The following is a 57,043-nucleotide window of genomic DNA, read 5'->3' on the forward strand; positions in this document are numbered from 1 at the left end:
ACTCACCCGTGCCTTCATGATCGGTTTCCTGATCTATGTGCCGTTCCTGGTCATCGACCTGATCGTCTCGAACGTATTGATGGCCATGGGCATGGTGATGATGGCACCACCACTGATCTCGACCCCTTTGAAGATATTTCTGTTCGTTGCCGTCGATGGCTGGTCACGTCTGATGCACGGGTTGATTCTTAGCTATGGAGGGTAGCGCCGATGACGGATGATATCTTCCTCTCGCTGATGCAGAACGCCCTATGGACGGTATTGCTGCTCTCGGCACCAGCACTACTGACTGCCATTGTGATCGGCTTCGGTATCGGTTTGCTGCAGGCATTGACGCAAATCCAGGACCAGTCCTTACCCCAATCGATCAAAGTCATCGTCGTGTTTCTGGTGCTGATTTTGGCGGGACCGCTGCTGGCGGGACAACTCGTCAACTTGACGGATCAGGTGTTGGATAATTTTGCCGTCTGGTCACGTTAGGCTCTGGTCGAGATGATTAGCGAAATCTTTGGAATACTGACCGAGCTGGCCTATCCGCTGATCATGGCGGCAGCCATCGGTATGGCACGAGCCTTGGGTGTGATTCTGATTACGCCGGCGTTCAACCGCCTGGGCCTGACAGGCTTGATACGTTCCGCTGTTGCCGTGACCATCGCGCTTCCAATGGTGCCCCCCATCTTCGAGACACTATCAACGATGGGGACTACATCGAACTTCACGCTCATTGCCCTACTGATCAAGGAAGTGATAATCGGTGTAGTCATCGGGTTGGTATTCGGTATCCCGTTCTGGGCAGCAGAGGTTGCTGGAGAGCTGGTCGATCTGCAGCGCGCCTCGACCATGGGACAGTTGCTCGACCCGATGGGCAGTACCGAATCCGGCGTTACCAGTACCTTGCTGGTCATCACGCTAGTGGCACTGTTTTTCATTACCGGCGGCTTCATGGCACTGCTCGATGGTTTCTATCGCAGTTACTCACTATGGCCGGTAGACGCCTTCATACCGGTGCTGGAGACACAAGCTGCGCTGGCCTTGCTCAGCCTGCTCGACCAAGTGATGCGTATCGGCGTGCTGATGGTCGCGCCGCTGGTTATTGCCATGCTGGTTGCCGATCTCATGATGGCTTACTTGGCACGCATGGCTCCCAATCTTCACGTATTCATTCTCTCGCTGCCGATCAAGAATCTATTGTTCACCTTCTTGATGCTGGTTTACCTGGTGTTTCTGGTACCGCAGATGTATAGCGGGTTGGATGCGCTGGATGAGCACTATCGGCAGTTCGAGACGTTGATCCGTTCGATGCTGTAATACCTTCGCCCGGCGATGATTCCAATGGAAGTGGGGTATCCATCATGAGTGACCAACCCAGTGAAGAAAAATCGCTACCGCCCTCGGAGAAAAAGCTTCGTGACGCACGCAAGAAGGGGCAGGTGGACAAAAGCTCCGATATGGTCACCGCCATCGTCATGCTCGGATGTACGCTCTATCTCGTTGCTCAAGCAGGTACTATCGAAACCCGTATCCGAGGGCTGATCAGCCTTACAACACGCCTTTATCAGGAACCCTTCGATACGGTATGGCCGCGCCTGATGGCAGCGAGTGTCGAGGTCATCATGTTCTCGATACTTCCCATTATCCTCATTACCATTGTTGCCGTGATATTGACCAATATCATCATCACGCGCGGCATGGTGTTCTCCGTCGATCCAATAAAGCCCAAATTCGAGCGCATCAATCCCGCCGAAGGGTTCAAGCGTATTTTCTCTGCCCGCGGGATCATCGAATTCATCAAGTCACTGATCAAGATGGTATCTCTTACCGTCGCATTCGTGGTGGTTTGCCGGCTGGCTCTGCAAATGTTGATGGAATCCTCTCGCTGTGGCTTTGGCTGCCTCGAGGGGGTTTTCCTGACACTTCTCGAACCCTTGGTCATCACTGCCTTGGTCGCCTTTCTGGTCGTTGGACTGCTCGATGTGAAGATGCAACGCTGGCTGTTCCAGCGCGATCAGCGCATGACCAAGACCGAGCACAAACGTGAGCGCAAGGATATGTACGGTGATCCAGAAATCAGGCGTGAACGCCGGAGACAGCGACGTGACATACATTCCCGCAGTTCGCAGGTGGGCCTGCAACATGCCTTGGTCATGATCGGTGCCGCCGGCGACTGGGTGGTGGGTATCCGCTACGTGCGAGGGGAGACACCGGTGCCGGTTATGGTGTGCAAGGCAGGCCCCGAACGTTCGACCAAGCTTCTACAAGAAGCCAAAGAGCGCCATATTCCCGTGGTCGATAATCGTGAATTGGCCAGCAGGATAGGCAAGCGCACCGGCAATGGTGATCCGATACCCAACGATACCTTTCAGTCGATGGCCGATCTATTGGTTGCGGCCAAGCTTATCTAGCACTTCCTGCGGGGCTTCAAAGGGGAGTCCCGCTCGTCTCGCGTTGGTGGGCAAGGATTTCCCGCAAGGTGCTCATCAGGGCGCCGGCGCCCGGCGACAGACGCTGGTGGCGTAGGCTCACCAGGCCGTAGGGCTGGACACTGAGTGCCTCACGCAAGGGGAGGATGCGAAAGCGCTGCGGGGCACATAGCAGGTCGGCCACCTCGCGGGTGGTGGCGGTGATGGTGTCCGACTTATCGACCAGTGCCAGGGATACCAGCACGTCCGGGGTGTCGACGATCTGCGGCGGAGGGGATACCCCGTGGTAAAGGAACAGGCTGTCGACTCGCTGGCGCATCAGGGCGCCGGGCGGCTGCAGCGACCAGGGGTAGGCCGCCATGGCCTCCAGGGTGAGGGGGGAGCGTCCCGTCAGGGGATGTCCCTCTCGGCACACGAAGCAGATGTCTTCCTCGCCGATTTCCTCGAACACGAAGCGCTCGGTCGGAAACCCGGCCGGAATTCGCGTGATGGCGAAATCGAATTCTCCTTCCAGCAAACGCGGGACCAATACCTTGCTGACGTCCACGTCGACACTGATCTTGAGTCCCGGACGATCGCGGTGCACCCGTTCGATGGCACTGGTCAGCAAAGTGACGGCCGGGGCCATCACGGTACCAACCGCGACCATCCCGGCATTGCCCTCACGCAGCGCGTTCAGTTCTTCGCCGGTGTGATGCAACTCCGAGAGCATGGTACGGGCATGGCGCACCATGATTTCGCCGTACCAGTTGGGGGTCAGGCCTCGGGCATGGCGGTCGAAAAGCTTCACGCCCAAATGAGACTCGATATCTCCAAGCAACTTGGAGGCCGCCGGCTGGCTCATCCCGAGCCGGGCAGCGGCGCGATGCAGGTTGCGCTGCTCATCCAGGGCCAGGAATAGCTGTAGATGGCGCAACTTTAGTCGCACGCGAAGAAACCAGTCGTCGGCCAGAACACCCATGAAAGCGGCTCTCTTGGTTAGTTGATATATAAAAGCATATCAAAAGTTGGGAGTTTTGGGATTGGTTGGTTATGAGAATCCCTGGCTAACGTATGGCGTGCATCCCGTAGTGACGAATGACGAGGGCGTCGTTACCGATAACAACAATCCCCAGGATTGGGGGCAAAGGAGAGGATCATGTCACTTACTTCCACATTCTCATGCTTGGCGCTAAGTGCTGGCGTTGCTGTTCTGACGTTGGATGGAGCGCAGGCCAGTGACGATGGTACCGGTACCTCTGCCGGCGAGAGTAGTGGGGCCATCGAAAAGTCGGCATTTGGCCAACTTCCCGATGGTCGTGAGATCGATGTTTACCGAATTACCAACACCAACGGCATCGAGATGCGTGTCATCAACTATGGCGGCATCATCGTTTCGTTGAGAACACCCGATATCCATGGCGAATTCGACGATATCGTGCTGGGCTTCGATTCGCTGGAAGAATACCTCTCCGATACATATCGCCAGGCCAACCCTTATTTCGGGGCGCTGATCGGGCGCTATGGGAATCGTATCGCCGGTGGTCAGTTTTCGCTCAACGGGGAAACCCATGCATTGGCTACTAATGACGGAAGTAATCACCTGCACGGAGGCGACCAAGGGTTCGATAAGGTGCTATGGCAGGCGGAGCCATTCGACAATGACGAAGGGGCGGGGCTTGTCCTGAGCTATGCCAGTGAGGATGGCGAGGAAGGCTATCCAGGTAGCCTGGAAACCCAGGTAACGTACACCCTGACCGATGCCGATGAGTTGATCGTCGATTACCGTGCAACGACTGACAAGGCCACACCCGTCAATCTCACCCAGCACAGTTATTTCAATCTCGAGGGGGAGGGCCGCGGCAGCATCCTCGACCATCAACTGCTCATCAATGCCGATTCCTTTACCCCGGTGGACCATACGCTGATTCCTACCGGCGAGATTCGCCCGGTCGTTGGCACGCCATTCGACTTTACCGCGCCGACTGCGATCGGTGAGCGTATCGAACAGGACAATGAGCAATTGGTGTTCGGCAAGGGCTATGACCATAACTTCGTCATCGCAGACGGGGCAACGTCTGGTGATGAGCCCGTGCTTGCCGCCCGCGTATGGGAGCCCAAGAGTGGGCGACTGCTGGAAATCGCCACCACCGAACCGGGTCTGCAATTCTACTCGGGCAATTTCCTTGCCGGCGACCTGATCGGGAAACGCGGTCAAGCTTATGAGCACCGCTCTGGGTTCGCGCTGGAAACCCAGCATTTTCCCGACTCACCCAATCAGGCCGACTTTCCCTCGACGCTTCTTGAACCGGGTGACACCTATCGTTCACGCACGGTTTATGCCTTCTCCGCGCAGAAGGGCCTGGAATCTCACCCGTGAGGGCCGTCGGGAGCCAATCATTTAGACAAGCCTTAATGGAAACCAGAGACACGGCTCTGGGTAGCCAAAGCCACGCCATGTTCAACAACAACAAAGTCCTTCACGACTTCAGGAGAACGTCCTATGTCATTCACCTCTACGTTCACTCGACTGACCCTTGGTGTCAGCCTGGCACTCGGCACGCTCGGCTCGGCACAGGCCGCCAACGATGACGTCAAGATGGGCTTTATCGTCAAGAAGCCCGAGCAAGCCTGGTTCATCAACGAACAACGTGCCGCGACCGAGCTCGGCGAGGAAATGGGCTTCGAAGTGGTAAGACTGGCGGGCGAGGACGGCCAGCAGGTCCTCAGCGCCATCGATAACCTGAATTCCCAGGGGGCCAAGGGCTTCGTCATCTGTCCCCCCGATGTCCGCCTGGGGCCGGCGATCATGAACCGTGCCAATCAGTACGGAATGAAGGTGGTCACCGTGGACGATCGTTTCGTGGGCAGCGATGGCGAGCCTATCGAAGACGTGCCTCACCTCGGGATGTCCGGCTACAAGATCGGTCAGCAGGTCGGCGAGGCCATCGCTGCCGAGATGGAGGCGCGAGGCTGGGATCCACAGGAGGTCGCCGCGCTGCGGATCACCAACTACGAACTGCCCACCGCCAAGGAGCGCACCGACGGTGCCACCGACGCGCTGCTGGAGTGGGGGTTCCCCGAAGACAATATCCTCGATGCGCCACAGCAGAACACCGACACCAGCAGTGCCTTCTCGGCCGCCTCGCCGGTGATCTCCAAGAACGGGGACTTCGAACACTGGGTCATCTACGCGCTCAACGAGGAGAGCGTGCTCGGCGGCGTGCGGGCCAGCGAGCAGTACGGTCTCAAGGCCGAGGATGTGATCGGCGTGGGGATCAACGGCTCGGGTGCCGCCTTCGCCGAGTTCTCGCGGGAAAACCCGACCGGCTTCCATGGCACCGTGGCGGTGAGCTCCACCATGCATGGTCGCCAGACGGCGGAAGACCTCTACACCTGGATCACCGAGGGCGAGAAGCCGCCCGCCAATACCGAAACCAGCGGCACCCTGATGACCCGTGACAACTGGGAAGCGGTGCGTGAAGAGCTCGGTCTGTGAGCCAATGTGCCCGGGCCGCGACAGGCCCGGGCTCTGCTCGTCTGCAGGAGTCCATGATCATGTCTCAACCCTACCTCCGCTTCGATGGCATCAGCGTCGAATTTCCCGGCGTGCGTGCCCTCGACGGTGTCAGCTTCGGCGTCCACGCCGGGCAGGTGCACGCGCTGATGGGCGAGAATGGCGCCGGTAAGTCGACCCTGCTGAAGGTGCTCAGCGGCGTCAACCGCGTGACCGAAGGCGCCCTATGGATCGATGGCGAGCGCCATGTGTTTTCCAATGCCCGGGAGGCTCTGGGCCAGGGCATCGCCATCATCTACCAGGAACTGACGCTGTCGCCGAACCTGTCGGTGGCCGAGAACCTGCTGCTCGGGCAACTCCCGGAAAAGCGGGGGTTCATCGATCGCCGGCGGCTGCGTGAACAGGCCCTACGCATCCTCGAGGACCTCGGGGAGGAGGGCATTCATCCCTCGACCAAGGTGCGTGAGTTGTCCATCGGCCAACAGCAGATGATCGAGATCGGCCGTGCCCTGTTGCGTGATGCCCGTGTGATCGCCTTCGACGAGCCGACCAGCAGCCTGTCGGTACAGGAAACCCGCCAGCTCAAACGGATCGTCAAGCGCCTGCGCGACGAAGGGCGGGTGGTGCTCTACGTCACCCATCGCATGGAGGAAGTCTTCGAGATGTGCGACGCGGTCACGGTGTTTCGTGACGGCCGCCACATCCGCACGCATGACAGCCTCGATGCCCTCGACCACGACACCCTGGTCAGCGAGATGGTGGGCCGGGATATCGAAGACGTCTATGGCTACCGTCCGCGGGAGCCGGGCGAGGCGCTGGTCGATATCGAAGGAATCGTCGGACGCGGTCTGAGTGCGCCGGTGAGCTTCAGGGTCAGGCGCGGCGAGGTGTTCGGCCTGTTCGGGCTGGTCGGTGCCGGGCGCAGTGAGCTTATGCGACTGGTCTGCGGCGTGGAAACGCCTAGCTCGGGAAAGGTGCGTTTCGGTGGTGAGGCGAGGCGCTTCAAGAGCCCGGCAGAGGCCATTCGTGCCGGCATCGCCATGTGTCCGGAGGACCGCAAGTCGCAGGGGATCTTTCCCGTCGCCAGCGTGACCGACAACCTCAATGTCAGCTGTCGGCGTTTTTTCAAACGCTGGGGCATCTTTCGCAACCCGCGTCGCGAACTCGCCAATACCCAGGACTATATCCGCCGCTTGAGCATCAAGACGCCGGGGCCGAAGACGCGCATCAACACCCTGTCCGGCGGTAACCAGCAAAAGGTGATCCTGGCCCGCTGGCTGTCCGAGGAGATCGAACTGTTCGTCATGGACGAGCCCACGCGGGGCATCGATGTCGGCGCCCGTCGCGATATCTACACCCTGCTCTACGACCTGGCCGACCAAGGCAAGAGCGTGGTGGTGATTTCCAGCGACCTGGCCGAGGTCAGCTCGATCTGCGATCGCATCGGCGTGATGCGCGATGGCGCGCTGGTCGACATCGTGCCGCGTGACGAGGCGACTCCCGAGCGACTGCTGGGGCTGGCTTTGCCCGCCTAAGGAAACCCCGATTTATTACTGCGCTCGATAGTCTGGCCGCCGGTGGTGCTCGCAATCCTCATTGAGCACTCAGTCAACTCCGGTTGCTGCGCTCCGGCGGCGACCAGCCTCTCATCGCTCGTGACATAAATCAGCGCTTCCTTAATGGTTCCAAGACAACAAACCGTGAAAGAGACATCGTCATGACGACCAACAAACTTGCTCAGGGCGACGGCACATCCGCAGCCCTATCCTCACAAGGTCAGCCCCGAGGGCGTCAGGGGCTGGTCAAGCCCTTGCGTACCCTGCTGGATACCTCCGGGCTGATCGCCATCTTCGTGGTGCTGTTCGTGGCACTGTCCGTGTTCATTCCCGACTTCCTGACCGGTCGCAACATGGTCGGGTTGCTGCTCTCGGTGACCCTGATCGGCACCATCGCCACCACCATGATGATGGTCCTGGCGCTGGGTGAGGTGGACCTGTCGGTGGCCTCCATCGTGGCCTTCGCGGGCGTGGTGGCGGCGGTCGTGACCTCGACGTCCGGCAGTGTCGTCATCGGGGTGCTGGGTGGCGTGGTGGCCGGCGGGGCCGTGGGTGCCTTCAACGGCTTCGTGGTGGCCCGCTTCGGCATCAACTCACTGATCGCCACCCTGGCCGCCATGGAGTTCGTGCGTGGCCTGGCCTACATCACCTCCGGCGGCGATGCGGTGATGATCACCGTGCCGGGCTTCTTCGACCTGGGCAGCGCTTCCTTCCTGGGGCTGACGCTGCCGGTGTGGACCATGATCGTCTGCTTCGTGATCTTCGGCGTGTTGCTCAACATGACCGCCTTCGGTCGCAACGTGCTGGCCACCGGCGGCAATCCCGAGGCGGCGGCCCTGGCCGGGGTCAATGTGCGTCGGCTCAAGATCATCGTCTTCGGCCTGCAAGGGGTCGTCGCCGGCATCGCCGGTGTGCTGCTGACCTCGCGCATGGGGCTCGGCGACCCCAATACCTCGATGGGCCTCGAACTGGCCGTCATCTCGGCCTGTGTGCTGGGTGGCGTGGCCCTGTCCGGTGGCGTCGCCTCGATCACCGGCGTGCTGGTCGGGGTGCTGATCATGGGCTGTGTCCAGAACGCCATGGGGCTGCTCAATGTGCCGACCTTCTATCAGTACCTGGTGCGTGGCGCCATTCTGCTACTGGCGGTGATGTTCGACCGCTGGAAGCAGACCCGACGCCAGCGCGCCTGATTCGCTTTCTTGCAGGAGACTTCCCGTATGACCGATCGCTCGCGTCCTTTGCGTTCCGCCCAGTGGTTCGGCAGTGCCGACAAGAACGGCTTCATGTACCGCAGCTGGATGAAGAACCAGGGCATTCCCGATCATGAATTCCAAGGCAAGCCGATCATCGGCATCTGCAACACCTGGTCGGAACTGACGCCTTGCAACGCGCACTTCCGCAAGCTCGCCGAGCACGTCAAGAAAGGGGTGTTGGAGGCCGGTGGCTATCCCGTGGAGTTCCCGGTGTTCTCCAACGGCGAGTCCAACCTGCGTCCGACGGCGATGTTCACCCGCAATCTGGCGAGCATGGACGTCGAGGAGGCGATTCGCGGTAACCCCATGGATGCGGTGGTGCTGCTGGTGGGCTGCGACAAGACCACCCCGGCGTTGCTGATGGGCGCGGCGAGCTGCGATCTGCCGACCATCGTGGTCACCGGTGGGCCGATGCTCAACGGCAAGCACCAGGGCAAGGACATCGGTTCGGGAACCGTGGTCTGGCAGCTTTCCGAGCAGGTCAAGGCCGGCAAGATCTCGATGCATGACTTCATGGCCGCCGAGGCCGGGATGTCGCGCTCGGCGGGCACCTGCAACACCATGGGCACGGCCTCGACCATGGCCTGCATGGCCGAGTCGCTGGGTACCTCGCTGCCCCACAATGCGGCCATTCCGGCGGTGGATTCGCGGCGCTACGTGCTGGCGCACCTGTCCGGCATGCGCATCGTCGAGATGGTCCACGAAGACCTCCGGCTTTCGAAGGTGCTGACCCACGAGGCCTTCGAGAACGCCATTCGCACCAACGCCGCCATCGGCGGTTCCACCAACGCCGTGGTGCATCTCAAGGCCATCGCCGGCCGCATCGGCGTCGATCTCGAACTCGACGACTGGACGCGCATCGGTCGCGGCACGCCGACCATCGTCGATCTGCAGCCCTCGGGACGCTTCCTGATGGAGGAGTTCTATTATGCTGGCGGCCTGCCGGCAGTGCTGCGCCGGTTGGGCGAGGCCGATCGCCTGCCGCACAAGGACGCGTTGACCGTCAACGGCAAGACGCTGTGGGAGAACGTCCAGGAGGCGCCGCTCTACGACGACGAGGTGATCCGCCCACTGGACAACCCACTGCGCGAGGATGGTGGCATTTGCATCCTGCGCGGTAACCTGGCGCCGCGTGGCGCGGTGCTCAAGCCTTCGGCGGCCAGCGCCGAGTTGATGCAGCACCGCGGCCGGGCCGTGGTCTTCGACGACTTCGATCACTACAAGGCGCGTATCAACGACCCTGACCTGGACGTCGATGCCGACAGTGTCCTGGTGATGCGCAATTGCGGCCCACGCGGCTATCACGGCATGGCCGAGGTCGGCAACATGGGGCTGCCCGCCAAACTGCTCGAGCAGGGGGTGACCGACATGGTGCGCATCTCGGATGCGCGTATGAGCGGCACCGCCTACGGCACTGTGGTCCTGCACGTGGCGCCCGAAGCCGCCGCCGGAGGGCCGCTGGCCGCGGTGCGCGACGGCGACTGGATCGAGCTCGATTGCGACGCCGGTCGGCTGCACCTGGATATCAGCGACGCCGAACTCGCGGCACGCCTGGCGGAAAGCGACCCCACCGCAGCCTCGCAGCGCATCGCCAGCGACGGTGGCTATCGTCAGCTCTACATCGAGCACGTGCTGCAGGCCGACGAGGGCTGCGACTTCGACTTCCTGGTCGGCAAGCGCGGCGCCGAGGTGCCGCGGCATTCGCACTGAGGTCGAGCACGATGGTGGATGCATCGCAGATCGAATGCCTGTGGCGCGGTCGGGCACTGCTCGGCGAGGGACCCTTGTGGTGTCCCTCGCTCGGCACCGCGGGGTGGCTGGTATTCGTCGATATCCTGGCGGCACGCCTGCATGCCTACGACCTGGCCAGCGGCGATACGCATGGCTGGGCGTTGGAGGAAGCCTGTTGCTGGCTGGCGGCACGGGAGGATGGCGATGGCTTTATCGCCGGCTTGCGTTCGCGACTGGTGCACTTGCGATTGACGGAGAACGGGCCGAAGATCGTCGCCGAATGGGCCACGCCCGGTGGCGAGCCGGCAGGCAACCGCTTCAACGATGCCAAGGTCGATACGTGCGGCCGGCTGTGGTTCGGCTCCATGGATGACGACGCGGCGCGTCCCAGTGGCTCGCTGTATCGCCTGGACTCGCGCGGCCTGGTGCGCATGGATACTGGCTACCGGGTCGCCAATGGCCCCGCCATCAGCCCCGATGGCGCCACCCTCTATCATAGTGATACGCCACGCGGCGTCATCTACGCCTTCGATCTCTCGCCGGAGGGCGAATTGTCCAACAAGCGGGAGCATGTTCGCTTCAACGCGACCCGGGGCTTCCCCGATGGCATGACCTGTGATGCCGAGAGCGGGCTATGGGTGGCACACTGGGACGGCGGTCGCCTGAGTCGCTTCCGGCCCGATGGTGCTCTGGACGAGACCCTGCCGCTGCCGGCCTCGCGGGTAACGTCTTGCGCCTTCGGGGGGCCGCAGTTGGATCAGTTGTTCATCACCACCGCCGCCCTGGAGCGCGACGAAGAGGGGCTGGCCGGGGGATTGTTCCGGGTAGTGCCGGGCGTGAGAGGCGCGATGCCGGCAGCCTATCGGATGCCCCCTGAATATTGACGATTCCAGGATCCCGCCATGACGAGTCAACCGACTGACAGAAGGAGCAACCCAGACCAACTGCGTTCGCGCTGGTGGTTCGACAACCCCGAGCACCCGGGCACCACGGCATTGTGCATCGAGCGCTACCTGAACTACGGCATCACTCAGGAGGAACTGACCAGTGGCAAGCCGATCATCGGCATCGCCCAGTCCGGCTCCGACCTGACCCCGTGCAACCGCCACCACATCGAGCTGGTCAAGCGGGTCAAGGACGGCATTCGCGCCGCCGGCGGGGTGCCGTTCGAGTTTCCGCTGCACCCGATTCACGAGAACGTGCGCCGGCCCACCGCGGCACTGGATCGCAACCTGGCCTACCTGGGGTTGGTCGAGGTGCTGCACGGCTATCCGCTCGACGGCGTGGTGCTGACCACCGGCTGCGACAAGACCACCCCGGCGTGCCTGATGGCCGCGGCCACGGTCAACATTCCGGCCATCGTGCTTTCCGGCGGGCCGATGCTCAACGGCTGGCGTGGAGACGAGCGGGTCGGCTCCGGCACCCTCATCTGGGAGTTGCGCAAGCGCCTGGCCGCCGGTGACATCGACTACGCCGAGTTCCTGTCGCGAGCCACCGACTCGGCACCCTCCATCGGCCACTGCAACACCATGGGCACCGCCTCGACCATGAACTCGATGGCCGAGGCGCTCGGCATGAGCCTGCCCGGGTCGGCAATGATTCCGGCACCCTACAAGGAGCGCGCCATGGTGGCGTATCAAACCGGCGAACGCATCGTCGAGATGGTGTGGGAGGACCTGCGCCCCAGTGACATCCTGACCCGCGCCACCTTCGAGAACGCCATCGTGGTGTGCTCGGCGCTGGGTGGCTCGTCCAACGCGCCGGTGCATGTCAATGCCATTGCCCGTCATGCGGGCATCGAACTGACCAACGATGACTGGCAGCGCCTCGGCCACGAGATCCCGCTGCTGGCCAACGTGATGCCGGCCGGCGCCTATCTCAGTGAGGAGTTCCACCGTGCCGGCGGGGTGCCGGCGGTGCTCCATGAGCTGCTCATCGCCGGGCGTCTTAATGGCGATGTCTTGACCGTCAACGGCCAGACGCTTGCCGCCAACACCCAAGGCCGCGAGACCTTGGACGCCGAGGTGATACGGCGCTACGCCAACCCCTTGGTCGAGCACGCCGGGTTCCTCAACCTCAAGGGCAACCTGTTCGACTCGGCGCTGATGAAAACCAGCGTCATCTCGAGCGATTTTCGTCAACGCTTCCTTAGCGACGGCAACGACCCGGAGGCCTTCGAAGGCCGGGTGGCGGTGTTCGACGGTGCTGAGGACTACCATGCGCGTATCGACGATCCCGCCCTGCATATCGACGAAACCACCATCCTGGTGATGCGCGGGGCCGGGCCGGTCGGCCATCCGGGCAGCGCCGAGGTGGTCAACATGCAGCCCCCCGAGGCCCTGCTGAAGCGCGGCATCGAGTCCTTGCCCTGCCTGGGTGATGGCCGCCAGTCGGGGACCTCGGGATCACCTTCGATCCTCAATGCCTCGCCGGAGGCCGCCACCGGCGGTGGACTGGCGCTGCTCGAGACCGGCGACCGGCTGCGCATCGACTTGCGCCAGGGCGAGGTGCGGGTGCTGATCGACGACGCCGAGCTCGCGGCACGCCGCCAGCGCCTCGAGGCTCAAGGCGGCTATCCGTATCCCGACCATCAGACCCCTTGGCAGGAAATCCAGCGCACGCTGATCGAACCGCTCGATCGTGGCATGACGTTGAAACCAGCCACCAAATACCGCGACGTGGCACGGCGTAGCCCGCCGCGCGACAACCACTGAGGTCCGGATAAACGGATTTCGCTGAACGACCGCCCGTTCGAAGAGGCAGTCAGACCAGGCCTGGATCCCGCCCCAGCGTGCTTTCGCCGGGTTCGATGCCCAACGCCTGTGCCGTGCCCTCGAGCACCGCCTGGGCCGCCAGAAAGGCCTCGCGGGGGCGGCGAGCGCGAATGCTTTCCATCACCTGGCGATGCCGCTCGAGACTGGCCTCCGGGTCCGAGGTGCTGACATTGGACATCGAGATCAACAGGTAGATGGAAGGCCGCAGGATGTGCGAGAGCTGGGCCCAGACGATATTGTGGGTCGCCTTGAAAATGGCGGCATGGAAGGCGACATCATAGTCGCTGTGCAGGCGGCGTTCCTCGAGGGAGGGGGCGTGGTAAAGATGCCGTGCCATGCCCTCGAAGGCTTCCTCGATGGCCACCAGATCACGTGCCGTGGCGCGTTTGGCGGCGGTCATCGCGACATAGGGCTCGACATCCAGGCGGAAGGACAGGATTTCCCATTGGACCTTGGGGTTCGGTGCCGCATAGCGGGTCATCCAATCGGTGACGGTGGGGTCGAGGATGTTCCATTCCGCGTACTCCCGCACCTTGGAACCATGACCGGAAATGCGCTCGATGATGCCGACATCCACCAGTTGTCGCAGGTCGCTGCGCACCGCCGAGCGGTTGATGCCGAACTGCTCGCACAGGTCGATTTCCTTGGGCACGAAATCGCCGGGCTGATAGCGGCCGGAGAAGATGGATTCGGCGAGGAAGTCGGCGACGCTGGGGCGTGGTGGTGTCTTGAGCTGCTTGTCCTTCACGAATGCGATGTCCCAAAGAGTTTGCACATAAGCTGTCATATGTTGAACATTTGGGCAATCCGACCAACGTCCGACGCTGCATTCGATCTCATCGGCTTTCCTAGCCGTGACGCTGCCTTTCCCCGAGGCGTTCCATGAATCTGGCGCCGGCCTCGAGTTGCTCGAGGTCGATGTATTCGTCCGGCTGGTGAGCCTGGGCGATGCTGCCGGGCCCGCAGATCACTGTGGACAGCCCGGCACCCTGGAACTGGCCGGCTTCGGTGGCGTAGGCCACGGCCTCGCTGCGGTGCTGACCCATCAGCTCATGGCACAGCGTCAGGGCTGCGGCATTGTCGCGGTCGGCCAGTGCCGGCACGGTGACGGTCAGCCGCTCGGTGTGAATGCCGGCATCGGGAGCGCGGTCCTTGAACTCGGCCTCGAGCGTATCGGCGAAGGTGGTGACGCGCGCGAACAGTTCGTCGAAACTGTCCTGCGGCAAGTGGCGGATCTCCCAGTCGAAATGACACTCCCGAGCCATGATGTTGATCGCTGTGCCACCCTGGATCTTGCCCACGTGGAGGCTGGAATGGGCGACGTTGAAGGCCTCGTCGATGCGGCCCTCCTCGCGCCGCTCGGCCATGATGTCCTCGATTTTCGTCACCAGCCGCGCCGCCACGTGAATCGCCGAAACGCCCTGGTTGACCTGACTGGAGTGGGCGGCACGCCCGGTCACGGTGGTGCGCAGATTGGTAATGCCCTTTTGCGCCACCACCGGCGCCATCATAGTCGGTTCGCCGACGATCACCGCGGCGGGGCGGGGGTGGTCGGCCATCAGGCGCTCGATCAGGCGTGGCGCGCCCAGACAGCCCACTTCCTCGTCGTAGGAGAAGGCCAGGTAGATGGGCCGGGTGAGATCCTGCTGTACCCAATGCGGCACCTGGGCCAGGGCGCAGGCAATAAACCCCTTCATGTCGCAGGTACCGCGACCGTAAAGGCGGCCGTCGCCCTTGTCGACCAGGGTAAACGGGTCGCTCGACCACGGTTGACCATCCACCGGCACCACGTCGGTATGCCCTGACAACACGACGCCGCCCTCGACCTTGGGGCCGATGCGGGCCAGCAGGTTGGCCTTGGTGCCGTCGTCGTTTTCGATACGCTGATGGGGTACGCCATGCTCGTCGAGATAGCCTTCGAGGAAGCGGATCAGCTCGAGGTTGGAATCACGGGAGACGGTGGCGAAGCCCACCAGGGTTTCGAGCAGTTGTGCGGGTGTCTTCATCCTGGGGTGTCCTCGGCTGTTAGCGTGGCAGGCGACTGCCTCTCAGCCTAACACGGTCCGTGCCTTGGTCATGCCAATGGCATCTGGAGTATGTTGTAGAAAACCGACTGGGAGAGCCAGCTCCATGACGACTCGCAACGACTCCGATGCCAAGCGTCGCAAGGCATTCGCCTGTGCCGGAGAGGCCAGGAGGCGGACATGCAAGTTAAGCGACCGTGTCTATGGCGATATCGTTGACCGCATCATCAAACGCGAGTTCGGCGAAGGCGAGCGGTTGCCGTCGGAGGAGTCCATGGCACGACTGCATGGGGTTTCGCGTCCCATCGTTCGCGAGGCCTTGGCCCGATTGCGTGAAGATGGCCTGATTCGCTCGCATCGCGGCGCCGGCAGCTTCGTATGCCTGAGACCCAATCGCGCCATGCTCGATTTTGCCCCGCTGGAGAGCCTGGCCGACATACAGCGGTGCTTCGAGTTTCGCATTGCCGTGGAAGCCGAGTCGGCGCGGCTGGCGGCTCTCAATGCCGGCCCCGAGGATAAGCGGGCCATCACTCAGGCGCTGGCATTGCTGGAGCAACGCATTCGCGACAATGCCCTGGGGGTCGATGCCGATTTCGGCTTCCATCTGGCCATCGCCCAGGGGACGCACAATCGCTTCTTCTCCGATACGCTGCTGTCACTCAAGGAATCGATCACCTATGGGCAGAACCTGGCCCGGGGGCTAGGCCTGCGCCGTCCTGCTCATCATCTGCCCGAAGTTCAGGACGAGCACCAGCGCATTCATGACAGTATTCTCGCCGGTGATGCGGAAGCTGCAAGCCTGTGCATGCGTGAGCATCTAGGCAATTCACGCCGGCGTGTATTCGAGGGTTGAGTGTAATTTGCTGTTTTAAAACAAAATATCATTTGAGTTTGACAACTTTTACAAGTGCGCTAGCTTCAAAAGGGATCTCCGCGCTCGACGATAACAGAGCGTTGGCTTGGCATTCGGGGCTTGCCAATGACCGATGGCGTGCCCGATTGCCGAGAACGATACAATCACAACGATATCGGGAGCATGCCATGACGTTCACCTATACCAAGCTGGCAGGCGCACTGTCGGCGATCGCCATTCTGGGGTTTGCCGGTGCCGCCCAGGCCGACTATCCAGAAGAGCCCATCACCTATGTGATTCCCTTCAACCCCGGTGGTGAGTCCGACGTGACCGCGCGTTTCCAGGAGCCCATCCTGGAAGAGATCCTGGGCGTGAGTGTCAACGTGACCCACCGTCCCGGCGGCGGCGGGGCCGTGGCCTGGAGCGAATTCCAGAACAATGCCGAACCGGATGGTTATGAGATCATCGGCGTCAACATCCCGCATATCATAGGCCAGCCGATCCAGCGCTCGGATGCTGGCTTCGAGACCGACGACTGGGAAATCATTACCTTCTTCCACTCCACGCCCAATGCCCTGATCGTGCCGGCTGACAGCCCCTTCGAGACCCTCGACGATCTGATCGAATATGCCAAGGAGAACCCCCAGGCAGTAACCCTGGGGGGAAGTGGCACCTATAGCGCCAACCACTTGGGAGCCTTGCGGCTTGAGCGGGAAGCCGATATCGACGTGACCTATATCCCCTTCACCGGCACCGGGCCCCTGCCCGCCGCCTTGGAAGGCGGCCACGTCAGCGGCGTGTTCAACTACACCATGCTCGGCGTACAGATGGAGGATCGGGCGCGTGTGTTGGCAGTGGCATCCGAGGAGCGGGTGCCGGCGCTGCCCGATGCACCGACCTTCAAGGAGCAAGGCTATGATATCGTCGGTGGCGCCTATCGTGGCGTCGCGGCGCCAGCGGGAACACCGGACGAGGTCATCAAGGTGCTGGAGGATGCCTTCGCCGAAACCAATCGCCGGATCGCGGAGAAGCAGGAGCCGTTGGGTTTCGTGATGGAGTACATCACCGGTGACGAGGTCGACGAGACCATCGGCGCCCTCAGCGAGGCCTACGGCCCGATTCTCGAAGCGGCCGACTGATCCTCCCTCTGCCCATACTCTGGCCCGCCGAGGTCAGGGTATGGGCCTGCTTGTCAACATTCCGTCACTGGAGTGAACAGCGCCGCCAGGGGGATCAAGTATGGACATGCTATTGCAAGCGCTGGCTTCGCTGCTGACCTTCGAGAGTTTCATCACGGTGCTGGTGGGAGTCTCTGCTGGCCTGCTGATCGGTTCCTTGCCCGGGCTCACGGCGACCATGGCGTTGGCCGTGCTGCTGCCGTTCACCTTTTCCATGGAGGCGCTTCAGGGCCTGATCGCCCTGGGCGCGGTCTACATGGGAGCCATCTATGGCGGCGCCTTTACCGCCATCCTGATCAACACGCCGGGGACGCCGTCGTCGATCGCCACTACCTTCGATGGCTACCCCATGGCGCGTCAGGGGCGGGCCTACGAGGCCCTGGCAGCGGCCACCATCGCCTCGGTCGTCGGCGGTCTGGTCGGGGTAGCCTTCCTGCTGGTCCTGGCCCCGCCGTTGGCGCGATTGGCGGTGGCCTTCGGTCCCTCCGAGATGTTCTGGGTCGCGATGCTGGGGCTGACTCTGGTGGCCAGCCTGTCGAGCGACTCCCTGCTCAAGGGACTGCTGGGGGGCTGTATCGGCATGCTGCTCAGCACCATCGGCGTCTCCCCCGTCGGGGGCGAAACGCGTTTCACCTTCGGCTTTCCGCCCTTGCAAGGGGGCGTCGAACTGATCGTCGCCCTGATCGGGTTGTTCGTGATCCCCGAACTGCTGACCATGGCGGCCGAAGGGCGAGGGGCCCTGTCCAAGGAGGGCGGTTTCGGCAAGAGTCACGTCTCGATACTGCAGGTTGCCAGGCATATCTTCGCCAAACCGGTCAACCTGATTCGCTCCTGCTTGATCGGTCAGATCATCGCCATCATCCCCGGCGCAGGCGGTAACGTGACCAGCCTGGTGGCCTACAACGAAGCGCGGCGCTTTTCCAAGGATCCCGATAGTTTCGGCAAGGGGAATGTCGACGGCGTGGTGGCCTCGGAATCGAGCAATAACGTGATGGTGGCGGGCAGCATGGTGCCGTTGCTGACGCTGGGCATACCCGGCGCGCCACCGGATGCCATCATCCTTGGCGTACTGCTGCTGCATGGCCTGCGCCCGGGTCTCGACCTGTTCACCGAGACCGGGGTGTTGACCAACGGCTTCATCCTGTCGATGGGCTTCGCCGCCCTGATGCTGCTGCCGGTAGGCCTGATCGGTGGGCGCTTGATCCATCGGGTGGTGATCAAGACCCCGTACTACTTCCTGGTGCCGAGCATCGCCATGGTCACCATCCTGGGGACCTTCGCTCTGCGCAACAGCCTACTGGATGTTGGCATCATGCTGATGCTGGGTTGTGCCGGTTATTTCCTGCGCCTGATCGGGATCCATGCGGCACCGATCGTGCTGGGGCTGATACTGGGAGGGATCGCCGAACAGGGCTATGTGCAGACGATGCTGGCGGCGGTGGTCGATCCGGTTCCGTGGCTGCGGCTGGTCAGCAATCCCTTGTCGAAAGTGCTGGCCGGCCTGGTGGTGATCGGCGCGGCGACGGCACTGTTGCCGGCTTGGCTGGAACGCCGAGGTCTGCTTGACAAGGTGTCATCGAAGCCAGGAGGTGACGCATGATCCTGCGCCTCAATACCGACATCGCCTCGGGGGTCGTCGGCTTGGCGTTTGCCGCCGTGCTGTGGTTGCCTCGTGGCGAGATGGGGCGGCTGAGCATCATCTTCCCACGCGCCGTGCTGGTGATCCTGGTGGTGATCGCCGTGGGGTTGATCATCAAGGGCTTCATCAGGCCCGGTAGCCGCCGGATCGAGATATCGGGAAGCCTGCGTCGTCTGCTGGTGGTCATGACGGGCTTCTTCGTCTGGTGGTTCGCCATCGGCAAGCTGGGGTTCGTGGTGTCCACCTGCGTGGCCGTCTTCCTACTCACCTGGTACCTGGCCCGGGTGGACGGGCCGGTATCGTGGCGCCGCTTGCTGCAGTGGGTTCCGATCATCGGCGTGCTGGTGGGTGTCTTCTATCTCACCTTTACCCTGGTTCTCAACGTACGCTTGCCCACCGGGCTGCTGCTGTAGGAGTCGCACGATGCGAATTACCGATATCCGCGAGGCTCGCGTGTCTATCGCTTCCGACATCGCCAATGCCTATATCTCCTTTGCCAAAATGGATGTCTCGGTGCTCGCCCTCTATACCGATGTCCGGGTCGATGGCCGGCGGGTGGTGGGTTATGGCTTCAACTCCAACGGACGCTATGCCCAGAGCGGCCTGTTGCGGGAGCGCTTCCTGCCGCGTCTGCGCGATGCCGATCCGGCCTCGCTGCTCGACGAGAGCGGCCGCAATCTCGATCCCTGCCGGGTCTGGGACACGCTGATGGCCAACGAGAAGCCCGGTGGGCACGGCGAGCGTTCGGTAGCGGTCGGCATCGTCGACATGGCGGTCTGGGACATCGTCGCCAAGATCGAGGGCCGCCCCCTGGCACAGGTGCTGGCCGAGCGTTTCGGCGATGGCGAGGCGGACCCGTGGGTGCCGGTCTACGCCGCGGGCGGCTACTACTATCCCGGCAAGCAGGTCAGTGCTCTGAGGGAGGAGATGCGCGATTACCTCGAGTTGGGCTACACCTGCACCAAGATGAAGATCGGTGGGGTGCCACTGGCGGAAGACCTCGAGCGGGTCGAGGCGGCGCTCGAGGTAGTCGGCGATGCCTCACGCCTGGCCGTCGATGCCAATGGGCGCTTCGATCTCAGGACCGCGCTGACCTTCGCCGATGGCCTGGCGCCCTATGGGGTGCGCTGGTACGAAGAAGCGGGCGACCCTCTCGATTTTGCCCTGCAGCAGCAACTCGGCGAGCACTATGACCCGCCCATGGCCACCGGCGAGAACCTGTTCTCCCACCAGGATGCGCGCAATCTGCTGCGTTACGGTGGCATGCGCGCCGACCGCGACATCCTGCAGATGGATCCGGTACTGGGCTATGGCCTGGTCGAGTACCTGCGCATACTCGACGAGCTACGCATACATGGCTGGTCGCCGCGCCAATGCATCCCCCATGGCGGCCACCAGTTCGCCCTCAACATCGCCGCCGGGCTCAAGCTCGGTGGCAACGAGTCCTATCCACGGGTCTTTGCGCCCTTCGGTGGCTTCGCCGACTCCACGCCGGTGGAGGAGGGCCTGGTAGCCCTGCCCGAGGTCCCGGGGATCGGCTTCGAGGACAAGCGCGAGCTGATGAAGGTGTTCAAGGAGCACCTGTCGAGCTGACGTGGCAGGCTCGCCCGAAGCTGGGAAACGTGCCGACATGGCAAGCACCGGCGGTGGAGGTAACCGGGACCAGGGAACATGCATGCAGGGACAACGCAACGTGCAGATGCCCACGAGATTACCTGATGCGCTTCAGTGGCTTGCTGATGAAGTCGGGTGAAAGAGTGCCATAAAAACAAGCTATTGAATTGGTGCAGAAAATCAAATCCATCCTATGGCCAGGAATTGCTATACCTATTCTAAGACGGTAACGGGTAAGGCGTGCCATGGTCGCTTCGCGTCATGACCTCTGACGCGTTGCCCCGTCAGGCATTCTGACCATCGTACAGGTTGTGAAAGTTTGACAGACGAGTTCCAGCCACGCAGCAGCCATGAGCAACGATCAGCCACCAATGGAGAGCGATATGGACCAGAAAGCTAACAACACCGCAGGCGGATGCCCCGTCATGCATGGGGCTCAGACCTCCGTGCGTGGTAGCGGCGCAACGAACGAACACTGGTGGCCGAACCAGCTCAACCTGAAGATTCTCCACCAGCACACCCCCGAGTCGAACCCCCTGGGCCGGGATTTCAACTACCGGGAAGCGTTCAAGAAGCTCGACCTGGCGGCGGTCAAGAAGGACCTGACCGACCTCATGACCAACTCCCAGGAGTGGTGGCCGGCCGACTACGGCCACTACGGCGGGCTCTTCATCCGCATGACCTGGCACGCCGCCGGCACCTACCGGGCCGCCGACGGCCGTGGCGGTGGCGGCACCGGCAACCAGCGCTTCGCCCCGATCAACAGCTGGCCGGACAACGCCAACCTGGACAAGGCGCGCCGCCTGCTGTGGCCGATCAAGCAGAAGTACGGCAACCAGCTGTCCTGGGCCGACCTGATCATCCTGGCCGGCAACGTCGCCATGGAGTCCATGGGCTTCAAGACCTTCGGCTTCGGCGGCGGTCGCGAGGACATCTGGGAACCCGAAGAGGACATCAACTGGGGGGCCGAGAAGGAGTGGCTGGCGAGCGAGCGCTATCACGGAGATCGCGAACTCGACCAGCCCTTCGCCAACGTCCAGATGGGCCTCATCTACGTGAACCCGGAAGGCCCGGATGGCGAGCCCGACCCGATAAAGGCCGTCAAGGACATCCGCGCGACCTTTTCGCGTATGGCGATGAGCGACTACGAGACGGTGGCGCTGATCGCCGGCGGCCACACCTTCGGCAAGACCCACGGCGCCGCTCCCGACAGCACCCTCGGCTCGGAGCCCGAGGCCGCGCCGCTCGAACAGATGGGCCTGGGCTGGAAGGGCACCCACGGCACCGGCATGGGCGACGACAGCAGCACCAGTGGCTTGGAAGGCGCCTGGACCTCCAACCCCACCCAGTGGGACATGGGCTATCTGGACCTCCTGTTCCGCTATGACTGGGAGCTCACCCAGGGCCCGGGCGGCAAGAACCAGTGGCGGCCCAAGAACGTCAGGGAAGAAGACAAGGTGCCCATGGCGCACGACCCGTCGAAGAAGGTCGAGCCGATGATGCTCACCACGGACCTCTCCCTGAAGCTGGATCCGGACTACCGCAAGATCACCGAGCACTTCCACAAGAACCCGGAGGAGTTCGCGGATGCCTTTGCCCGCGCCTGGTTCAAGCTGCTGCATCGCGACATGGGGCCCAAGGCCCGCTACCTCGGTCCCGAGGTGCCAGAGGAAGACCTCATCTGGCAGGACCCGGTTCCGCCTGTCGATCATGAGCTGATCGACGACAAGGACATCGCCGCGCTCAAGCAGCAGATCCTTGACTCCGGCCTGTCCCCCTCGGAGCTGGTCAAGACCGCTTGGGGCTCCGCCTCCACCTTCCGCGGCTCCGATAACCGCGGCGGCGCCAATGGCGCGCGCATCCGCCTGGCCCCGCAGAAGGACTGGGAAGCGAACGAGCCGGCGCAGCTGAAGAAGGTGCTCGACACGCTGGAGAAGATCCACCAGGCCTTCAACGACGCCCAGTCCGGCAACAAGCGGGTATCACTCGCGGATCTGATCGTGCTCGGTGGCAACGCTGCCGTCGAACAGGCCGCGAAGCAGGCCGGACACGACATCGAGGTACCCTTCCATCCGGGCCGCACCGACGCCACGGAAGAGCAGACGGATGCGGAGTCCTTCGAGTACCTCGAGCCGATCGCCGATGGCTTCCGCAACTACCTCAAGCAGCGCTACACCGTCCCGGCCGAGGAGCTGCTGCTGGACCGGGCACAGCTTCTCAAGCTGACCGCGCCCGAGATGACGGTACTCGTCGGCGGCATGCGTGCGCTGGACGCCAACCATGGCGGCACGAAGCACGGTGTCTTCACCGACCGGCCCGGCACCCTCACCAACGACTTCTTCGTCAACCTGGTCGACATGGACACCGAGTGGAAGCCGACCGACGCCGATGAAGACGTGTTCGAGGGGCGTGACCGCAAGAGCGGCGAGGTGAAGTGGGCCGGCACCCCGGTGGACCTGGTCTTCGGGTCCAACTCCCAGCTCCGCGCCATCTCGGAGGTCTACGCCCAGGATGACGCCAAGGAGAAGTTCGTGAAGGACTTCGCGGCGGCATGGAACAAGGTGATGAACGCGGATCGCTTCGACCTCGCGTGATTCAAGTCGTATCACCCTGATAAATCGCCCCCGGCTTTGGCCGGGGGCGATTCATTTGAGGTCGATCCCTCAAACACTGACCATCCTCGCCCGACTGGTGCCGTTGCCCAAGGGTTCTACCTGTATCTGCACCGGGATGCGCTCGTGCATCTCCTGGACATGGGAGATCACACCGACGCGGCGGCCCAGGGCCTGCAGGCCGTCCAGCGCCTCCATGGCCAGCGCCAGGGAATGCGGATCCAGGCTGCCGAAGCCCTCGTCGATAAACAGCGATTCGATGACCAGTTCGCCGGAGGCCATGGAGGCCAGCCCCAGCGCCAAGGCCAGGGAGACCAGGAAGGTCTCGCCGCCGGAGAGCGAGTGTACCGAGCGACGTTCGTCGCCCATGTCGTGGTCCACCACCAGCAGGCCCAACGACGTGCCGCCGCGCACCAGGCGGTAGCGGCGACTGAGGCCGGCCAGGTGCAGGTTGGCGTGCTCCAGCAGCTGCTCCAGGTTGTAGGCTTGGGCGATGCGGCGGAACACCTTGCCGTCGGCGGAGCCGATCAGTTCGCTGATGCGTCCCCAGCGCACCTGCTCGGCCCGCACCGCTTCCAGTTCGGCCTGGCCCTCCTGCTGGCGTTCCCGGCGTCGATCGTCGTCGCGCAGCGCATGAACGGCCTCGTCGCGGGTCTGCTGGGCGTCCTTCAGCCTCGGAGAGAGGGCTTCCTGTTGATCTGCCAGGGTCTCACGGCGCCGTTGGATCTCGGCCTCCACCTCATCTCCCAGCAGGGCGTCGTCACTCTCGGCCAACGCTTGTTCACGGCGGTGCTGGATCAGCGACTGGCAGCGCTCGGCCAGGCTGGCGTCGGCGCGCTGATGCGCCTCCTCGGCCTCGGCCAGTTGCCGCTCCTGACGTCTGGCTTCCTCGTCTGACTGGGCCAGCAGCCTTTCCAGGGTGATGTCATCGAGCTCCGGGTGCGTACAGCGCCACTCGGCCAGCTCACGATCCAGAGCGTCGCGTTCCTTGCGTAGCTTGGCGGTTTGATCCGCTTCATGGCTTGCCTGCTGGGTAAGCCGCTCCTGCTCGCGCTGTGCCGCATGGAAACGGTCGAGAGCGGTGTCCCGGGCCTTTCGGGCGTCATCCTGGCGGGAGTCCAGATGCTGCTGCCAGGCGTCCGGGGAGGCGTGCTCGCCGAGTATACCTTTGAGTTGGCTGGCGGTCTCATCTCGTGCCTGGCGCAGGGGCGTGACCCGCTCGGCCAGCCTGGCCAGTTCCTGCTTGAGGCTAACCCGCTGGGTCGCGAGCTGAGCGAGCCGTATCTCGCCCTGGCGTAGCGCCTCCTCCAGCGGTGTCAACTCGGTCTCGGCGCGACCCAGCTCGTGTAGGGTCTTTTCAGCACGCTGGCGCTCCGCGTCGCTTGCCTGGCGCTGGTTCTCCAGCCAGGCCTCGCGCTCGGTGGCGTCGATGGCGTCAAGCTCATCATACAGCGGGTGGTGGGTGAGGACCTGCCGGCCACTGGCCAGGCGCTGCTCGGCATCCTGCAGGTCTCGACGGTGCTGTCCCAGTGAAGCCTCGACGGCACGGTACTCGCCCATGAGGTCATCGCGCTCCTGCTGGGCCTGGTCGCGCTCTTGCTGCGCTTGTGCCAACTGGCGATCCTCTTCGACCTGCTGGGCGGCAAGTTGGGCCGACTCGGGCGTCTCAGGCGGGTGGTGGCGCCAGGGGTGGTCGAGGCCACCGCACACTGGGCAGGGCTTGTCCTCCTGCAGGCCTTCGCGCAGCTTTACCACGCTCTCGCTGCGCACGGCACGGTTGCGTTCGATGACCTCATGCACGGTGCGGTAGTGACGCTCCCGGTCGTCCAGCCGCTGCCGGGCGGCCTTGCCCTGCTGCATAAGCTGCGCCTTGCGCTGCTTGTCGTCCTCCAGGCGCTTGGCCAGCGTCCGGTGGGTCTGTTCGGCACGACAGGCGTCCCGCCAGGCGCTAGCCAGCTCACTCAACGCCAGGCTGCGCCGCGCGGCACGATCATGGTCCCGCTGTGTCGCCTGGCGTGCGCTGTCCAGCTGCTGGTGATCGCCCATCAGTTGACGCAGGGTGGCCTGCCACTCATCGCGTTGGCGCTCCAGCTTGCGCTGGTCATCCTCGGCCTGCCGGTACTCCCTGGCGAGTTGGCTAGCCTGCTGCTGGCGTTCACGGTGGTTCGTCTCGAGATCCGCCAACTGCTTCTCCAGGGTGGCAAGCCGCTGGGCATACTCACGTGCCTCTCGCAGTGCGGGTTCGGCCTGCTGCCGAGCCTTGTTGGCTTCGGCCAGCGCCTGCTCGGCCTGATCCCGGGCCTTGTCGGCGTCTTGCTGCGTGGCCTTGGCCTCCTCCAGCGCTTTACCTGTTCGGGCGTGGGTCTCCTCGAGGGTGGCGATCTCGCCGGGCAACTCGGCCTGTCGGGTGAGGCGATGGCGCTGGGGGGCGAGCAGGCGCCGCCACTCCCTGTCCGCGCGGGCTTCGGCCAGTGCCTGCCAGCGGGCCTCGGCATTCTGCTGCTGTTGGCGTCCCTCGGCGAAGGCTTTGCTCAACCGTTCGTCTGTTTCGTGCCACCGTTGACGGGTCTCCAGGCGCTTTGCTTCCTGTTGCACGCTGTCGAGCTCGCGCTTGGCATCCTCGACGCTGTGCTCGAGCTCGGCTCGGGCCTCGGGCTCGGCGGGCAGGTCGTCGGCGAGTTTGGCCTCCAAGGCATCAACCTGCTTTTTCGCCTCGCTAGCGCGACGATAGGCGGCCATGGAGATCGCCGAGTATTCGGCGGTACCGGTCAGGCGCTCCAGCAGGTCGCTGCGCTCGTTGTCGTCAGCCTGCAGGAAGGCGGCGAACTCGCTCTGGGCCAGCAGCACGGCACGGGTGAACTGGTCGAAGCTGAGCCCCAGGCGTTCCGGCAGCAGGCGGTCGAACTCGCGCTTCTGGGTGGTGAGCAGGCGATCATTCTCGAGGTCGCGCAGCGACTGTTCCACGGCCTGCAGGCGGCCATCGGCTTTTTCCCGGGCGCGGCGCACGGCCCAGCGCGACCGGTAGCGGCGGCCGTCGCGACCCAGGAAGTCCACCTCGGCATGGCCGCTGGTCGTGCCGCGGCGCAGCAGGGTGCGGGGATCGGCGGTACTCACCGTCTCGTCGCCCACATCGGGCAACGGGGCATCGCGGCCAGGGGCCTGACGCAGCCGCGGCGTGCTGCCGTAGAGCGCCAGGCACAGGGCGTCGAGCAGGGTGCTCTTGCCGGCGCCGGTGGGGCCGGTAATGGCGAACAGGCCGGCGTCGCGCAGGGGGAATGCGGTGAAGTCGAGTTCCAGGGGGCCGGGCAGGGAGGCCAGATTGGCCAGGCGTAGGGCAAGGATCTTCATGCGCGCTCCTCCCTCGCGGTTCTTGCAGGGACATCGCCATCCAGCACGTCCTGGAGCAGCCGGTCGAAGTCGGCCAGCACCCCCTCGGTGGGGGGCTCGCCCCAGCGTTCCTGCCAGGTACGCTCGAAGAGCCGTCGCGGTCCCAGCGCCTCCAGGTCGCCCCGGGCCTGGGCGCCCTCGCTGTCGACCTGGGGCAGGCGGCGTTCCAGTCGCAGCAGGCGTAGCGCCTTACCCTCCAGCGCCGCTTCCACCCGGGTGCGCAGGTCTGGCACCGGGGCGCTGAGCTCGACGCGCACCTCCAGCCAGGGCCACTGCTCCCGGGGTAGGGCGGGATCGTGCGCCAGCGCCTCGAGTTCGGTCAGCACCTCGGGAAGCCCCGCGGGACCGAGGCGGTGCATGGCCACCTGGCGCGGTATGGGGATGGCCTCGGTGGCGGCCAACCGTTCGCCGTCCAATGTCACCTCGACGACCTGATGGGGATAGTCGACCTCGCTGAAATCCATCGGCAGGGGGCTGCCGCTGTAACGGATGCGTTCCTCGCCGACTCGCTGGGCGCGGTGCAGGTGGCCCAGCGCCACATAGGCGATCTCGGAGGGAAAGATGGCGGCGGAAATCGATTCCTCACCACCGATCACGATGGGGCGCTCGCTGGCCTCGGAGACGGCCGCGCCGTGCAGGTGGGCATGGCTCATGGCCACCAGCGCCTGGCCGGGCCGGCGTCGATCACGGGCCGCTTCAACCAACTGCCCGTGGACGCGAGTGATGCCGGCCACATAGTCGTTGCGGTTGTCGCCCTCAGCACTGTCATCGCGAGCGAGGCCGCCACCGGTCACCTCAGCGGGACGCAGGAAGGGCAGCGCCAGGCACCAGGCACATGTCTCGCCGTCGGCGTCGGTCAGCGGTACCAGCAGCCGCTCGGCGTCGAGGGTGCCATCGTCATGCCAGTGAACACGCCCCATCGCGTGAGTATTCAAACGCTTCATCAAGGGGGCGGGCAGCTCGATGCGGTTACCGCTGTCGTGGTTGCCGGCAATCAGCACGATGTCCAGCGTCGGCAGGCGCTCGTGGGCGCTGACGATGAAGTCATAGAGCAGCTCCTGGGCACGCAGCGAGGGGTTGACGACATCGAAGATATCGCCGGCCACCAGCAGGGTATCGGCCTGTCGCGCCACCAGGGTGTCGAGCAGCCAAGTCAGGAATGCGCGATGCTCGAAGTGGCGCTCCTGGCCGTGGAAGGTCTGGCCGAGGTGCCAGTCGGCAGTATGAATCAGCTTCAACGCAGGCTCCGCATACGATCACGTGGATTCTGATTTCGATGATACACGTTAGCGTGCCACGGAAGCCCGCGCTCGCCTCGCTGCGTTTGCGTTGGCGGAACGCACTTGCAGATGTGATGGCAATGAACTTGACTGAGAGCATCGAAGTCGCAGAGGGAGATATCGGGAGTCGGGCCTGCTTTGGCTTGATATGTCGTTTATTGTGGAAAATATTTCCGTTTTAGTGAGAAGAGTGAGTTCTGCGTGACTCGCCATGCTGTCTAAATCATCGTCACAACAACAGAGGACGCACTCTCTATGACCATGATGACCAATCCGCTGACCAGCAAGCGCCCCGAGACGTTGGGTGTCCATGAGGGCAAGCTGGCAAGCTGCCCCTCGACCGCCAACTGTGTCTGCAGCCAGGCCGACGACCGTGCCCATTACATCGAGCCGCTGGATCCCGGCAATCGTACCAAGCGAGAGTTGATGGCCCGCTTGCAGACCGCGCTGGCCGGTTGTGAAGAGGCGGAGATCATCACAGCCACCGACGATTACCTGCATGCCGAGTGCCATTCAACCTTTCTGGGCTTCGTCGATGACCTGGAATTCCTGTGGAGCGAGGAAGAAGGCGTCTGCCACGTGCGTAGCGCCTCGCGCCTGGGGATCACCGACCTCGGCAAGAACCGTGCCCGGGTCGAGAAGTTACGCATGCTGCTCGAGGGGTGGGGCTTCTGCGAGTAGCGACACCCTTGCATGAGTGGGCGTTGGATCCAGACGAAGCGATCGAGCTCCAGTACCGCTTGGCACCACAAGTCGAACGTCGCGATCGCCTCGGTGAGGTGCATCGCATAGCCGGTGTCGATATCGGCTTCGAGGAGGAGGGCGATATCACCCGGGCCGCTGTGGTGGTGTTGCGCTGGCCGGGCCTTGAACCCGTCGAGCAGGTCGTTCATCGAGAGCCCACGCGGATGCCCTATATTCCCGGTCTGCTGTCCTTCCGCGAAGTGCCCGCGGCGCTGGGCGCTTTCTCGCGCCTGAGCGCGCCTCCCGACCTGGTGATGGTCGATGGCCAGGGAATCGCCCATCCGCGTCGCCTCGGCGTGGCTTCCCATCTCGGACTCTGGCTCGATCTGCCCACCATCGGCATCGCCAAGTCGCGCCTGTGCGGCGCGCACGGCGAGGTGCCGACGCAGCGTGGAGACTGGACGCCGCTGCGCGATGGCGACGAGACGATTGGCGCCGTACTGCGCAGTCGTCGGAACGTGAAGCCGGTGTATGTGTCTCCCGGTCATCGTCTCGGGTTGGAAACGGCACTGGCGTGGGTGGTGCGCTGCCTGGGACGCACCAAGCTGCCGGAGCCGACCCGGCTGGCGGATCGGCTGGCCTCCCAGAGAGGGAAGGGCTAGACGATATCGAGGGGTACCTGATGTTCCGGTGCCGGAAAGGCGGCATCGAGCCTGGCGATGTCTCCTTCGCTGAGGGTCACCTCCAGCGCCGCGGCATTCTGAGTGACATGTTCCTGTCTCACGGCTTTGGGAATGGCGATCACGTCGCGCACCCCCTCCACCGGGCGGATCGCCCAGGCCAGCAGGAGCTGGGCCGGCGTGATGCCCCGATCAGAGGCGATCGCCAGTACCTCCGGATGCGACATCAGCTCGTCACGCAGTCGACCGCCCTGTGCCAGGGGACAGTAGGCCATCAAGGGCATGCCGCGTTCGCGCATCCAGGGGCGCAAGCGATATTCGATGCCTCGCGAACCCAGATGATAGAGCACCTGGTTGGTGGCACAGGCGTCACCGCCCGGTCGCCCATGCAAGGACGCCATGTCATCGACATCGAAGTTGGAAACCCCGAAACGGTGAATCTTGCCCTGCTCCTGTAGGCGCAGGAACGCCTCCAGTGTCTCGTCGAGAGGAACACTGCCCGGCCAATGCAGCAGATAGAGATCCAGATGATCGGTATCGAGGCGCTTGAGGCTGCGCTCGCAGGCTGTGATGGCGCTGTCGCGGCCGGCATTCCAGGGGTAGACCTTGGACACCAGGAAGGCCTGGTCGCGGCGACCGGCGAGGGCATCCCCGACCACTCGTTCGGCACCGCCATCGCCATACATCTCGGCGGTATCGATCAGTGACAGACCGAGATCCAGGCCCTGCTGTAATGCGCGCACTTCCGAGCGGTGCGGCGCCAGGCCCTCGCCCATGTACCAGGTCCCCTGGCCGATGGCAGGCACTTCGATGGCAGGCAGGTCGGCGGTGGCGGCGAATTGCACCCGGGGTGGAACGCTGGAGTTCATGATGACCTCTTCGTGTCATGCATTTTCATGGAAGCCTTTTCTATACCCATGCTGGCCCACGGAGTGAGGCTTTGCAATGTCCGGCGGCGATCTCGGCTATACTGGATACCCTCTCACCGTTCGAGTCTTGCCATGAGCCGATCCACCAGTGCGCTTGCCGCGACCCGTACCTGGGTCGAGGACTTCGTGGTGGCGCACGATGTCTGCCCCTTCGCCGGACGCGAGCTGCGTCGCGGGACGATTCGCTATGTGGGCGTCGCCGCCGATGACTGGCCGACCGCCCTGACGACACTGATCGAGGAGTGTCGGCGTCTGGACGGTACCCCGGACATCGCCACTACCCTGTTGGTGCTGACCAGCGGCGTGGACGACTTCGATGACTATCTCGACCTGTTGGCCATCGCCGAGACGCTGTTGATCGATCAGGGCTATGAAGGCGTCTACCAGTTGGCGAGCTTTCATCCCGACTACTGCTTCGCGGATGCCGAACCGGAGGAACCGGCCAATTTCACCAATCGCTCGCCCTGGCCGATGCTGCACCTGCTGCGTGAAGCCGACATCGAACAGGCGCTGGTGCACTACCCCGATCCCGAGGCGATTCCCGAGCGCAACATCGCGGCGATGCAGCGTCTGGGCCGGAAGTCGCTGGCCGACCAGTTGACGGCGCTACGGAAATTTCCGGAGTAGGACTCGAAGCCCCGCCCAGGGCGCCATATGGGCTATGGTGTAGAGGCTGTGATTCCCTGATGAGACCGAGGAGAAACGATGAACCAGGTAACCCGGGCGGGAACCCCCGTCGATGTCGCCGGTGAATTCCCGAAGGTCGGCCGGCCAGCGCCTGCGCTGTGCCTCACGACCCAGGAAATGCAGGACGTGACCTTGGCCGACTTCGCCGGCAAGCGCAAGGTTCTCAATATTCTGCCCAGTGTGGATACGCCCACCTGCGCGACCTCGACACGCAAGTTCAATGAGTTGGCCTCGTCCCTCGACAATACCGTGGTGCTGGTGGTGTCGGCGGACCTGCCATTCGCCGCCAAGCGTTTCTGCGGTGCCGAGGGACTGGACAATGTCACCACCCTATCGACGTTCCGCCACCCCGAGTTCCATCGCGACTATGGCGTAGCGCTGTCCAGCGGGCCGATGGCCGGGCTCACGGCGCGTGCCGTGGTGGTGATCGACGAGCACGACCAGGTGATCCATAGCCAACTGGTGCCGGAAATCAAGCAGGAACCGGACTATGACGCAGCGCTGGAGGCCCTACGATAACGGTCTCGATGGCCGTCTACACTGAGGTGAGCGAAACGGGTGGTCTCTCAGGAGGGGCCACTCAGGTCAAGGCAACCAGGAGGTACTATGAGCATCAAGAAGACAGGATCTGCCGAGTGGCAGGGCAGCCTGAAGGAAGGCAAGGGCACGGTGTCCACCCAAAGCGGTTCGCTCAAGGACAACCCCTATGGCTTCAAGCAACGCTTCGAGGGACAGCCGGGCACCAATCCCGAGGAATTGATCGCAGCCGCCCATGCCAGCTGTTACTCCATGGCGCTGTCGATGATCCTGGGCGAAGCCGGCCACGAAGCCGAGAGCATCAAGACCCTGGCCACGGTGACCCTCGACCAGGACGCCAGCGGCTTCAGCGTCACCCAGGTGCATCTCGATACCACCGCCCGCATTCCCGGTGCCGACCAGGCGGCTTTCGAGGACGCGGCCAACAAGGCCAAGACAGGGTGCCCGATTTCCAAGCTGCTGACGGCCGAGATCACCCTGGACGCCAAGTTGGAAGGTTGAACCTCGTATTTCCCGATCGCCCTCGAGTCAACGGCCGCCCACGGGCGGCCGTTGACGTTGTGGAAGCTCAAACCGGGGTGGTGTCGGTGTCGACGACCGACCCTGTCATGCCAAGGCGCTCTTCGAGCAGCAGGCGAGCGGCTTTCTCGGCGATCATCAGCGTCGGCGAGCAGGTATTGCCCGAGGTGATGGTGGGCATGATCGAGGCGTCGACGACGCGCAATCCCTCGATACCGTGCACACGCAGGCGAGCATCGACCACGGCCTCGCTGTCATGGCCCATCTTGCAGGTGCCTACCGGGTGGAAGATGGTGGTGCCGATGTCACCGGCGGCCCGGGCCAGATCCTCGTCACTGTCGAGTTCGGGGCCGGGCTTGATCTCCTCGGGGCGATAGCGCGTCAGCGCCGGTGAAGCAACGATACGCCGGGTCAGGCGAATGGCATCCACCGCCACTCGCCGGTCCTCCTCGGTGCTCAGGTAGTGAGGGGCGATCGACGGTGCCGTGAAGGGGTCGCGGGAGCGGATGTCGACACGCCCACGGCTTTCCGGTCGTAGGTTGCATACCGACGCGGTGAAGGCGGGGAAATCGTGCAGCGGTTCGCCGAAGGCCGGCAGCGACAATGGTTGCACGTGGTACTCGAGGTTGGCGCGGGTCTGCTTGGCATCCGAGCGGGCGAAAGCGCCGAGCTGGCTGGGAGCCATCGACAGCGGCCCACTGCGCGAGATCAAATACTCCCAGGCCATGCCGGCCTTGCCCCACCAGTGGCGGGCGATCGCGTTCAGGGTCTTGACGCCCTGAACGCGGAAGATCATCCGCAACTGCAGGTGATCCTGCAGGTTGCCGCCAACGCCGGGCAGTTCATGGATCAACGGGATGTCGAGAGCCGACAGCAGGCGGCGCGGACCGATTCCCGAGCGTTGCAGGATCGCCGGCGAGCCGATCGAGCCGGCACACAGGATCACCTCGTCGGCGTGGATGGTCTGCCAGGCATCCTTGATGCGGGCCCGCACGCCGCTGACGCGGGGGGAGGGGCCGCGCCGGGCGGCCGGCTCGGCGAACAGCAGGCGGTCGACCTCGGCGTTGGTCATGAGCGTCACGTTGGGGCGCTTGTCCAGCCCGCGCAGGAAGGCCTTGGCGGCATTCCAGCGCACGCCCCGCTTCTGATTGACCTGGAAATAGCTGACGCCCTCGTTGTCGCCACAATTGAAGTCATCCACCTTGGGGATGCCGCATTCACTGGCGGCGTCACGGAAGGCCTCGAGGATCTCCCACTCGAGACGCTGGCGTTCCACCCGCCACTCGCCACCGCTGCCGTGATGCTCGCTGGTCCCGGCGAAGTGGTCCTCGTTGGCCTTGAACAGCGGCTCGATGCTGGCCCAGTCCCAGCCGGGGTTGCCGAGTGCCGCCCAGTGATCGTAATCCTGGGCCTGGCCACGCATGTAGATCATGCCGTTGATCGACGAACTGCCGCCGAGCACCTTGCCGCGTGGGTATCCCAGGCTGCGACCGTTGAGACCGGGATCGGCCTCGGTGCGGTAGCACCAGTCGGTGCGCGGGTTGCCGATACAGTAGAGATATCCGACCGGGATATGGATCCACGGATAGTCGTCCTTGCCGCCGGCCTCGAGCAGGATCACGCGCTGGGCGGGGTCCTCGGAGAGGCGCTTGGCGAGCAGGCAGCCGGCGGGGCCAGCACCGACGATCAGGGTCGTCGCGGTCGCAGAGTCGGCGGTAGTCATGGAAGATCGGTCCGCTGCCAGGGTGATGAATGGTTTCGTTGTCTGCCTTCAGCTTAGAGCAGAGTGTCTTCCCTGCGAGAGGCGACCATGGTCCAAGGAGGGGTAAGCCTGTCAGTCGCGGTGGCGCGCGGCAGCCGTGATCAGAGCGTGGATCAGGCGCTGCTGAGGACGGTTGAATAGCAGCCACTCGGGATGCCACTGCACGCCGATCAGGAAATCGTGCTGGCGAGACTCGATCCCCTGGACCAGGCCGTCGCGGTCGCGGGCGACGATCTCGATGCCCTGACCGGTCTTCTGTACCGCCTGATGGTGCAGGCTGTTGATGCGGCACCAGGTAACCGCGAGGATGCGGTGCAGCTTGCTGTCGGCGACGATATCCACGGTCTTGCGTGGCAGCACCGTGCGGCGGCGCTTGAGTCCTTGGTGGGTGGTATAGATATCACTGTCCAGGGTGCCGCCGAGGTGGACGTTGATCAACTGGGCGCCGCGACAGATGCCCAGCACCGGGCAGGCCCGGGGAATGAAGCGTTCGAGAAGTTGCAACTCCAGCGCGTCCCGCTGAGGATCGACCCGCACGTCGAGCTGGACTTCGCCACCATAGAGATGGGCTTCGATATCGTCGCCGCCGCCGATGATCAGGCCATCGAGATAGGAGGGCATAGCCCGCGATGGCGATAACCGCAGCGGTCGGCCGCCGTGGCGCCACACCGCCAACCAGTCGAAGAACCAGGCGATCAGGCTCTTGCGGTCCGAGGTGGTGATGCCGATCAGCGGGCGTGTCATTCGTTCATCCAGTCGCGCAATTTATCCAACCAGCGGGACATTGGGGACTGGGCATGGTGGGCGAGGTATTCGCGTGCCTGGGAGGCGAGGTGCGCCGGATCGGCCGCCAGGCGCTCGACTTTCTGCCAGCGGTTCCACTCGATGGTGGGCCCCCAGTCGGGTGCCGAGAGCTGTGCATTGGGCAGGCGGTAGTGGAAGGTCGGGCGGGGCTTGATCATGTCGTCGGCGAATAGCTCGCTGCAGTGGTCCGGGCGCAGGTAAGCGAACAACGGAAGCATGTCGAGCTCGCGGTTGCGGGTGGGGTTGTACACGAGGTAGTCGGCGATCAGTTGGTCCAGCCCGGGGCGATAATCCGGATCAAGCAGCTTGATGGCATAGCTCTTGGGGAAGGGGTTGGCGTGCGGCAGCACTTCCCGGGTAATGTCGATATGGATCTGGTCGCGCAGCCAGGCGGCCAACAGCAGGTAGGCCTGCAGGTGCGCCAGGAGACTGTCGGGCGCAAGGCTCGGCACCTCGGGATTCAGGTGCAGACCGAAGCCGTACAGCAGGCTGGCATCGGTACCCTTGGCACCATGCTCGCGCAGGGCATCGAACAGCGCATCGAGATCGCCCAGCTCGTTCCACGGCACCGGCGGACAGACGACCTCGGTGGGCACCAGGCCGGTCACCGCGTCGCCGATCAGCTCGCGGGTCTTGGTATGGAGGTCGACACGCATCTGGTGGCGTTGCAGATCCCACTCCGCGTCGCTTTTGGGAGGTCTGTTGGTCACCTTGGTATCGGGATGGGCATACTTGGCGTCCAGCTCGATGACGAACGTGCCCCAGCGGCTATCGACCACCTTCAGACGGTGTGGGCTGATCGCCTCGGCGTGGCCGCCGAAGCGCTCGATCACGAGCTGGGCGGCATCGTGGGGTACGATGCCGGCAAACTCGATCTCCACCCCGACGCGTCGAATCCCGCCTTCGGGGTTGCGGGGATGCGGAGGAGGCTGGGGGGTGATGGCTGAGGGGTTTCTGCTCATCATATGAAAGATTCGGGTAGCTTAGCGTGAAGTCGTGTGATTCAGGGTATCCCGCACGATCAGTCATTGTTGAGGGCTTTGTCCAACGCCAGCAGGGCCGCCTGCCAGGAAGCCGCATCGGCCGCGGCGTCATAGCCCAGCGGCATGCCAAACTCCTCGCCTGTTGCATCGGCGCCGGGGTTCGTGAAGGCGTGGCGGGCGTCGGGATAATTGATCACCTCGACGTCGGCCCCTTGTGCCTCGAGTGCGCCGGCCATCGCTGTCAGGTCTTCACGTGTCACCAACGAGTCGGCACCACCGTTGTGAATCTGCACCACGCCTTCGAATGCCTGCGGCGTGTTTACCGCTTGGGTCGGACTGCCATGGAAACTGATCGCGGCGTCGATCGGCATGCCGGCGAGTGCCATGTTCATCACCACCCCGCCGCCGAAGCAATAACCGATCGCCGCCATGCCCGTATCCGCCACTGCCGGATGCTCGCGCAACTGACTCATGGCGGCTTCGAGTCTGGCGCGTGCAGCAGGCCAATCCTGCATGACTTGTGCGGAGAACTCGCTCGCCTGGTCGGGGTGCGTCGCTGTCTGGCCACCGCCATACATGTCCACGGCCAGCGCCACGAAGCCAAGGGCGGCCAGCTGATCGGCGCGTGCTCTCGCATAGTCGTCGAGCCCCCACCACTCGTGCACCACCAAGACCGCCGGGCGCGCTTCGCTATCGTTGACGTTGCGCGCCAGATAGCCCTGGTAGGTTTCTCCACCGGTCGAATACTCGAAGATCTCGCCTTCGACGCGGGGCCCCCAGGCGATATTGACTTCGGTTCCTGGCTCGTCCGGTGACGATTCCTCCTCCACCTCGGCGATTGCCGAGCCAGCCAACAACCCCGGTACCAGGCACAACAGCGTGAGTAGGGTGCGCATCACAGGTTCTCCTTGCTTGTTTTCCTTGTCGGGTGCACGAAATGGCTTTCGCTCACCAACCTCTCTTACCATAGCTGTCGTCCCATGGTGAGGGAATTGCCCTTGCAGAAACAACTGTGGCAGCGGCGTCGTGTACTTTACCGTTTTCGCTGGCCTGTGCAGACTCTGGTCTTCGCGCCACCCAGGGAGGAAGCATGTTTCAGCCACTCTTGTCCGTCACTGCCTGGCGCCATGGCGTCCGCCATTCACTGCTGTTGCTGCTGTGCCTGTCACTGTCGCTGTTGGCTGCTGGAAACCTGCAGGCGCAGTCGTTGCCGGGACTGCCGGGAGGCGAGGAGCAAAAGGCTCAAGAGCCGGATCCTCAGGAATTGCGCAAGTCGCTCGACGAGGTGATCGCCACCCTGGAGAATGACGAGCGCCGTGGGGCGCTGCTGGAGCGATTGAAGGAACTCCGCAAGGCCACGGCGCAAGTCGAAGACGAGGAAACGATACCCCGTCAGGGGCTGCTCGGCGCGCTCGCCGAAACCCTCAGCGACTTCGGGGAACAGGCCGAGGCCGGTCGGTCGCCACTCGCCATCTGGCAACGCCAGGTCGATCAGGCAAGGGGCGACGTCCGTGATCTCGTGTCCGATGCCGGCGGCGTCAAACTAGTACGGCTGGCGATCGAAACAGCAGTGATGCTGGGGATCTGGGTCGGGATGTTGATCATCCTGATCGCGGCCGGGCGCTTGCTGGCCCAGCGGTATGACTGGCCGCTGGTGTTGCCTCGGGAGCCCAAGGCCTGGCTGCTGGGGGTCCACTTCCTGCGGCGCTTGCTGCCCTGGTTGTTGGCCTTTGCCCTGATGCTGGCGCTGGCCCAGTTCATTCCCGCCAATCCGGGACGGACGATCGCGCTGGTCGTCGCCTATGTGGCACTTTGCGGGCGCCTGCTAGCGGTGGTCAGCGAGACCGTGTTCTCGGTGTTCAGCCATGGGCACCGTCATGCTGCGGTCACCCTGCTGCGCCAGCGTGGGGGGCGCCGACTGTTCGCGATCGGCGCCCTGGTGGCCCTGGCCGATGCCCTGGACTCCAGTCGCTTGATCGACTTGCTGGGTGGCGACCTGGCTGGCTTGCTGTCGGTACTGGCCAATGTCCTGGCGGCCCTGATCACCGGCGCTTTCGTGCTGAGCTTCAAGCGCCCCGTCAAGCACGTGATTCGCAATCGTGCCTATTCCCAGCGCAAGCAGGCCAGCACGGCCGATGACGTGATCCGGGTACTGGGCGGGCTGTGGCACATTCCGGCCCTGCTGCTGGTGGGGGCCTCGCTGGTAGCGATCTTCGTTTCGGTGGGCGATGCCGGCGGGGCGCTGACCCGGGCGATCATTTCCGCCGCCTTGCTGGTGCTGACCCTGGTAGTCACCGGGTTGATCCGTCGCCACGGCGAAACCGTGACCCGGCGCAAACGGATTTCCCAGTACCGCAAGCGCCTGGAGCGTTTCGGCTATGCCCTCGCGCACATGCTGTGCTGGGTCGCCTTCGCCGAACTGTCGCTGCAGGTGTGGGGCGGCTCGCTGATCGGTATCGGCGGGCAGGGCGTGGCCAGTGCGCGGATCGGCCAGGCACTGCTGGCCATGGGTTTCACCGTGCTGCTGGCCTGGCTGGTGTGGATCTTCGCCGATACCGCCATACAGCGGGCATTGACCTCGTCGGCCAGGGCTCGCGGTCGCCAGGTCAATAGCACTCGGGTACAGACCATCACCCCTTTGGTCCGCAACGTGATCTTCGCCACCATCGTGGTCATCGCCGCCATCGTCGGGCTGGCCAACCTGGGGGTCAACGTCACGCCCTTGCTGGCCGGTGCCGGGGTCATCGGGCTGGCCATCGGCTTCGGTGCCCAGACCCTGGTGCAGGACCTGATCACCGGTGTCTTCATCCTGATCGAGGACTCACTGGCCATCGACGACTACGTCGACCTGGGCGGTCACATGGGCACCGTCGAAGGCTTGACGCTGCGCACCGTGCGCTTGCGCGACATCGACGGCATCGTGCATATCATCACCTTCAGCCAGATCAAGTCGATCCACAACATGTCGCGCCAGTTCGGCATTGCCCTGATGCGTGTGAGCATTCCGCACAGCATGAAAATCGACGATGCCATCGCGTTGGTACGCGAGGTGGCCGATGAACTGCGTCAGGATCCGGTGATGCGACACAATATCTGGTCGCCTCTGGAGCTGCAGGGCATCGAGCGCTTCGAGGAAGGGGCGGCGGTGCTGCGCATGCGCATGCGTACTGCACCGGTGATGCAATGGGACGTGGCGCGCGCCTTCAACCTGCGTCTCAAGCAGCGCATGGACGCCGAGGGCCTGGAGCTGGCCATGCCACGCCTGAGTATCCAGATGGAAGGCCGGGCTGGCGGTACGTCTCGGGGCGAAGCTACTGGTGAGTCGCCGCACGAGGACCGCGATGCCAGCGGCCGTGCCCCCGGCGAAGCGGGGGCCGCCGATCCCCGCGGCGCCACCAGCGTCAGCGGCGGCTCGCCGGATCCATCCACTTGAGATGCGTTGCGGTGCGGGGTCGGGCACAATCGCTCCCCTACAGGCAATCTCGAAAGCGCTCGATGGGCGCTTCGACAACCGAGCTAGGGCGATGACGAAACGCAGTACCGATTCCGGCACGAGAGCGAAAAGCGCCACCATCCACGAAATCGCCAAGGCGGCGGGGGTGTCCATCGCCTCGGTCAGCCGGGCGCTGAACGGCAAGCCGGGCATCAGCGAGGCGCTGCGCGAGCATATCCTGCAGATCAGCCGCGATATCCACTACCAGCCGAGTGCCGCGGCGCGAGCCCTGATCAGCGGCAAGAATGTCGTGGTCGGCATTTCCCTCGGCCGGCAGGATATCGAGCTGCGTCCTTACTACACCCTGATTTATCAACACCTGACGCTGGCATTGCACCGGCAGGGCATGGTGCCGGTGTTCTTCCACCACGACGAGACCGAGTCGCTGGCGCATCGCGCTGGCTCGGCGATCCTGCTGTGCAGCGCCCCGGATGACGAGCGGCCAGCATGGCTGACCCGCTATGGGGTGCCGTACGTGAGAATCGGCGAGCGACAGGAGGGGAGCTTTTCGGTGGCCCCGGACGATCAACACGGCATCTACCTCGCTGCCCGCCACCTGATCGAGACGGGACGCCGCAAGATCGCCTACATGGGCGATGACCTGGAGTGGCCCCATAACCAGCATCGTCTCAAGGGCTACCTGCAGGCGTTGGAAGAAGCCGGACTTCCCGACCATCGCATCAGTGTGCCCTTCAACTATGACCCGGGCCTGACCGCCTATCGCCATCTTGGCCGCTTGCTGCGACAGGGGCCGCCGGACTTCGACGGCATCGTCTGCGACAAGGACGAACTGGCGCTGGGCTGCCTGGCGGCGCTGGAGGATCATGGCATCCAGGTGCCGGACCAGGTGGCGGTGACCGGCTTCGACGACCTGCCGACCCTGGCCGCACAATTGACCACGGTACGTCAGGACATCGCCCAGATCGCCAGCGAGGCGGTAGTCCTGCTTGGCGAGGCCGTTGCCGGCGATCCCCCTCGACATGTCGCTTTGCCGGTCAGCCTGATTCGTCGCCGGACGAGCTGATGCCCCCGGGGGTGTTCACGATAGTCCGCCTGCATTCACGGCAGGTGCTTCCAATCGCCTGTTCCCCGTGCAGATGACCATCATCGGCATGTGACTTGCATCCCCATACCTTGGTCGAATCGGCGTAAAAACTAGAAAGTAAACGTTTACTCTTTAAGAGTAAACGTTTACTTTTTCGATATTGGCGGCTGGCCAAAGTACACGACATAGCCACCCATCACCCTGAAAAGGAGAATCGCGATGACACTCAAGGTCACCGTCTGGGGAGAGAATGTGCATGAACAAACCAATGAGGTGGTCGCCCGGATCTATCCCGAAGGCATGCATGCCTGCATCGCTGCCGCCCTGAACGAGGACTCCGGGATCGAGGCGCGTGCGGTCACGCTGCAGGATCCCGAGCACGGCCTGAGCGAGGATGTCCTGGACAATACCGACGTGCTGCTGTGGTGGGGCCATGCCGCCCACGGCGAGGTGCGCGACGAGATCGTCGACCGGGTCCAGGCCCGGGTACTGCAGGGCATGGGCCTGTTGGTGCTGCACTCCGGCCATTATGCGAAGATCTTCAAGCGCCTGATGGGCACCACCTGCTCGCTGAAGTGGCGCGAGGCCGGGGAGCGCGAGCGGCTGTGGGTGGTCAACCCCGGTCATCCCATCGTCCAGGGGCTGGGGGACTACCTCGAGTTGCCGCACACCGAGATGTACGGCGAGCCCTTCGCGGTGCCGAATCCCGACGAGGTGATCTTCATCAGTGCCTTCGAGGGTGGTGAGGTGTTCCGCTCAGGACTGACCTACAAGCGGGGCAACGGCAAGATCTTCTACTTCCGTCCCGGTCACGAGACCTACCCGATCTATTACGACGAGCAGGTGCGGCGGGTACTCAGGAATGCCGTGAAATGGGCGCGCCCCGAGGGCTCGCGCTGGATCGACAGCTGTCCCAATGTGCCCCCGGAACAGGCACCGAATCCGGTGGAGGTGAAGGGCGAAGGACTGCACAAACCCGGTGAGGAGGGATTCCGCTAATGATCAAGCTCGCAATCCTCGGTGCCGGCAGCATGGCCGGTGAGCACGTCAGACATTACCGCTCCCTGGACGGCTGCGAGGTGGTGGCGGTCTGCGACCTCGACGCCGACAAGGCGCGTGCCTTCGCCGACGCCCACGGTATCGCCGACGTCTATACCGATCTCGCAGCGATGCTGGCGCGAAACGATATCCAGGCGGTGAGCAACGTGACCCCGGACGGCGCCCACAAGTCGACTTCACTGGCAGCGATCGCCGCCGGCAAGCACATCCTGTGCGAGAAGCCGCTGGCCACCCATGAGGCGGATGCCAGGGAGATGGCCGAGGCAGCGGAGCAGGCCGGAGTGATCAACATGGTCAACCTGAGTTATCGCGATGCCCCGGCGATCCAGCATGCCCGCGAGTTGATCGCCGCCGGTGCCATCGGCCGGGTGATGCATGTCGATGCCAGCTACCTGCAGAGCTGGTTGGTCAGTCATGCCTGGGGGCGCTGGGATCGCGATAGTCAGTGGCTGTGGCGACTCTCCAGTGAGCATGGTAGCAAGGGGGTGCTGGGCGATGTGGGGGTGCATATCCTCGACTTCGCGAGCTTCCCGGTAGGCGATATCACGCGGGTCAACTGCCAGCTCAAGTGCTTCGACAAGGCGCCGGGCAACCGCATCGGCGACTATGCGCTCGATGCCAACGACAGCGCTCTGATGCGCGTCGAGTTCGCCAATGGCGCGCTGGGCACCATCCAGGCCACGCGCTGGGCGACAGGGCACCTGAATTCGCTGAAGTTGAGCGTGTACGGTGACAAGGGCGCGATCAGCGTGGTGCTCGACGACGCCAGGGATCGGGTGCTGACCTGTTTCGGCGACGATACCCATCCGGCGCGCTGGACGTCGGTGGCATGTCCGCAGACCCCGAGCATCTACCAGCGCTTCATCGCCGGTATCCAGAGCGGGATCAACGACCAGCCCGATTTCGCCCGTGGAGCGGCGATGCAGGCGGTGCTGGATGCCTGCTTCCTGGCCGACGAACAGGATCGCAGCGTGACGGTTACCACAACAGATGGCAGAGCGTCACTCCCAGCATGATGCCCAAGGCCAGCAGGCCGGCCATCGACCAGGGACCACGCCAGCGTTGCCAGCGATTATGCAGTGTGACGGCGTGAGTGACGCGGCCGATCAGTTCATCATGGCGTGCGCAGGTATTGTCCGGGGGCAGCGAGAAATCGTTGGCCACACTGTCCTGCCAGTAATGGCCATGGGTCAGGCCCAGGCGCGCCCGCAGCAGACCGATGTCACGCAGCGTGGCATGCAGCGCATCATATTCCTCGCGGCGTGATTTCACCCCCAGCACGGCGCTGGCATCGGCTTTCAGTGCCGTGTGCTTACAGGCCTCGATGGCAGTGGCGATGTCGCTGTCGGTAGCCTGGGGAGCGATGCCCAGGCGCTTGTAGAGATCACGCATGGTACCTAGCCTGCCTGCATCAGATAGTCGTAGGCTTTCCGGATCCTCTGGAAGCGTCGCGACGCCGTGGCGACCACGGCGTCGCCCTCGGCAAAGAAGCGGTCCGGGTGGTGGAGCTGTGCCAGCCGACGATAGGCCTTGCGGATATCGTGGCGGCTGGCGCCGGGCTCCAGGCCGAGCACCGCCAGCGCGCGCCGCGTCTGCTCGCCGGGCGGTGGCTCTCGTGTCGAGTGGTAGTGATGCTGTCGCTGGGAGCCCCCCGTTCCCGAGTGCTGACGATATTGATGTCCGGAAGAGTGCCGCTCGTGGCTCTGCTGATGCTGACGTTGACGTTCCTCCTGTTGCTGGCGATGGCGCTCCTTGGCCTGCCAGTAGCCGGTACGGCTGGGGTCGTCGGGGTTGGCGAATTCCTTGCCGGCAACCTCGGTGAAAAGATGGGCGAACTCGGGCGGCGAGACCCCCAGCAGGTCGGCCAGAAAGCGCAGGATATGGTGATTGGCGATGGCCAGCTTGCCTTCGGTTATCGCCAGGGCGATGACCTGGCGCAGAAAGGGGTAGGCTTGTTCGCCACAGCAGTCCTTCTGCATGACCTCGGCGGCCAGTTGAATGGCGCCGAGGTCCTGTTGTATGGCGATATCGACGATCGGCTCGAGTTCATGGCCATGACGAAACTCTCGCGACAGTTCGCTGAGGCGTTGGCGGTCGCCTTCGGAGAGATGTCCCTTGCTGGCCAGCACCCAGGCCAACAACAGCAGCCCCGCGGTATCGGCCTGGTTGCGGCTCTTCAGCAGCAGTAATTCGAAGGGTGAAAAGCGGGCAATGGGCATTCCCTGGCTCCGAGGCGGGTTTGCTTTCGTTATGGCCATCGTCACGACGTGATAGCAATGGTCACCCCGGCGCGGGGCGAAGGCAAGTCCCACCGGTATCGGCATCGTGATAGCCGACTTTAATCATGTATCAGGCGGCGCAGCCGGCATCGATGTTATCCTAGGTCTTCGATACTCTTTAGAGGATATGGTTGCCCCATGCGGTTGTTCTTGCGTTATTTCTTTCGCACCCTGCGGCTGCTGCTCGCGCCCGTGGTGCTGATCGCCGAGAAACTCAGCACGCCTCAGTCCATCGAGCGCAGCGCCAACGAGCAGGCCCGCGTCGATCAGGCCTGTCGGAATCTCGCCCTCTACCAGTTCCGTACCTGCCCCTTCTGTATCAAGGTGCGCAAGGAAATCGCTCGCCTGGGCCTTCCGATCGAAATCCGCGACGCCCAGCTCGATCCCGACCATCGTCAGGATCTCAAGGCCGGCGGCGGCCGGGTCAAGGTGCCGTGCCTGCGGATTACCCGTGACGATGGCCGCGAGGAATGGCGCTACGAGTCCGCTACCATCAATGCCTACCTGCACGAGCGTTTCGGGGCCAAGACAAAGTGATAAGCTGAATCACGACATGCATCCAGTCATGCACACTTCCTGTACACAAGGGTTGCAAGGCAATGGCGAAGAAGAAGGGTGAGATTCGTCGACGCAATGTCGAGAAGATCCTGCTGGCGGCCGAGCAGGTATTTGCCGAGAAGGGATATGCCGGTGCCTCGATGGGGGACATTGCGCAACTGGCGGATATTCCCAAGTCCAACGTGCATTACTACTTCGCCACCAAGGAAGAGCTGTATCACGAGGTGCTGCTGGGGCTGCTCGAGGTATGGAAACAGGACGCCCTGTGCTTCGAGCTCTACGACGACCCGCGCATCGTGCTGTCGTCCTATATCCGCGCCAAGATGAACCATTCCCGGGTGCGGGCACATGGCTCCAAGGTGTGGGCATCGGAGGTCATGCAGGGGGCGCCGATCCTTCAGGAGCAGCTGCGCGACAACCTCTACGAGTGGGCCAAACTCAAGGAGGCCAAGATCCGCGAATGGATCGACGACGGCCGCATCCTGCCGGTGGAGCCGGCGCATCTGTTGTACATGATCTGGGCCTCGACGCAGCACTACGCCGATTTCGACTACCAGATCTCCCTGCTCAACGACGACCGCCCCCTCGACGACATTCAGTTCGAGAAGGCGGTGCAATCGGTGACCACGGTGGTCCTGCGTGGAATTGGTTTGACCCCTTAGGGGCTTTCTTAGGTGGCTCCCTTCAACTCGCGATGCGGAACGGATTGCGCGGGTCCCGTTCCCAGCTCAGGTAGGGCTTGCCGGTGTCCTGCGGGACCATGCTGATGCAGTCCTGTACCGGGCAGGTGATCTGGCACAGGTTGCAGCCCACGCACTCCTCCTCGATGACCTCATAGCGTCTGGCGCCGCTGGCCTCGACCCACTGGGCGATCGACTGGTGGGAGGTGTCCTCGCAGGCGATGTAGCAGCGCCCGCACTGGATGCACTTGTCCTGGTCGATATGAGCGATGGTCTTGAAGTTCATGTCGAGGTGTTTCCAGTCGGTGGTGTTGGCCACCGCCTTGCCGGAGAACTCCGTGATCGACCGATAGCCTTGCTCGCCCATCCAGCGCGAGAGGCCATCCTTCATCTCCTCGACGATACGGAAGCCGTGCAGCATGGCGGCGGTGCACACCTGGACGCTGCCGGCCCCGAGCGCCACGAACTCCGCGGCATCCCGCCAGTTGGACACCCCGCCGATGCCCGAGATCGGCAGATGGCGGGTGGGCGTGTCACGGGCGATCTCGGCGACCATGTTCAGCGCTATCGGCTTCACCGCGCTGCCGCAGTAGCCGCCATGGGTGCTCTGGTGACCCACAGTGGGCTTGGCCACCATGTGATCCAGGTCGAGGCTGGTGATCGAGTTGATGGTGTTGATCAGTGACACGGCATCGGCGCCGCCACGCAGGGCGGCCTGGGCCGGGGCGCGTATGTCGGTGATATTGGGCGTCAGCTTGACGATCACCGGCTTGGAATAATACTGCTTGCACCAGCGGGTGACCTTCTCGATCAAGTCCGGATTCTGCCCCACTGCGGCGCCCATGCCGCGCTCGGGCATGCCGTGGGGGCAGCCCAGGTTGAGCTCGATGCCGTCGGCGCCGGTGGCCTCCACCAGCGGCAGGATATGCTTCCACGAGGCTTCCTCGCAGGGCACCATGAGCGACACGATCAGCGCCCGGTCCGGCCAGTCCTTCTTGACCTGGGCGATCTCGCGCAGGTTGATGTCCAGCGAGCGGTCGGTGATCAGCTCGATGTTGTTGAAACCCAACACCTCACGGTTCTTGCCGTAGTGTGCCGAGTAGCGCGAGGAGACGTTGACCGCCGCCGGGTCCTCGCCGAGGGTCTTCCACACCACGCCGCCCCAGCCGGCCTCATAGGCGCGTACCACATTGTAGGCCTTGTCGGTGGGTGGGGCGGAGGCCAGCCAGAAGGGATTGGGCGAGCGGATGCCGGCAAAGTCGATGCTCAGATCGACGCCATTGACGATGTTGTTCATGCGGCCTCCTGCTTGGCCAAGAGATCCTGGTGGATGGCGTGGGCGGCGAGCTTGCCGTGCTGCACGGCCTGAACGGTGAGGTCCTGCCCCGATGCGATGCAGTCGCCGCCGGCGTAGACGCCGGGCAGCGAGGTGCGAAAGCTGTCGTCGACGTGGATCCTGCCCCCGTCTCGCTCGAGCTCCGCCGCCAGCGGGTCGGCGAGGCTCTCGGCCGCGAAGGACTGGCCGATGGCCTTGAATACCGCATCCGCGGCGATCTCGAAGGTCTCACCGGTGCCGATGAGGCGTCCGTCCTGTTCGCGGGTCTTCTCGAAGCGCATGCCGGCGACGCGGCCGCGGTCGTCGAGCCGCACCTCTTGCGGCCGGGCCCAACACACTAGACGGACCTGGTTGGCCTTGGCGATCTCCTGTTCGTGACCGGTGGCGGACATGGCGTCGATGCCGCGCCGGTAGACCAGCGTCACCTCATCGGCGCCGAGCCGCGCCATCTGGGTGGCCATGTCGATGGCGGTGTTGCCGGCGCCGATCACCACGCAGCGCCTGGCCAGCGGCAGCTGGGTGAGGTCGCTGGCCTGGCGCAGTTCCTTGATGTACTCGGTGGCCGGCGCGAGGCCCGGCGCGTCCTCGCCGGTCAGCCCCAGCTCACGGCTGGCGCCGAGGCCAAGCCCGAGGAACACGCCGTCGTGATCGGCATGCAACTGCGCGAGGCTCAGGTTGTCGCCCAGGCGCTGGCCGTAGCGAAGCTCGATGCCGCCGATCTCGAGCAGGAACTCCACCTCCTGGCGGGCGAAGTCGTCGGTCAGCTTGTAGCGGGCGATGCCGTATTCGTTGAGCCCGCCGGGCTTGGCCTCGGCTTCGAAGACCGTCACCCGGTGGCCATGCATCGCCAGGCGATGCGCGCAGGCCAGCCCCGCCGGGCCGGCGCCGACCACCGCCACATGTCGGCCGCTGTCGGCCGCGCGGGCGAAGGGGTGGCACTCGAAGCGCATATGGTCGGTGGCATGACGCTGCAGCAGGCCGATCAGCACCGGCTGGCACTCGGCGTCGTGATTGCGCACGCAACTCCGTTCGCAGAGGATCTCGGTGGGGCAGACCCGTGCGCAACTGCCGCCGAGGATGTTCTGCTCGAGGATGGTGTGGGCGGCGCCGTTGATATTGTTCTCGCTGATCTGGCGGATGAAGCGCGGGATGTCGATATCCGACGGACAGGCGTCGATGCAGGGCGCGTCGTAGCAGTACAGGCAACGCTGGCTCTCGATGATCGCCTGGCGCTCGGTCAGCGGAGGATGCAGGTCGCTGAAGTTGTCGGCCAGCGTCTGCTGGCTGAGTCCGGCGTCACCGACCCGGGGCAGGTGCTTCAAGTCATTGGTCACGGTAATGGCCTCTTGTTGTTATGGCGTCGTTTGCCGAGCGGGCGTCGTCAGCCGCGCTCGACCGGCTGCGGTGCGTCGTGTTCGGCGCGGCGTTGCAGGACATCGAACACGCCGGGATAGGCCGGGCGCTCCAGGTAGCGGCCGGCGCCACGCTCGGCATGCAGCTCGCCGTCACGCCACACCCATTTGCCCTGGCTGATGGTGTGGCGGGGAATGCCGCGCACCGTCTTGCCTTCGAAGATGTTGAAGTCGACGTTCTGGTGGTGGGTCGTGGCGGAGATGGTGCGCGTTCCCGCCGGATCCCAGAGCACCAGGTCGGCGTCGGCACCGACGCGCACCGCGCCCTTGCGCGGAAACAGGTTGAAGATCTTGGCGGTATTGGTGGAGGTCAGGGCCACGAAGTCGTGGATCGACAGCTTGCCGCTGTTGACGCCCTCGTCCCATAGCACCGCCATGCGATCCTCGATACCGGCGGTGCCGTTGGGGATCCGGGTGAAATCTTCCTTGCCCATGGCCTTCTGTTCGGCGCAGAAGCAGCAATGGTCGGTGGCGGTGGTCTGCAGGTTGCCGGATTGCAACCCGTGCCATAGGGCCTCCTGGTGTCCCTTGGGACGGAAGGGCGGGCTCATCACGTGGCCGGCGGCGCGGGTCCAGTCGGCATCGAGATAGACGCTGTCGTCGAGCACGAGGTGGCCGGCCAGGCATTCCCCATACACCGGCTGACCCTGCTGGCGGGCGTAGGCGATCTCGTCCACCGCGTCCTTGGTCGATACGTGGACCAGGTAGATGGGGGTGCCGAGGGTGCCGGCGATGCGGATCGCGCGGCTGGCCGCCTCGCCTTCCACCTGGGGCGGGCGCGACAGCGGATGGGCTTCCGGCCCCGTCATGCCCTGAGCCAGCAGCTTCTGCTGCAGGTGGTAGACCAGTTCGCCGTTCTCGGCATGCACCGTGGGCACCGCGCCGAGTTCCAGGCAGCGCGAGAAGCTCTGCACCAGGATGTCGTCGGTGGCCATGATGGCGTTCTTGTAGGCCATGAAGTGCTTGAAGCTGTTGACGCCGTGCTCGCGCACCAGGGTACCCATGTCCTCACGCACGCTGTCGTCCCACCAGGTGATCGCGACGTGGAAGGCGTAATCGGCGGCGGCCTTCTCCGCCCAGCCGCGCCAGGTCTCGAAGGCCTCCATCAGCGACTGGCCGGGGCTGGGGATCACGAAGTCGATGATCGAGGTGGTGCCACCGGCGAGCCCGGCCGCGGTGCCGGTGTAGAAGTCCTCGCTGGCCACGGTGCCCATGAACGGCAGCTGCATGTGGGTATGCGGATCGATGCCGCCGGGCATCACGTAGAGATCGGCGGCGTCGATCACCTCGCTGCCGACCGGGGCGTCGAGATGCGTGCCGATCGCCTGGATCTTGCCGTCCTCACAGAGGATATCGGCACGGTAGGATTCTTCATGGGTGACGACGGTGCCGCCACGAATCAGTAGTGTCATGGTCGTTCTCACTTGTATTTATGGATTGCCTTCGCGGGATTGGGTCTGAACGGAAAGTTGTTGCGAACAGACCGCTCATTCCCCGTCAGTCAGGCGGGCGTACGCGTCAGGCCTGCGGTCGCGGAAGAACTGCCAGTTGTTGCGCACTTCGCGGACCATCGCGAGGTCGATCTCGTGGATCAGCAGTTCGTCGTCCTTGTCGCTGGCCTGAGCCTCGATCTGGCCGCGCGGATTGACGATATAGGTCGAGCCGTAGAACTCGCCGATATTCCACGGCGCTTCGGTACCGACACGGTTGATGGCGGCAATGAAGCAGCCGTTGGCGGCGGCGGAGGCGGGTTGTTCGAGTTCCCACAGGTACTGCGAGAGACCGGCCACGGTGGCCGATGGGTTGAAGATCACCTCGGCACCGTTCAGTGCCAGGGCGCGCCAGCCTTCGGGGAAGTGGCGGTCGTAGCAGATGTACACGCCGATCTTGCCGTAGGCGGTATCGAACACCGGCCACTCGGACTTTCCGGGTTTGAAGTAGAACTTCTCCCAGAACCCGGCGACCTGGGGGATATGCGTCTTGTGGTACTTGCCCAGGTAGCTGCCGTCGGCATCGAACACCGCGGCGGTGTTGTAGTACACCCCGGTGACGGTCTCCTCGTAGATCGGCACGATCATCACCATGCGGTGCTCGGCGGCGAGCTTCTGCATCAGCTGGCAGGTCGGGCCTTCCGGCACGCGCTCGGCAGCGGCGTACCACTTGGGGTCCTGACTGGGACAGAAGTAGGGTTGGTTGAACACCTCCTGGAAGCAGAGTACCTGCACGCCAGCATCGGCAGCCTGCTGGATCAACGGCAGGTGCGCCTCGTTCATGGCGTCGCGAATCGCTGCGGGTTCCAGGTCGGTACTGGCTTTCAGGCCCATCTGAATGAGGCCGATCTTCATCTTCTGCATGGGATATCCGCTCGTATTGTGCTTGTTGTCAGGTCGCTCGCCAGATCTCATGGCAAGGCATGATGGTGGTGCGACCGCGATGAATTCAGATTTTAAAAAGCTGACTAACAAGACAGCTTTTTCAAAGCTAGACCCTGTTGTGGTAGCCGTGCAAGTTTTTTCTTCATGCTATGGAATTTATTTCAACATACTGTAATTTAAGGGTTATTTTTGTGTTTTTGTGCCTTTTCACCAAATTGGTGAAAAGGTGCTCTATTTTGGTTTTTGCTGATATTGATTGGAAAAGTTATTTATAAACAAAAAGATAAGTCTATGTTTCGAGGTTTTCTTAGTGATCGTGAGATCATTGCTTGAACCATTATGAAAACTGACTAGCCTGTCATGAAGCGTACCTGTCATGGATTTGGTGCCATCTGATGTCGGGAGGCTTCGTCGAGACGAGTTTCCTGTCTTTTCAGTCAAGTTTTGATAGGGGTATCGCGCCAAAGGTAGTGGATGGCAGCGCTTTGGCATGCTTATTGCCGTATATTTGGCAGATTCGCCAGATCGGCTTGCAACACAATAATGACGAGGAGAACAACAATGACCGTCAAGACATCTCGGATGTTGGACAGGCAAGGCCTGATCGAGCTGGAGGAGGGCGACGATGTACGCGACAGTCCTCGCTTCAATGTCGATATCGCCCCGACCAAGGCCAGTGAACGGACTTGGTCGCGCTGGAACATTGCCGCGCTGTGGGTGGGGATGTCGATCTGCGTGCCGACCTATACTCTGGGTGGGGTGCTCACGGCCTATTTCGGTCTGAGCGTCGGTGAGGCCTTGCTGGCCATCCTGTTGGCCAACGTGGTGGTGTTGATCCCTTTGACGCTGAATGCCTTTCCCGGCACCAAGTTCGGGATCCCCTTTCCGGTGGTACTACGCTCGTCGTTCGGTATCCTGGGTTCCAATGTGCCGTGCTTGATCCGGGCCCTGGTCGGCTGTGGCTGGTTCGGTGTGCAGACCATGTTCGGCGGCCTGGCCATCCACCTGCTGCTGTCGGCGATCTTTCCGCCCTGGCAGGCGTTGGGCGGCGTCGGCGAAGTGATCGGCTTCTTCGTCTTCGGCGCCATGAATCTGTATGTGGTGATTCGTGGCGCCGAGTCGATCAAATGGCTGGAAACCCTGGCGGCTCCCTTGCTGCTGGCGGTCGGCGTCGGGCTGATGTTCTGGGCGTGGCCGCACATGTCGATGACCGAGCTGCTGGCACAGCCGCCGTCGCGCCCGGAAGGGGCGCCGGTCTACGGTTACTTTTTCGCCGGCCTGACCGCCATGGTCGGGTTCTGGGCCACGCTGTCGCTGAACATTCCCGACTTCAGCCGCTTCGCCAAGAGCCAGAAGGACCAGATCGTCGGCCAGATCATCGGCTTGCCGTTGACCATGTTCTTCTTCGCCGCCCTGGGGGTGGTGATGACGGCTGCGTCGGCATCGCTGGTCGGTCGCACTGTCGCCGACCCGGTCAACCTGATCGGCATGATCGACAACCCCTTCTGGGTGAGCGTTGCCATGGTGTTGATCATCATTGCGACGCTGTCCACCAATACGGCGGCAAATATCGTCTCGCCGACCAACGACTTCCAGAATGTGGCGCCGAAGCTGGTCGACCATCCCCGCGGCGTGCTGATCACCGGTTTGGTGGGCGTGCTGCTGATGGGTTATGACCTGTTGCAGAAGGCCGGCATCATCACCTCGGGGGTATCGCTGGAGAGCATGTACTCCAACTGGCTGCTGGGCTATTCGAGCCTGCTGGGACCGATCGCCGGCATCATGGCGGTGGACTACTTCCTGATCAAGCGTCAACGGCTGGACGTGCCGAGCCTCTATCAGGACAACAAAGCCTACCCGGCAATCAATCCGGCGGGATTCATCGCCTTCGGGGTGCCGGTCGCGCTGACCCTGCTGGCGCTGACGACCGGCACCATGAACTGGTTCTACGACTACGGCTGGTTCACCGGCTCGGCACTGGGCGCCGTGGTCTACTATGCGGCCAGTCTGGTGCTGTCTCCGGTCAACAGGACAATCCCGACAGCAGCCATCGAAACCGAACGCCTGTCCTGATGCCCAGCGTGCGCTGCAGATGCTGCCCCGTCCGTCAGACGGTCGGGGCGTTTATGTGCCTGGGTGGCTTTGGCCATGGCCGCGGGCAGGCGGCGTGCATGTCCCTCGGCGTCTCGACGCCATTCTCGCCAATCGCGGAGCCAATAATAATGAGTACATCCGATTATCCGTTGAGCGAAGTTCCCGAGGGTAGGCGCAAGGGGCTGCTCTCCACCTCTATGGTATTGCTCGGTTTCACCTTCTTCACTGCCACCATGTGGGCGGGGGGATCCCTCGGCACGGCATTCGGCTTTGCCGAGCTGCTGATGGTGATCGTCGTCGGCAACCTGATGCTTGGTGCCTATGCCGCGGCTTTGGCCTACATCGCCTGCAAGAGCGGGCTCAACTCGGTGTTGATGGGGCGTTTCTGCTTCGGCGAGGTCGGCAGCAAGCTGTCCGATATGATCCTGGGGTTCACTCAGGTCGGCTGGTATGCCTGGGGAACGGCGACCATCGCCGTGATTCTGGTGCAGACCACCGGCCTTCCCGAGTGGCTCGAGATCCCGCTGATGGTCGCGTTCGGCTTCGCTTTCTGTGTCACCGCGATGATCGGCTATCGCGGTCTCGATTGGCTGTCCCGCGTTGCGGTGCCGGCGATGCTGCTGTTCATCCTGATCAGCCTGTATACCGGCCTGGTCGATGTCGGTGGCGTGACGGCGTTGGCAGGCCAGACCCCCACCGAGAGCATGAGCTTCGCCGCAGCCGTTACCGTGATCATCGGTACCTTCGTCAGTGGCGGTACCCAGGCCACCAACTGGAGCCGCTTTGCCCGCTCGCCGCGTATCGCGGTCATCGCGACCCTGGCTGCCTTCTTCGTCGGTAACGGTCTGATGGTGCTGACCGGCGCCCTCGGGGCGATGATCTATCAGCAGGCGGATATCGTCGATGTGATGCTGGCCCAGGGCTTCGTGGTGCTGGCGGTGCTGATGCTGTTCCTCAACATCTGGACCACGCAGGACAACACCATCTACAACTTCGCCGTGGCTGGCTGTAATCTGCTGCGCACCGACAAGCGTCGCCTGGTGACCGTTGCCGGTGCCGCGATCGGTACACTGCTGGCGGTCGGGGGCATGTACGACATGCTGATTCCGTTTCTGGTGCTGCTCGGTACCTTCATCCCGCCGATCGGCGGTGTGATCATGGCGGATTTCTGGCTGCACCATAAGCAAAATTATCCGCTGCTGGCGCAGGCGCGTCTGCCAGCCTTCAACTGGGTTGGCCTGGGTGCCTATGCACTTGGCTCCGCGGCGGCCTACTTTTCCCCAGTGTTGCCGCCACTGGTTGGCGTGCTGGTCGCGGCGCTGGGCTACGGCGTGCTGCGACACCTGACACTGGCCAGCATGCCGCCCCCGGCTCATAACGAAGGCTAGGGGGACCCGGTGCAGTAGCAGCCGGCCGTCGGTCGGCTGCCGCGTCAGGGGCGCAGGGACGAGGGCCGGCCGAGGTTCTCGGGACCGAAGGAATCCGGCAGCAACTCGTCCATGCTGTAGCTCTTGAGCCACTCGCCCCGGCCGTCGAGCACGTGGATGCGCGTCGCTGTGGAAGCGAACTCGCGAATTCGCTGGCGGCAGTCGCCGCACGGCGTGCACAGGTGGTCGCCGGGGCCGATCACGTACAGCGCGCTGATGGCTTGCCGGCCGCTCGAGACCATGGCGGCGATCGCCGAGGCCTCGGCACACAGGCCCTTGTAGTTGGCGATTTCCACATTGCAGCCGTAGAAGAGCTGGCCGTCGCTGCTTTCCAGCGCCGCGCCCACCGGATGCCCGGAGTACGGCACATAGGCGTTGTCGCGGACGGCCAGCAGTTGCCGATGGAGTTCGTGCGGGATCGGGTGTGTCATGGCTCAGGCCTCGTCACGGCGGCTGGCGTCGTCGCGCAGGACCGTTTCCAGTGTCACTTCCATCATCTCGTCGAAGGTGTTCTGGCGCTCGGCCGAACTCAGCGCCTCGCCGCGCAGAATGTGGTCCGACACCGTGCAGATCGTCATCGCCCGGGCGCCGTACTCCGCCGCCACGCCATACAGTCCGGCCGCTTCCATCTCGATACCGACGATGCCGTAGCGCTTCATCAGTTCGAAGAGCTCGTGTTGTGGTGAATAGAACAGATCGGCCGAGAACATGTTGCCGACCTTGAGCGGGATGCGTTTCTCGCGTGCCACGCTGACCGCGTGGCTGACCAGGTCGAAATCGGCGATGGCGGCGAAGTCGTGGTCCATGAAGCGGGTGCGGTTGACCTTGGAATCGGTGCTGGCACCGAGGCCGATCACCACATCGCGGACCTTGACGTCGTCGCGCACCGCCCCGCAGGAGCCGACGCGGATCAGCGTCCCGACGTCGTAGTCGGTGATCAGTTCCTTGGCGTAGATCGACACCGACGGGATGCCCATGCCGTGACCCATCACCGAGATTTCGCGGCCCTGATAACGGCCGGTGAAGCCCAGCATGTTGCGTACGGCGTTGACCTGGCGCACGTCGCTCAGGAAGGTCTCGGCGATGTACTGCGCTCGTAGCGGATCGCCGGGCATCAGCACGGTATCGGCGAAATCGCCCTTGTGGGCCTGGATGTGGGGAGTTGCCATGGGGCGCTCCTGTGAAGGGGTGGATGGCGACGTCAGAGGAAGCTGCGGCCGTGGTCCATCGGGCTCAGGCCGAAGTGGCGAGCCAACGACTGGCCGATATCGGCGAAGGTCTCGCGGGCGCCCAGCGAGTCTGGCGCGAGGCCGCCGCCGAGAGCGATGACCGGGATATGCTCGCGGGTATGGTCGCTGCCGCGCCAGGTCGGGTCGCAGCCATGATCGGCGGTGAGGATCAACAGATCATCGGGGGCGAGTCTGTCCAGCAATTCCGGCAGGCGCGTGTCGAATGCCTCCAGGGCAGCGGCATAGCCGGCGATGTCGCGGCGGTGGCCATAGAGCATGTCGAAATCGACGAAGTTGGTCATGATCAGGGTCTCGTCGCCGGCTTGGTCCAGGGCTTCCAGGGTGGCATCGAACAGGGCCTCATGGCCGCTGGCCTTGATCGTCCTGGTGATGCCGCAGTGGGCATAGATATCGGCGATCTTGCCGATCGACACCACCGCGCCATTTCTTTCGTCGACCAGTTTCTGCAGCACCGTGGGTGAGGGCGGTTCCACCGAGTAATCGCGCCGATTGGCGGTGCGCGCGAAGCTCGCGGCGTCTTCTCCCGTAAAGGGGCGTGCGATCACCCGCCCGATGTTGTAGGACTCGAGCAGGCGCCGGGCGATTTCGCACAGTCGATAGAGTCGCTCCAGGCCGAAGGTCTGCTCATGGCAGGCGATCTGGAACACCGAATCGGTCGAGGTATACACGATCGGCTTGCCGCTGCGCATGTGCTCCTCGCCGAGGCGCTCGATGATGGTGGTGCCCGAGGCATGACAGTTGCCCAGCACGCCGGGGAGCTCGGCCTCGCGGATCAGCGCCTCGAGCAGTTCGGACGGAAAACTGCGCTCTCGGTCCTCGAAATAGCCCCAGTCGAAGAGCACCGGCACGCCGGCGATCTCCCAGTGGCCGGACGGGGTGTCCTTGCCCGACGACAGTTCCCGGGCATGACCGTAGGCACCGTGCACCTGCGCGGGAGGCGTGATGCCTTCGGCCCAGGCACCGGTACTGTCGCGGTGGGCATGGAACAGCCCCAGGCGTGCCAGGTTGGGCAGAGAGAGCGGGCCTGTTCGGCCGATGTCGGCTTCGCCGCGGGCACAGGCCTGGGCGATATGGCCCAGGGTGTCGGCACCGGCATCGCCGAACCCGGCGGCATCCGGCGTCGCTCCGATGCCGAAGGAATCCAGCACCAGTACGATGGCGCGTTTCATATCGCCTCCCCAGTAGGGGTGGTGGGACGAAGCACATCATGAATCAGGGTGGGAGACGCGACGGGCGCGTCCTGCACCCTGATGGCATCCTGGATCTGCTGCACGGCACGCTCGGCATCGGCCTCGCTGCGCGCATGGACCAGCGCCAGTGGCCGCTCGGCGTCGACGGCGTCGCCGATGGCGGCGACCTGCGCCAGTCCCACGGCGTGGTCGATGCTGGCACCGGCCTGCAGGCGACCGCCGCCCAGCTCGACCACCGTCATGCCCAGGGCCCGGGTGTCCATGGCCTGGACATACCCCGGGCGGAGCGCCGGCACGGCGCGCACCACCGGCGCCCTGGGCAGGTGGCGGTCGTAGCGGGCGAGGAAGTCGCGCGGGCCGTTGAGCCCGGCGACCATGCGCTCGAAGCGCTCGGCGGCGGCTCCCGAGTCGAGAGCGGCATCGAGCCGCTCGACGGCCTGGGCGTGCGTGTCGGCCAGGCCGCCGGCGAGCAGCATCTCTGCGGCCAGTGCCCGGGTGACCTCGAACAGCCGCCCACCGCGTATGTCGCCGGTGAGCATGGCTATCGCCTCGCGGACTTCCAGGGCGTTGCCGGCGCAGGAGGCCAGGGCCTGGTTCATGTCGGTGAGCAGCGCGGTGGTCGGGGTGCCGGCACCGCTCGCGACGTCGACGATGGCTTCGGCCAAGTCGCGGGAGGCCTGGGGAGTGGGCATGAAGGCGCCGCTGCCGACCTTGACGTCCATGACCAGGGCATCGAGACCGCAGGCCAGTTTCTTGCCGAGGATCGAGGCCACGATCAGCGGTATCGACTCCACCGTGGCGGTGACGTCGCGTACGCTGTAGAGGCGCTTGTCGGCGGTGGCCAGGCTGCCGGTCTGGCCGATGATGGCCACGCCGGTCTCGCGGACCAGCCGGCGGAAGGTGGCGTTGTCGGGGGTGACGTCGTAGCCGGGAATCGACTCCAGCTTGTCCAGGGTGCCGCCGGTATGCCCCAGGCCACGTCCCGAGATCATCGGCACATGGCCGCCGCAGGCGGCGACCCAGGGCCCCAGCACCAGCGACACCAGGTCGCCGACGCCGCCGGTGGAGTGCTTGTCGAGTATCGGGCCGGGCAGGTCGAGCCCGCTCCAGTCGAGTACTTCGCCCGAGTCACGGATGGCGGTGGTCAGGGCGATGCGCTCGGCGGCATTCATGCCGTTGAGGAACACCGCCATGGCGAAGGCGCCAATCTGGCCGCCGCCGATGCTGTCATCGGCGATACCCGCGACGAAGCGCCGTATCTGTTCGTCACTGAGCGCCTGGCCATCGCGTTTGCGGCGGATGATCTCCTGGGGCAGCATCAGTAGTCTCCTTGCGCCGGGTCAGCCCCCTGTTCGATCTCCAGGGTCGTCAGCAGGTTGCCGAGCAGGCTCGAGGCGCCGAAGCGGAAGTGGGCGGGCGTCATCCAGTGTTCGCCCATCAGGC

The 57,043-nt window shown here is 63.8% G+C and carries 51 protein-coding genes (2 of these 51 only partly in view); 30 read left to right on the forward strand and 21 right to left on the reverse strand.

From position 1 onward, the window contains the following. The 4 genes in view from sctR to ACFOEV_RS01110 are tightly spaced (at most 44 nt apart) and all read left to right on the forward strand, a layout consistent with a single transcriptional unit that may run on beyond the window. Positions 1-205, forward strand: the 3' portion of a protein-coding gene (sctR, locus tag ACFOEV_RS01095) for a type III secretion system export apparatus subunit SctR (protein ID WP_386771215.1). It extends 452 nt beyond the left edge of the window; only the last 205 of its 657 coding nucleotides appear in the window; its start codon lies beyond the left edge, outside the window; its stop codon occupies positions 203-205. Between the two features lie 5 nt (positions 206-210). Beyond that, a complete protein-coding gene (sctS, locus tag ACFOEV_RS01100) occupies positions 211-480 on the forward strand; it encodes a type III secretion system export apparatus subunit SctS (protein WP_016418399.1) in 270 nt (89 codons plus the stop codon). Positions 481-492: 12 nt separating this feature from the next. After that, positions 493-1,308 carry a type III secretion system export apparatus subunit SctT gene (gene sctT, locus ACFOEV_RS01105; RefSeq protein WP_386770733.1) on the forward strand — a complete coding sequence of 272 codons (816 nt, stop codon included), beginning with the start codon at positions 493-495 and terminating at the stop codon, positions 1,306-1,308. Between the two features lie 44 nt (positions 1,309-1,352). Continuing rightward, positions 1,353-2,402 carry an EscU/YscU/HrcU family type III secretion system export apparatus switch protein gene (locus ACFOEV_RS01110; protein WP_386770735.1) on the forward strand — a complete coding sequence of 350 codons (1,050 nt, stop codon included), beginning with the start codon at positions 1,353-1,355 and terminating at the stop codon, positions 2,400-2,402. 16 nt (positions 2,403-2,418) lie between these two features. Here the strand turns inward: ACFOEV_RS01110 and ACFOEV_RS01115 are convergent, their stop codons facing one another. After that, positions 2,419-3,381 carry a LysR substrate-binding domain-containing protein gene (locus ACFOEV_RS01115; RefSeq protein ID WP_386770737.1) on the reverse strand — a complete coding sequence of 321 codons (963 nt, stop codon included), beginning with the start codon at positions 3,379-3,381 and terminating at the stop codon, positions 2,419-2,421. A 177-nt stretch (positions 3,382-3,558) separates the two neighbouring features. Between ACFOEV_RS01115 and ACFOEV_RS01120 the strand changes: the two genes are divergently transcribed. The 7 genes from ACFOEV_RS01120 to ACFOEV_RS01150 all read left to right on the forward strand — a co-directional run bounded on the left by ACFOEV_RS01120 (position 3,559) and on the right by ACFOEV_RS01150 (position 13,170). Beyond that, a complete protein-coding gene (locus tag ACFOEV_RS01120) occupies positions 3,559-4,779 on the forward strand; it encodes an aldose epimerase family protein (RefSeq protein ID WP_386770739.1) in 1,221 nt (406 codons plus the stop codon). Between the two features lie 123 nt (positions 4,780-4,902). Further along, positions 4,903-5,898: an arabinose ABC transporter substrate-binding protein gene (locus tag ACFOEV_RS01125; RefSeq protein ID WP_386770741.1), complete on the forward strand. Its 996-nt coding sequence runs from the start codon at positions 4,903-4,905 to the stop codon at positions 5,896-5,898. A 59-nt stretch (positions 5,899-5,957) separates the two neighbouring features. Continuing rightward, positions 5,958-7,451, forward strand: a complete 1,494-nt coding sequence (gene araG / locus ACFOEV_RS01130) for an L-arabinose ABC transporter ATP-binding protein AraG (RefSeq protein ID WP_386770743.1) — start codon at positions 5,958-5,960, stop codon at positions 7,449-7,451. Positions 7,452-7,633: 182 nt separating this feature from the next. Beyond that, positions 7,634-8,662: an L-arabinose ABC transporter permease AraH gene (gene araH, locus ACFOEV_RS01135; protein ID WP_386770745.1), complete on the forward strand. Its 1,029-nt coding sequence runs from the start codon at positions 7,634-7,636 to the stop codon at positions 8,660-8,662. A gap of 27 nt (positions 8,663-8,689) precedes the next feature. Then, positions 8,690-10,435, forward strand: a complete 1,746-nt coding sequence (locus ACFOEV_RS01140) for an IlvD/Edd family dehydratase (RefSeq protein ID WP_386770747.1) — start codon at positions 8,690-8,692, stop codon at positions 10,433-10,435. An 11-nt stretch (positions 10,436-10,446) separates the two neighbouring features. Then, on the forward strand, positions 10,447-11,340 hold the full coding sequence (locus ACFOEV_RS01145) for an SMP-30/gluconolactonase/LRE family protein (RefSeq protein ID WP_386770749.1): 894 nt from the start codon (positions 10,447-10,449) through the stop codon (positions 11,338-11,340). 18 nt (positions 11,341-11,358) lie between these two features. Next, the gene (locus ACFOEV_RS01150; protein WP_386770751.1) at positions 11,359-13,170 is read left to right on the forward strand and encodes an IlvD/Edd family dehydratase; all 1,812 of its coding nucleotides are present in this window, start codon (positions 11,359-11,361) and stop codon (positions 13,168-13,170) included. Positions 13,171-13,219: 49 nt separating this feature from the next. On the opposite strand, the gene ACFOEV_RS01155 is transcribed toward ACFOEV_RS01150, so the two are convergent. Continuing rightward, positions 13,220-14,017 carry a FadR/GntR family transcriptional regulator gene (locus ACFOEV_RS01155; protein ID WP_386770752.1) on the reverse strand — a complete coding sequence of 266 codons (798 nt, stop codon included), beginning with the start codon at positions 14,015-14,017 and terminating at the stop codon, positions 13,220-13,222. Between the two features lie 61 nt (positions 14,018-14,078). Then, positions 14,079-15,236: an acetylornithine deacetylase gene (argE, locus tag ACFOEV_RS01160; protein WP_386770754.1), complete on the reverse strand. Its 1,158-nt coding sequence runs from the start codon at positions 15,234-15,236 to the stop codon at positions 14,079-14,081. Positions 15,237-15,360: 124 nt separating this feature from the next. On the opposite strand from argE, the gene ACFOEV_RS01165 reads away from it, so the two are divergent. From ACFOEV_RS01165 to katG, 6 genes are all read left to right on the forward strand, one after another. After that, the gene (locus ACFOEV_RS01165) at positions 15,361-16,107 is read left to right on the forward strand and encodes a FadR/GntR family transcriptional regulator (RefSeq protein WP_386770756.1); all 747 of its coding nucleotides are present in this window, start codon (positions 15,361-15,363) and stop codon (positions 16,105-16,107) included. Between the two features lie 188 nt (positions 16,108-16,295). Next, positions 16,296-17,246 (forward strand): Bug family tripartite tricarboxylate transporter substrate binding protein, encoded by a 951-nt coding sequence (locus ACFOEV_RS01170; RefSeq protein ID WP_386770758.1) that lies wholly within the window; start codon positions 16,296-16,298, stop codon positions 17,244-17,246. 100 nt (positions 17,247-17,346) lie between these two features. Further along, positions 17,347-18,885, forward strand: coding sequence for a tripartite tricarboxylate transporter permease (locus tag ACFOEV_RS01175; protein ID WP_386770760.1), 1,539 nt, complete (start codon positions 17,347-17,349; stop codon positions 18,883-18,885). Beyond that, positions 18,882-19,337 carry a tripartite tricarboxylate transporter TctB family protein gene (locus ACFOEV_RS01180; RefSeq protein WP_386770762.1) on the forward strand — a complete coding sequence of 152 codons (456 nt, stop codon included), beginning with the start codon at positions 18,882-18,884 and terminating at the stop codon, positions 19,335-19,337. The genes ACFOEV_RS01175 and ACFOEV_RS01180 overlap by 4 nt, the downstream gene beginning before the upstream one ends. Positions 19,338-19,347: 10 nt before the next feature. Then, on the forward strand, positions 19,348-20,517 hold the full coding sequence (locus ACFOEV_RS01185) for a mandelate racemase/muconate lactonizing enzyme family protein (RefSeq protein ID WP_386770764.1): 1,170 nt from the start codon (positions 19,348-19,350) through the stop codon (positions 20,515-20,517). Between the two features lie 404 nt (positions 20,518-20,921). After that, a complete protein-coding gene (gene katG / locus ACFOEV_RS01190; RefSeq protein ID WP_386770766.1) occupies positions 20,922-23,132 on the forward strand; it encodes a catalase/peroxidase HPI in 2,211 nt (736 codons plus the stop codon). Positions 23,133-23,201: 69 nt separating this feature from the next. On the opposite strand, the gene ACFOEV_RS01195 is transcribed toward katG, so the two are convergent. Further along, complete coding sequence (locus ACFOEV_RS01195) at positions 23,202-26,498, reverse strand: AAA family ATPase (protein ID WP_386770768.1); 3,297 nt, start codon at positions 26,496-26,498, stop codon at positions 23,202-23,204. After that, complete coding sequence (locus tag ACFOEV_RS01200) at positions 26,495-27,775, reverse strand: exonuclease SbcCD subunit D (protein WP_386770770.1); 1,281 nt, start codon at positions 27,773-27,775, stop codon at positions 26,495-26,497. Before ACFOEV_RS01200 ends, ACFOEV_RS01195 begins: the two co-directional genes overlap by 4 nt. 297 nt (positions 27,776-28,072) lie before the next feature. Between ACFOEV_RS01200 and ACFOEV_RS01205 the strand changes: the two genes are divergently transcribed. Both ACFOEV_RS01205 and nfi read left to right on the forward strand, forming a co-directional pair. Further along, on the forward strand, positions 28,073-28,498 hold the full coding sequence (locus ACFOEV_RS01205) for a DUF1499 domain-containing protein (RefSeq protein WP_386770771.1): 426 nt from the start codon (positions 28,073-28,075) through the stop codon (positions 28,496-28,498). Positions 28,499-28,521: 23 nt separating this feature from the next. After that, positions 28,522-29,163 (forward strand): deoxyribonuclease V, encoded by a 642-nt coding sequence (gene nfi / locus ACFOEV_RS01210; protein ID WP_386770773.1) that lies wholly within the window; start codon positions 28,522-28,524, stop codon positions 29,161-29,163. On the opposite strand, the gene ACFOEV_RS01215 is transcribed toward nfi, so the two are convergent. Then, entirely contained in the window at positions 29,160-30,050 is an 891-nt protein-coding gene (locus tag ACFOEV_RS01215; RefSeq protein ID WP_386770775.1) for an aldo/keto reductase, read from the reverse strand. The two genes, nfi and ACFOEV_RS01215, sit on opposite strands and share 4 nt — an antisense overlap. 132 nt (positions 30,051-30,182) lie before the next feature. Here ACFOEV_RS01215 and ACFOEV_RS01220 point away from each other — a divergent pair, with 132 nt between their 5' ends. From ACFOEV_RS01220 to ACFOEV_RS01230, 3 genes are all read left to right on the forward strand, one after another. After that, the gene (locus ACFOEV_RS01220; RefSeq protein ID WP_386770776.1) at positions 30,183-30,737 is read left to right on the forward strand and encodes a DUF1415 domain-containing protein; all 555 of its coding nucleotides are present in this window, start codon (positions 30,183-30,185) and stop codon (positions 30,735-30,737) included. A 78-nt stretch (positions 30,738-30,815) separates the two neighbouring features. Further along, positions 30,816-31,316, forward strand: a complete 501-nt coding sequence (gene tpx / locus ACFOEV_RS01225; RefSeq protein ID WP_386770778.1) for a thiol peroxidase — start codon at positions 30,816-30,818, stop codon at positions 31,314-31,316. Between the two features lie 87 nt (positions 31,317-31,403). Beyond that, complete coding sequence (locus ACFOEV_RS01230) at positions 31,404-31,835, forward strand: OsmC family protein (RefSeq protein WP_386770780.1); 432 nt, start codon at positions 31,404-31,406, stop codon at positions 31,833-31,835. A gap of 67 nt (positions 31,836-31,902) precedes the next feature. Here ACFOEV_RS01230 and ACFOEV_RS01235 read toward each other — a convergent pair whose 3' ends face one another. From ACFOEV_RS01235 to ACFOEV_RS01250, 4 genes are all read right to left on the reverse strand, one after another. After that, positions 31,903-33,576, reverse strand: a complete 1,674-nt coding sequence (locus tag ACFOEV_RS01235; protein WP_386770782.1) for a GMC family oxidoreductase — start codon at positions 33,574-33,576, stop codon at positions 31,903-31,905. Positions 33,577-33,687: 111 nt separating this feature from the next. Continuing rightward, complete coding sequence (locus ACFOEV_RS01240) at positions 33,688-34,359, reverse strand: gamma-glutamyl-gamma-aminobutyrate hydrolase family protein (protein WP_386770784.1); 672 nt, start codon at positions 34,357-34,359, stop codon at positions 33,688-33,690. Continuing rightward, entirely contained in the window at positions 34,356-35,360 is a 1,005-nt protein-coding gene (locus ACFOEV_RS01245) for an amidoligase family protein (RefSeq protein ID WP_386771217.1), read from the reverse strand. The genes ACFOEV_RS01240 and ACFOEV_RS01245 overlap by 4 nt, the downstream gene beginning before the upstream one ends. 80 nt (positions 35,361-35,440) lie before the next feature. Then, positions 35,441-36,298, reverse strand: coding sequence for a dienelactone hydrolase family protein (locus ACFOEV_RS01250; protein ID WP_386770786.1), 858 nt, complete (start codon positions 36,296-36,298; stop codon positions 35,441-35,443). 194 nt (positions 36,299-36,492) lie between these two features. Here ACFOEV_RS01250 and ACFOEV_RS01255 point away from each other — a divergent pair, with 194 nt between their 5' ends. From ACFOEV_RS01255 to ACFOEV_RS01270, 4 genes are all read left to right on the forward strand, one after another. Next, entirely contained in the window at positions 36,493-38,835 is a 2,343-nt protein-coding gene (locus ACFOEV_RS01255) for a mechanosensitive ion channel family protein (protein WP_386770788.1), read from the forward strand. Between the two features lie 91 nt (positions 38,836-38,926). Further along, a complete protein-coding gene (locus tag ACFOEV_RS01260) occupies positions 38,927-39,919 on the forward strand; it encodes a LacI family DNA-binding transcriptional regulator (protein ID WP_386770790.1) in 993 nt (330 codons plus the stop codon). A gap of 240 nt (positions 39,920-40,159) precedes the next feature. After that, complete coding sequence (locus ACFOEV_RS01265) at positions 40,160-40,939, forward strand: ThuA domain-containing protein (protein WP_386770792.1); 780 nt, start codon at positions 40,160-40,162, stop codon at positions 40,937-40,939. Beyond that, positions 40,939-42,015, forward strand: a complete 1,077-nt coding sequence (locus ACFOEV_RS01270; protein ID WP_386770793.1) for a Gfo/Idh/MocA family protein — start codon at positions 40,939-40,941, stop codon at positions 42,013-42,015. The genes ACFOEV_RS01265 and ACFOEV_RS01270 overlap by 1 nt, the downstream gene beginning before the upstream one ends. Here ACFOEV_RS01270 and ACFOEV_RS01275 read toward each other — a convergent pair. Beyond that, positions 41,978-42,391: a hypothetical protein gene (locus ACFOEV_RS01275; RefSeq protein ID WP_386770795.1), complete on the reverse strand. Its 414-nt coding sequence runs from the start codon at positions 42,389-42,391 to the stop codon at positions 41,978-41,980. The two genes, ACFOEV_RS01270 and ACFOEV_RS01275, sit on opposite strands and share 38 nt — an antisense overlap. Positions 42,392-42,396: 5 nt before the next feature. Further along, positions 42,397-43,218, reverse strand: a complete 822-nt coding sequence (locus tag ACFOEV_RS01280) for a J domain-containing protein (RefSeq protein ID WP_386770797.1) — start codon at positions 43,216-43,218, stop codon at positions 42,397-42,399. A gap of 198 nt (positions 43,219-43,416) precedes the next feature. Between ACFOEV_RS01280 and ACFOEV_RS01285 the strand changes: the two genes are divergently transcribed. Beyond that, complete coding sequence (locus ACFOEV_RS01285; RefSeq protein ID WP_386770799.1) at positions 43,417-43,815, forward strand: glutaredoxin family protein; 399 nt, start codon at positions 43,417-43,419, stop codon at positions 43,813-43,815. Positions 43,816-43,877: 62 nt separating this feature from the next. Continuing rightward, complete coding sequence (locus ACFOEV_RS01290) at positions 43,878-44,498, forward strand: TetR/AcrR family transcriptional regulator (RefSeq protein ID WP_386770801.1); 621 nt, start codon at positions 43,878-43,880, stop codon at positions 44,496-44,498. Positions 44,499-44,520: 22 nt separating this feature from the next. Here ACFOEV_RS01290 and preA read toward each other — a convergent pair whose 3' ends face one another. From preA to ACFOEV_RS01310, 4 genes are all read right to left on the reverse strand, one after another. Beyond that, positions 44,521-45,813, reverse strand: coding sequence for an NAD-dependent dihydropyrimidine dehydrogenase subunit PreA (gene preA, locus ACFOEV_RS01295; protein ID WP_386770803.1), 1,293 nt, complete (start codon positions 45,811-45,813; stop codon positions 44,521-44,523). Further along, positions 45,810-47,186 (reverse strand): NAD(P)-dependent oxidoreductase, encoded by a 1,377-nt coding sequence (locus ACFOEV_RS01300; RefSeq protein WP_386770805.1) that lies wholly within the window; start codon positions 47,184-47,186, stop codon positions 45,810-45,812. Before ACFOEV_RS01300 ends, preA begins: the two co-directional genes overlap by 4 nt. Positions 47,187-47,233: 47 nt before the next feature. After that, complete coding sequence (gene hydA, locus ACFOEV_RS01305; RefSeq protein WP_386770807.1) at positions 47,234-48,676, reverse strand: dihydropyrimidinase; 1,443 nt, start codon at positions 48,674-48,676, stop codon at positions 47,234-47,236. Between the two features lie 75 nt (positions 48,677-48,751). Next, on the reverse strand, positions 48,752-49,618 hold the full coding sequence (locus ACFOEV_RS01310; RefSeq protein WP_386770809.1) for a nitrilase-related carbon-nitrogen hydrolase: 867 nt from the start codon (positions 49,616-49,618) through the stop codon (positions 48,752-48,754). Between the two features lie 582 nt (positions 49,619-50,200). Between ACFOEV_RS01310 and ACFOEV_RS01315 the strand changes: the two genes are divergently transcribed. Together ACFOEV_RS01315 and codB are read left to right on the forward strand one after the other, a co-directional pair. Then, the gene (locus tag ACFOEV_RS01315; RefSeq protein ID WP_386770811.1) at positions 50,201-51,712 is read left to right on the forward strand and encodes an NCS1 family nucleobase:cation symporter-1; all 1,512 of its coding nucleotides are present in this window, start codon (positions 50,201-50,203) and stop codon (positions 51,710-51,712) included. 149 nt (positions 51,713-51,861) lie between these two features. After that, entirely contained in the window at positions 51,862-53,121 is a 1,260-nt protein-coding gene (gene codB, locus ACFOEV_RS01320) for a cytosine permease (protein ID WP_386770813.1), read from the forward strand. Between the two features lie 44 nt (positions 53,122-53,165). On the opposite strand, the gene cdd is transcribed toward codB, so the two are convergent. The 5 genes in view from cdd to deoC are tightly spaced (at most 32 nt apart) and all read right to left on the reverse strand, a layout consistent with a single transcriptional unit that may run on beyond the window. After that, complete coding sequence (gene cdd, locus ACFOEV_RS01325; protein WP_386770815.1) at positions 53,166-53,591, reverse strand: cytidine deaminase; 426 nt, start codon at positions 53,589-53,591, stop codon at positions 53,166-53,168. 3 nt (positions 53,592-53,594) lie between these two features. After that, positions 53,595-54,329 carry a purine-nucleoside phosphorylase gene (gene deoD, locus ACFOEV_RS01330; RefSeq protein ID WP_386770817.1) on the reverse strand — a complete coding sequence of 245 codons (735 nt, stop codon included), beginning with the start codon at positions 54,327-54,329 and terminating at the stop codon, positions 53,595-53,597. Positions 54,330-54,361: 32 nt separating this feature from the next. Continuing rightward, positions 54,362-55,579, reverse strand: a complete 1,218-nt coding sequence (locus tag ACFOEV_RS01335; RefSeq protein WP_386770819.1) for a phosphopentomutase — start codon at positions 55,577-55,579, stop codon at positions 54,362-54,364. Further along, positions 55,576-56,919, reverse strand: coding sequence for a thymidine phosphorylase (gene deoA / locus ACFOEV_RS01340; RefSeq protein WP_386770820.1), 1,344 nt, complete (start codon positions 56,917-56,919; stop codon positions 55,576-55,578). Before deoA ends, ACFOEV_RS01335 begins: the two co-directional genes overlap by 4 nt. Then, positions 56,919-57,043, reverse strand: partial view of a deoxyribose-phosphate aldolase gene (deoC, locus tag ACFOEV_RS01345; RefSeq protein WP_386770822.1) — the final stretch only. It continues 652 nt past the right edge of the window; the window shows 125 of its 777 coding nt (coding positions 653-777); its start codon lies off the right edge, out of view — the gene reads right to left on this strand; the stop codon is at positions 56,919-56,921. The genes deoA and deoC overlap by 1 nt, the downstream gene beginning before the upstream one ends.

Source organism: Litchfieldella rifensis (assembly GCF_042646605.1).
Taxonomy (GTDB): Bacteria; Pseudomonadota; Gammaproteobacteria; order Pseudomonadales; family Halomonadaceae; genus Litchfieldella; species Litchfieldella rifensis.

Coding starts and splice junctions, on each gene's coding strand:
- ACFOEV_RS01125 (WP_386770741.1), top strand. CDS start 4,903: ATGTCATTCACCTCTACGTTCACTCGACTGACCCTTGGTGTCAGCCTG.
- cdd (WP_386770815.1), bottom strand. CDS start 53,591: ATGACACACCCGATCCCGCACGAACTCCATCGGCAACTGCTGGCCGTC.
- ACFOEV_RS01150 (WP_386770751.1), top strand. CDS start 11,359: ATGACGAGTCAACCGACTGACAGAAGGAGCAACCCAGACCAACTGCGT.
- ACFOEV_RS01240 (WP_386770784.1), bottom strand. CDS start 34,359: ATGACACGCCCGCTGATCGGCATCACCACCTCGGACCGCAAGAGCCTG.
- ACFOEV_RS01195 (WP_386770768.1), bottom strand. CDS start 26,498: ATGAAGATCCTTGCCCTACGCCTGGCCAATCTGGCCTCCCTGCCCGGC.
- ACFOEV_RS01175 (WP_386770760.1), top strand. CDS start 17,347: ATGGACATGCTATTGCAAGCGCTGGCTTCGCTGCTGACCTTCGAGAGT.
- ACFOEV_RS01185 (WP_386770764.1), top strand. CDS start 19,348: ATGCGAATTACCGATATCCGCGAGGCTCGCGTGTCTATCGCTTCCGAC.
- ACFOEV_RS01205 (WP_386770771.1), top strand. CDS start 28,073: ATGACCATGATGACCAATCCGCTGACCAGCAAGCGCCCCGAGACGTTG.
- ACFOEV_RS01110 (WP_386770735.1), top strand. CDS start 1,353: ATGAGTGACCAACCCAGTGAAGAAAAATCGCTACCGCCCTCGGAGAAA.
- preA (WP_386770803.1), bottom strand. CDS start 45,813: ATGAACAACATCGTCAATGGCGTCGATCTGAGCATCGACTTTGCCGGC.
- ACFOEV_RS01155 (WP_386770752.1), bottom strand. CDS start 14,017: ATGACAGCTTATGTGCAAACTCTTTGGGACATCGCATTCGTGAAGGAC.
- ACFOEV_RS01165 (WP_386770756.1), top strand. CDS start 15,361: ATGACGACTCGCAACGACTCCGATGCCAAGCGTCGCAAGGCATTCGCC.
- ACFOEV_RS01115 (WP_386770737.1), bottom strand. CDS start 3,381: ATGGGTGTTCTGGCCGACGACTGGTTTCTTCGCGTGCGACTAAAGTTG.
- ACFOEV_RS01285 (WP_386770799.1), top strand. CDS start 43,417: ATGCGGTTGTTCTTGCGTTATTTCTTTCGCACCCTGCGGCTGCTGCTC.
- ACFOEV_RS01170 (WP_386770758.1), top strand. CDS start 16,296: ATGACGTTCACCTATACCAAGCTGGCAGGCGCACTGTCGGCGATCGCC.
- ACFOEV_RS01255 (WP_386770788.1), top strand. CDS start 36,493: ATGTTTCAGCCACTCTTGTCCGTCACTGCCTGGCGCCATGGCGTCCGC.
- araH (WP_386770745.1), top strand. CDS start 7,634: ATGACGACCAACAAACTTGCTCAGGGCGACGGCACATCCGCAGCCCTA.
- ACFOEV_RS01140 (WP_386770747.1), top strand. CDS start 8,690: ATGACCGATCGCTCGCGTCCTTTGCGTTCCGCCCAGTGGTTCGGCAGT.
- ACFOEV_RS01215 (WP_386770775.1), bottom strand. CDS start 30,050: ATGAACTCCAGCGTTCCACCCCGGGTGCAATTCGCCGCCACCGCCGAC.
- ACFOEV_RS01220 (WP_386770776.1), top strand. CDS start 30,183: ATGAGCCGATCCACCAGTGCGCTTGCCGCGACCCGTACCTGGGTCGAG.
- sctT (WP_386770733.1), top strand. CDS start 493: ATGATTAGCGAAATCTTTGGAATACTGACCGAGCTGGCCTATCCGCTG.
- deoA (WP_386770820.1), bottom strand. CDS start 56,919: ATGCTGCCCCAGGAGATCATCCGCCGCAAACGCGATGGCCAGGCGCTC.
- ACFOEV_RS01335 (WP_386770819.1), bottom strand. CDS start 55,579: ATGAAACGCGCCATCGTACTGGTGCTGGATTCCTTCGGCATCGGAGCG.
- ACFOEV_RS01275 (WP_386770795.1), bottom strand. CDS start 42,391: ATGCGTGATCTCTACAAGCGCCTGGGCATCGCTCCCCAGGCTACCGAC.
- deoD (WP_386770817.1), bottom strand. CDS start 54,329: ATGGCAACTCCCCACATCCAGGCCCACAAGGGCGATTTCGCCGATACC.
- ACFOEV_RS01235 (WP_386770782.1), bottom strand. CDS start 33,576: ATGACTACCGCCGACTCTGCGACCGCGACGACCCTGATCGTCGGTGCT.
- ACFOEV_RS01280 (WP_386770797.1), bottom strand. CDS start 43,218: ATGCCCATTGCCCGCTTTTCACCCTTCGAATTACTGCTGCTGAAGAGC.
- ACFOEV_RS01270 (WP_386770793.1), top strand. CDS start 40,939: ATGATCAAGCTCGCAATCCTCGGTGCCGGCAGCATGGCCGGTGAGCAC.
- codB (WP_386770813.1), top strand. CDS start 51,862: ATGAGTACATCCGATTATCCGTTGAGCGAAGTTCCCGAGGGTAGGCGC.
- katG (WP_386770766.1), top strand. CDS start 20,922: ATGGACCAGAAAGCTAACAACACCGCAGGCGGATGCCCCGTCATGCAT.
- araG (WP_386770743.1), top strand. CDS start 5,958: ATGTCTCAACCCTACCTCCGCTTCGATGGCATCAGCGTCGAATTTCCC.
- ACFOEV_RS01290 (WP_386770801.1), top strand. CDS start 43,878: ATGGCGAAGAAGAAGGGTGAGATTCGTCGACGCAATGTCGAGAAGATC.
- tpx (WP_386770778.1), top strand. CDS start 30,816: ATGAACCAGGTAACCCGGGCGGGAACCCCCGTCGATGTCGCCGGTGAA.
- hydA (WP_386770807.1), bottom strand. CDS start 48,676: ATGACACTACTGATTCGTGGCGGCACCGTCGTCACCCATGAAGAATCC.
- ACFOEV_RS01250 (WP_386770786.1), bottom strand. CDS start 36,298: ATGCGCACCCTACTCACGCTGTTGTGCCTGGTACCGGGGTTGTTGGCT.
- ACFOEV_RS01260 (WP_386770790.1), top strand. CDS start 38,927: ATGACGAAACGCAGTACCGATTCCGGCACGAGAGCGAAAAGCGCCACC.
- ACFOEV_RS01310 (WP_386770809.1), bottom strand. CDS start 49,618: ATGCAGAAGATGAAGATCGGCCTCATTCAGATGGGCCTGAAAGCCAGT.
- ACFOEV_RS01180 (WP_386770762.1), top strand. CDS start 18,882: ATGATCCTGCGCCTCAATACCGACATCGCCTCGGGGGTCGTCGGCTTG.
- ACFOEV_RS01265 (WP_386770792.1), top strand. CDS start 40,160: ATGACACTCAAGGTCACCGTCTGGGGAGAGAATGTGCATGAACAAACC.
- ACFOEV_RS01230 (WP_386770780.1), top strand. CDS start 31,404: ATGAGCATCAAGAAGACAGGATCTGCCGAGTGGCAGGGCAGCCTGAAG.
- ACFOEV_RS01315 (WP_386770811.1), top strand. CDS start 50,201: ATGACCGTCAAGACATCTCGGATGTTGGACAGGCAAGGCCTGATCGAG.
- argE (WP_386770754.1), bottom strand. CDS start 15,236: ATGAAGACACCCGCACAACTGCTCGAAACCCTGGTGGGCTTCGCCACC.
- ACFOEV_RS01120 (WP_386770739.1), top strand. CDS start 3,559: ATGTCACTTACTTCCACATTCTCATGCTTGGCGCTAAGTGCTGGCGTT.
- ACFOEV_RS01145 (WP_386770749.1), top strand. CDS start 10,447: ATGGTGGATGCATCGCAGATCGAATGCCTGTGGCGCGGTCGGGCACTG.
- sctS (WP_016418399.1), top strand. CDS start 211: ATGACGGATGATATCTTCCTCTCGCTGATGCAGAACGCCCTATGGACG.